The organism is Embleya sp. NPDC005971 (genome assembly GCF_040629175.1).
In the GTDB taxonomy this organism is placed as follows: Bacteria; Actinomycetota; Actinomycetes; order Streptomycetales; family Streptomycetaceae; genus Embleya.
In genome coordinates this window covers 1-57,319 of sequence record NZ_JBEXUX010000002.1, presented here as the reverse complement: position 1 = coordinate 57,319, position 57,319 = coordinate 1, and the positions used below count along the sequence as shown (strand labels likewise).

At 72.4% G+C, this 57,319-nt stretch carries 48 protein-coding genes and 1 pseudogene; 30 read left to right on the top strand and 19 right to left on the bottom strand.

Translation table 11 applies throughout. The features are described 5' to 3' along the window. Positions 1–81 precede the first annotated feature (81 nt). Both ABZ374_RS03325 and ABZ374_RS03320 read left to right on the top strand, forming a co-directional pair. Positions 82–1,215, top strand: coding sequence for a zinc-binding alcohol dehydrogenase family protein (locus ABZ374_RS03325; protein WP_360305591.1), 1,134 nt, complete (start codon positions 82–84; stop codon positions 1,213–1,215). Between the two features lie 52 nt (positions 1,216–1,267). Next, positions 1,268–2,785, top strand: coding sequence for an FAD-dependent monooxygenase (locus ABZ374_RS03320; RefSeq protein ID WP_360305589.1), 1,518 nt, complete (start codon positions 1,268–1,270; stop codon positions 2,783–2,785). 229 nt (positions 2,786–3,014) lie between these two features. Here ABZ374_RS03320 and ABZ374_RS03315 read toward each other — a convergent pair whose 3' ends face one another. Beyond that, positions 3,015–4,565, bottom strand: coding sequence for an FAD-dependent oxidoreductase (locus ABZ374_RS03315; RefSeq protein WP_360305935.1), 1,551 nt, complete (start codon positions 4,563–4,565; stop codon positions 3,015–3,017). Positions 4,566–4,673: 108 nt separating this feature from the next. Between ABZ374_RS03315 and ABZ374_RS03310 the strand changes: the two genes are divergently transcribed. Next, the gene (locus tag ABZ374_RS03310) at positions 4,674–5,324 is read left to right on the top strand and encodes a TetR/AcrR family transcriptional regulator (protein WP_360305587.1); all 651 of its coding nucleotides are present in this window, start codon (positions 4,674–4,676) and stop codon (positions 5,322–5,324) included. 123 nt (positions 5,325–5,447) lie between these two features. On the opposite strand, the gene ABZ374_RS03305 is transcribed toward ABZ374_RS03310, so the two are convergent. Continuing rightward, positions 5,448–6,848: a M1 family metallopeptidase gene (locus tag ABZ374_RS03305; protein ID WP_360305585.1), complete on the bottom strand. Its 1,401-nt coding sequence runs from the start codon at positions 6,846–6,848 to the stop codon at positions 5,448–5,450. Between the two features lie 478 nt (positions 6,849–7,326). On the opposite strand from ABZ374_RS03305, the gene ABZ374_RS03300 reads away from it, so the two are divergent. Both ABZ374_RS03300 and ABZ374_RS03295 read left to right on the top strand, forming a co-directional pair. Then, positions 7,327–8,424 (top strand): saccharopine dehydrogenase NADP-binding domain-containing protein, encoded by a 1,098-nt coding sequence (locus tag ABZ374_RS03300; protein WP_360305583.1) that lies wholly within the window; start codon positions 7,327–7,329, stop codon positions 8,422–8,424. A 277-nt stretch (positions 8,425–8,701) separates the two neighbouring features. Then, positions 8,702–9,817 (top strand): glycerophosphodiester phosphodiesterase, encoded by a 1,116-nt coding sequence (locus tag ABZ374_RS03295; protein WP_360305581.1) that lies wholly within the window; start codon positions 8,702–8,704, stop codon positions 9,815–9,817. A 73-nt stretch (positions 9,818–9,890) separates the two neighbouring features. Here ABZ374_RS03295 and ABZ374_RS03290 read toward each other — a convergent pair whose 3' ends face one another. Together ABZ374_RS03290 and ABZ374_RS03285 are read right to left on the bottom strand one after the other, a co-directional pair. Further along, positions 9,891–11,918 carry a S9 family peptidase gene (locus ABZ374_RS03290; protein ID WP_360305579.1) on the bottom strand — a complete coding sequence of 676 codons (2,028 nt, stop codon included), beginning with the start codon at positions 11,916–11,918 and terminating at the stop codon, positions 9,891–9,893. Positions 11,919–12,040: 122 nt separating this feature from the next. Beyond that, positions 12,041–13,339: an FAD-dependent oxidoreductase gene (locus ABZ374_RS03285; protein WP_360305577.1), complete on the bottom strand. Its 1,299-nt coding sequence runs from the start codon at positions 13,337–13,339 to the stop codon at positions 12,041–12,043. Positions 13,340–13,638: 299 nt separating this feature from the next. On the opposite strand from ABZ374_RS03285, the gene ABZ374_RS03280 reads away from it, so the two are divergent. Both ABZ374_RS03280 and ABZ374_RS03275 read left to right on the top strand, forming a co-directional pair. Then, positions 13,639–14,874 (top strand): helix-turn-helix domain-containing protein, encoded by a 1,236-nt coding sequence (locus ABZ374_RS03280; protein WP_360305575.1) that lies wholly within the window; start codon positions 13,639–13,641, stop codon positions 14,872–14,874. 115 nt (positions 14,875–14,989) lie between these two features. Further along, positions 14,990–17,209, top strand: a complete 2,220-nt coding sequence (locus ABZ374_RS03275) for an NADP-dependent isocitrate dehydrogenase (RefSeq protein ID WP_360305573.1) — start codon at positions 14,990–14,992, stop codon at positions 17,207–17,209. A 124-nt stretch (positions 17,210–17,333) separates the two neighbouring features. Here the strand turns inward: ABZ374_RS03275 and ABZ374_RS03270 are convergent, their stop codons facing one another. Together ABZ374_RS03270 and thpR are read right to left on the bottom strand one after the other, a co-directional pair. Next, on the bottom strand, positions 17,334–18,665 hold the full coding sequence (locus ABZ374_RS03270) for a sulfite oxidase (protein ID WP_360305571.1): 1,332 nt from the start codon (positions 18,663–18,665) through the stop codon (positions 17,334–17,336). Between the two features lie 252 nt (positions 18,666–18,917). Further along, positions 18,918–19,508, bottom strand: coding sequence for an RNA 2',3'-cyclic phosphodiesterase (gene thpR / locus ABZ374_RS03265; protein ID WP_360305569.1), 591 nt, complete (start codon positions 19,506–19,508; stop codon positions 18,918–18,920). A 437-nt stretch (positions 19,509–19,945) separates the two neighbouring features. Here thpR and ABZ374_RS03260 point away from each other — a divergent pair, with 437 nt between their 5' ends. Next, positions 19,946–20,923, top strand: a complete 978-nt coding sequence (locus ABZ374_RS03260) for an XRE family transcriptional regulator (RefSeq protein WP_360305567.1) — start codon at positions 19,946–19,948, stop codon at positions 20,921–20,923. 21 nt (positions 20,924–20,944) lie between these two features. Here ABZ374_RS03260 and ABZ374_RS03255 read toward each other — a convergent pair whose 3' ends face one another. From ABZ374_RS03255 to snpA, 3 genes are all read right to left on the bottom strand, one after another. Next, on the bottom strand, positions 20,945–21,400 hold the full coding sequence (locus ABZ374_RS03255; RefSeq protein ID WP_360305565.1) for a hypothetical protein: 456 nt from the start codon (positions 21,398–21,400) through the stop codon (positions 20,945–20,947). Positions 21,401–21,547: 147 nt separating this feature from the next. Continuing rightward, positions 21,548–21,973 (bottom strand): NTP pyrophosphohydrolase, encoded by a 426-nt coding sequence (locus ABZ374_RS03250; RefSeq protein ID WP_360305563.1) that lies wholly within the window; start codon positions 21,971–21,973, stop codon positions 21,548–21,550. 270 nt (positions 21,974–22,243) lie between these two features. Beyond that, positions 22,244–22,915, bottom strand: coding sequence for a snapalysin (gene snpA, locus ABZ374_RS03245; protein WP_360305561.1), 672 nt, complete (start codon positions 22,913–22,915; stop codon positions 22,244–22,246). Positions 22,916–23,144: 229 nt separating this feature from the next. Here snpA and ABZ374_RS03240 point away from each other — a divergent pair, with 229 nt between their 5' ends. Together ABZ374_RS03240 and mtnB are read left to right on the top strand one after the other, a co-directional pair. Continuing rightward, complete coding sequence (locus tag ABZ374_RS03240; RefSeq protein WP_360305559.1) at positions 23,145–24,128, top strand: LysR family transcriptional regulator; 984 nt, start codon at positions 23,145–23,147, stop codon at positions 24,126–24,128. Between the two features lie 141 nt (positions 24,129–24,269). After that, positions 24,270–24,917: a methylthioribulose 1-phosphate dehydratase gene (mtnB, locus tag ABZ374_RS03235; RefSeq protein ID WP_360305557.1), complete on the top strand. Its 648-nt coding sequence runs from the start codon at positions 24,270–24,272 to the stop codon at positions 24,915–24,917. A 102-nt stretch (positions 24,918–25,019) separates the two neighbouring features. Here the strand turns inward: mtnB and mtnA are convergent, their stop codons facing one another. After that, complete coding sequence (gene mtnA, locus ABZ374_RS03230) at positions 25,020–26,021, bottom strand: S-methyl-5-thioribose-1-phosphate isomerase (protein ID WP_360305555.1); 1,002 nt, start codon at positions 26,019–26,021, stop codon at positions 25,020–25,022. A gap of 651 nt (positions 26,022–26,672) precedes the next feature. Between mtnA and ABZ374_RS03225 the strand changes: the two genes are divergently transcribed. The 8 genes from ABZ374_RS03225 (at position 26,673) to ABZ374_RS03190 (ending at position 35,366) form a co-directional block, all read left to right on the top strand. After that, positions 26,673–27,746 (top strand): BMP family ABC transporter substrate-binding protein, encoded by a 1,074-nt coding sequence (locus tag ABZ374_RS03225; RefSeq protein WP_360305553.1) that lies wholly within the window; start codon positions 26,673–26,675, stop codon positions 27,744–27,746. A gap of 85 nt (positions 27,747–27,831) precedes the next feature. After that, positions 27,832–29,442, top strand: coding sequence for an ABC transporter ATP-binding protein (locus tag ABZ374_RS03220; protein ID WP_360305551.1), 1,611 nt, complete (start codon positions 27,832–27,834; stop codon positions 29,440–29,442). Positions 29,443–29,455: 13 nt separating this feature from the next. Further along, complete coding sequence (locus ABZ374_RS03215; protein WP_360305549.1) at positions 29,456–30,745, top strand: ABC transporter permease; 1,290 nt, start codon at positions 29,456–29,458, stop codon at positions 30,743–30,745. A gap of 2 nt (positions 30,746–30,747) precedes the next feature. Continuing rightward, positions 30,748–31,716, top strand: a complete 969-nt coding sequence (locus ABZ374_RS03210; RefSeq protein ID WP_360305547.1) for an ABC transporter permease — start codon at positions 30,748–30,750, stop codon at positions 31,714–31,716. Next, entirely contained in the window at positions 31,713–32,501 is a 789-nt protein-coding gene (locus ABZ374_RS03205) for a nucleoside phosphorylase (protein ID WP_360305545.1), read from the top strand. The genes ABZ374_RS03210 and ABZ374_RS03205 overlap by 4 nt, the downstream gene beginning before the upstream one ends. Next, positions 32,498–33,871: an amidohydrolase gene (locus tag ABZ374_RS03200; protein WP_360305543.1), complete on the top strand. Its 1,374-nt coding sequence runs from the start codon at positions 32,498–32,500 to the stop codon at positions 33,869–33,871. The genes ABZ374_RS03205 and ABZ374_RS03200 overlap by 4 nt, the downstream gene beginning before the upstream one ends. Before the next feature lie 66 nt (positions 33,872–33,937). Further along, entirely contained in the window at positions 33,938–34,552 is a 615-nt protein-coding gene (locus ABZ374_RS03195) for a sulfite oxidase-like oxidoreductase (RefSeq protein WP_360305541.1), read from the top strand. Between the two features lie 58 nt (positions 34,553–34,610). Further along, the gene (locus tag ABZ374_RS03190; protein WP_360305933.1) at positions 34,611–35,366 is read left to right on the top strand and encodes an FAD-binding oxidoreductase; all 756 of its coding nucleotides are present in this window, start codon (positions 34,611–34,613) and stop codon (positions 35,364–35,366) included. Between the two features lie 69 nt (positions 35,367–35,435). On the opposite strand, the gene mtnC is transcribed toward ABZ374_RS03190, so the two are convergent. After that, complete coding sequence (gene mtnC / locus ABZ374_RS03185) at positions 35,436–36,185, bottom strand: acireductone synthase (RefSeq protein WP_360305539.1); 750 nt, start codon at positions 36,183–36,185, stop codon at positions 35,436–35,438. Next, positions 36,182–36,763 (bottom strand): cupin, encoded by a 582-nt coding sequence (locus tag ABZ374_RS03180; RefSeq protein WP_360305537.1) that lies wholly within the window; start codon positions 36,761–36,763, stop codon positions 36,182–36,184. The genes mtnC and ABZ374_RS03180 overlap by 4 nt, the downstream gene beginning before the upstream one ends. A 516-nt stretch (positions 36,764–37,279) precedes the next feature. Between ABZ374_RS03180 and ehuB the strand changes: the two genes are divergently transcribed. The 4 genes from ehuB (at position 37,280) to ehuA (ending at position 40,508) form a co-directional block, all read left to right on the top strand. Next, positions 37,280–38,218: an ectoine/hydroxyectoine ABC transporter substrate-binding protein EhuB gene (ehuB, locus tag ABZ374_RS03175; RefSeq protein ID WP_360305535.1), complete on the top strand. Its 939-nt coding sequence runs from the start codon at positions 37,280–37,282 to the stop codon at positions 38,216–38,218. A gap of 61 nt (positions 38,219–38,279) precedes the next feature. Then, on the top strand, positions 38,280–38,978 hold the full coding sequence (ehuC, locus tag ABZ374_RS03170; RefSeq protein WP_360305533.1) for an ectoine/hydroxyectoine ABC transporter permease subunit EhuC: 699 nt from the start codon (positions 38,280–38,282) through the stop codon (positions 38,976–38,978). After that, positions 38,975–39,637: an ectoine/hydroxyectoine ABC transporter permease subunit EhuD gene (gene ehuD / locus ABZ374_RS03165; protein WP_360305531.1), complete on the top strand. Its 663-nt coding sequence runs from the start codon at positions 38,975–38,977 to the stop codon at positions 39,635–39,637. The genes ehuC and ehuD overlap by 4 nt, the downstream gene beginning before the upstream one ends. A 49-nt stretch (positions 39,638–39,686) precedes the next feature. Beyond that, positions 39,687–40,508: an ectoine/hydroxyectoine ABC transporter ATP-binding protein EhuA gene (gene ehuA / locus ABZ374_RS03160; protein WP_360305529.1), complete on the top strand. Its 822-nt coding sequence runs from the start codon at positions 39,687–39,689 to the stop codon at positions 40,506–40,508. A gap of 298 nt (positions 40,509–40,806) precedes the next feature. Here the strand turns inward: ehuA and ABZ374_RS03155 are convergent, their stop codons facing one another. Further along, on the bottom strand, positions 40,807–41,670 hold the full coding sequence (locus ABZ374_RS03155; RefSeq protein ID WP_360305527.1) for a LuxR C-terminal-related transcriptional regulator: 864 nt from the start codon (positions 41,668–41,670) through the stop codon (positions 40,807–40,809). 217 nt (positions 41,671–41,887) lie between these two features. Here ABZ374_RS03155 and ABZ374_RS03150 point away from each other — a divergent pair, with 217 nt between their 5' ends. Then, entirely contained in the window at positions 41,888–43,570 is a 1,683-nt protein-coding gene (locus tag ABZ374_RS03150; protein WP_360305525.1) for an AMP-binding protein, read from the top strand. Here ABZ374_RS03150 and ABZ374_RS03145 read toward each other — a convergent pair. Continuing rightward, positions 43,547–44,338 (bottom strand): DUF5984 family protein, encoded by a 792-nt coding sequence (locus ABZ374_RS03145; protein ID WP_360305523.1) that lies wholly within the window; start codon positions 44,336–44,338, stop codon positions 43,547–43,549. The genes ABZ374_RS03150 and ABZ374_RS03145 overlap by 24 nt on opposite strands. A 163-nt stretch (positions 44,339–44,501) precedes the next feature. On the opposite strand from ABZ374_RS03145, the gene ABZ374_RS03140 reads away from it, so the two are divergent. Then, the gene (locus ABZ374_RS03140; protein ID WP_360305521.1) at positions 44,502–45,434 is read left to right on the top strand and encodes a serine hydrolase; all 933 of its coding nucleotides are present in this window, start codon (positions 44,502–44,504) and stop codon (positions 45,432–45,434) included. Positions 45,435–45,964: 530 nt separating this feature from the next. Here the strand turns inward: ABZ374_RS03140 and ABZ374_RS03135 are convergent. Genes ABZ374_RS03135 through ABZ374_RS03125 form a run of 3 tightly spaced genes read right to left on the bottom strand, consistent with a single transcriptional unit; the run spans position 45,965 to position 49,166 of the window. Further along, positions 45,965–46,753 (bottom strand): ABC transporter permease, encoded by a 789-nt coding sequence (locus ABZ374_RS03135; RefSeq protein ID WP_360305519.1) that lies wholly within the window; start codon positions 46,751–46,753, stop codon positions 45,965–45,967. Continuing rightward, positions 46,750–48,240 (bottom strand): ABC transporter permease subunit, encoded by a 1,491-nt coding sequence (locus ABZ374_RS03130; protein WP_360305517.1) that lies wholly within the window; start codon positions 48,238–48,240, stop codon positions 46,750–46,752. Before ABZ374_RS03130 ends, ABZ374_RS03135 begins: the two co-directional genes overlap by 4 nt. Continuing rightward, positions 48,237–49,166, bottom strand: a complete 930-nt coding sequence (locus ABZ374_RS03125; RefSeq protein WP_360305515.1) for an ATP-binding cassette domain-containing protein — start codon at positions 49,164–49,166, stop codon at positions 48,237–48,239. Before ABZ374_RS03125 ends, ABZ374_RS03130 begins: the two co-directional genes overlap by 4 nt. Positions 49,167–49,331: 165 nt before the next feature. Between ABZ374_RS03125 and ABZ374_RS03120 the strand changes: the two genes are divergently transcribed. From ABZ374_RS03120 to ABZ374_RS03110, 3 genes are all read left to right on the top strand, one after another. Continuing rightward, positions 49,332–50,540: a sensor histidine kinase gene (locus ABZ374_RS03120; protein ID WP_360305513.1), complete on the top strand. Its 1,209-nt coding sequence runs from the start codon at positions 49,332–49,334 to the stop codon at positions 50,538–50,540. Continuing rightward, entirely contained in the window at positions 50,537–51,220 is a 684-nt protein-coding gene (locus tag ABZ374_RS03115; protein ID WP_360305511.1) for a response regulator transcription factor, read from the top strand. Before ABZ374_RS03120 ends, ABZ374_RS03115 begins: the two co-directional genes overlap by 4 nt. Positions 51,221–51,286: 66 nt before the next feature. Next, positions 51,287–51,883, top strand: coding sequence for an HhH-GPD-type base excision DNA repair protein (locus tag ABZ374_RS03110; protein WP_360305509.1), 597 nt, complete (start codon positions 51,287–51,289; stop codon positions 51,881–51,883). A 134-nt stretch (positions 51,884–52,017) separates the two neighbouring features. Here ABZ374_RS03110 and ABZ374_RS03105 read toward each other — a convergent pair whose 3' ends face one another. Then, positions 52,018–53,454 (bottom strand): MFS transporter, encoded by a 1,437-nt coding sequence (locus ABZ374_RS03105; protein WP_360305507.1) that lies wholly within the window; start codon positions 53,452–53,454, stop codon positions 52,018–52,020. A 128-nt stretch (positions 53,455–53,582) separates the two neighbouring features. Between ABZ374_RS03105 and ABZ374_RS03100 the strand changes: the two genes are divergently transcribed. Beyond that, complete coding sequence (locus ABZ374_RS03100) at positions 53,583–54,077, top strand: helix-turn-helix domain-containing protein (RefSeq protein WP_360305505.1); 495 nt, start codon at positions 53,583–53,585, stop codon at positions 54,075–54,077. A 168-nt stretch (positions 54,078–54,245) separates the two neighbouring features. Here the strand turns inward: ABZ374_RS03100 and ABZ374_RS03095 are convergent, their stop codons facing one another. After that, positions 54,246–54,503 carry an SCO5918 family protein gene (locus ABZ374_RS03095; RefSeq protein ID WP_360305503.1) on the bottom strand — a complete coding sequence of 86 codons (258 nt, stop codon included), beginning with the start codon at positions 54,501–54,503 and terminating at the stop codon, positions 54,246–54,248. 273 nt (positions 54,504–54,776) lie between these two features. Between ABZ374_RS03095 and ABZ374_RS03090 the strand changes: the two genes are divergently transcribed. Next, positions 54,777–56,204, top strand: a complete 1,428-nt coding sequence (locus ABZ374_RS03090) for a helix-turn-helix transcriptional regulator (protein WP_360305501.1) — start codon at positions 54,777–54,779, stop codon at positions 56,202–56,204. A gap of 308 nt (positions 56,205–56,512) precedes the next feature. After that, positions 56,513–57,319 (top strand): annotated as a pseudogene (locus ABZ374_RS03085) (peptidase M28); the annotation flags it as partial.

Below are 57,319 nucleotides of genomic sequence, written 5' to 3'. Positions count from 1 at the left end.
AACTCGGGAACTCGGGAACGCAGTCGATCACAGGAGGTTGTCATCTACTCGCCAGAAGCCTGGATCCTGCACTCCGGTGCGGTGGCCGGCCCGAACGACGGTGGTCCCGGCGGCGCGCTGCGACGCGATCGCTTCGCCTTCGGCGCGTTGGCGGAGGGTGAGGCGCTGGTGGAGCCGATCCTCGGCTCGTGGGAGGCCAACGTCGACCACGCGCTGGCCCGGTCGCCGATCGACGTGTGCAGCAGCCGGGGCGAGGACGCGGTGGTCCTGGGCAACCTGGGCGTGGTGCGCGTGCTCAAGGTGAACGCGGGCAGCCGGGAGGTCCGGGTCCGCGAGGGCGAGCTGTGCCTGCTCCTGCCGTTCGGCAGGCTGGACCGCTTCGGCTACGCCGAACTCGCCTATGCCTACGACGCCCCCGACACCATCGGCCTGCTGGCCGAGCGCTCGAAGATGGACGTCCGGCTGCTGCTGCCGATTCCGACCGACACCCGGTACTCGCTGCCGCAATGGGCCACCTACGGGCGGTACTTCACCGCCTGGGACAACTGGCGTAAGGCGTACGGGTGTTGGCGGACGCAGGTCCCCGACGACGATCCGGCGAACCACCTGGTGTTCGGTTGGGGCGGCGGCGTGGCCTTCGCCGAGCTGATGCTGGCCAAGCGGGCCGGGTTCCGGGTGGCGATGACGGCGGGCTCGGACGAACGGCTGGCCTTCCTGCGGGAGCACGGCATCACACCGGTGGACCGCCGCCGCTTCCCCGACCTCTCGCTGCCCACCCGGCAACAACGCGCGGACCGGGACCGGCACCGGCGGCGGCGGGAGTCGGTGGAGAACTTCCTGGGTGTCGTCGAGGAACTCGGCGACGGCCATGGGGTGGCGATCTTCGTGGACAACATCGGCGAGCCCCTGTACGACGTCACGCTGGGCGCCCTGGCCCGCGAGGGGGTCGTCACCACGTGCGGCTGGAAGGCGGGCATGCGCCTGTCGCACCTGCGCGGTGCCGAGTGCATCAGTCGGCACATCCACGTCAACACGCACGTGTGGCGGATCCAGGACTCCCCCGTCATCCGGGACTTCCAGGAGGCCGAGGGCTGGATGGCCCCCGAAGGATCCGACGTGATCTACGACTTCGACCGGGTGCCGGAGCTGGCCGACGACTACGCGAACGGCAGGATCGGGTCGTACTTCCCGATGTACCGCGTGAACCCGCTCTGACCGGCCCGGCAGCGGCGAACCTTGGCAGCGCAGTGGAATGAGGGGAAGCGACGTGGGGCACACCGGCTTGGACACGGACGTGGTGATCGCGGGCGCCGGGCCGACCGGCCTGATGCTCGCGTGCGAACTGCGGCTGGCGGGCGTCGACGTGGTGGTGGTCGAACGGCTCGCCCGGCGCACGGGCGAGTCGCGCGCCGGCGGGATGCACGCACGCACCCTGGAGGTGTTGGATCAGCGCGGAGTCCTGGACCGCTTCCTGGCGCTCGGCGAACTCCAGTCGGTGGGCCACTTCTCCGGGATCTGGCTGGACTTCGACGAGTCCGAGTCGCGGCACCCCCGCCCGCTGATGATCCTGCAGTCCACCGTCGAGCGGCTGTTGGAGGAATGGGCCGCGGAGTTGGGCGTCCGGGTGCGCCGGTCGTCCGAGCTGAGCGGGATCCACCAGGACCGGGACGGCGTGACGGTCGAGCTGGGAACGGCGAGGAGTGCCGCCGAGACGCTGCGCGCCCGCTACCTGGTGGGCTGCGACGGCGGGCGCAGCACGGTGCGCAAGCTGTCCGGCATCGACTTCCCCGGCACGCCGGCCACGATGACCGCGATGGTCGGCGACGTCGAACTCCCGGACCTGACCGAGGAGTACATCTGGGCGCGACGCCGTCCCACCGGCGAGTTCTCGGTGATCGCCTTCGAGCCGGGCTGGTACCGGGTGATCACCTCCGAGTACGACCACGTCGCCGACGGCGACGAGCCGGCGACGTTCGAGCAGCTCCGGGACTCGCTGGTCCGGCTCGCGGGCACCGACTACGGCATGCACAGCCCGCGTTGGGTCTCCCGCTTCGGTGATGCCGCCCGGCAGGCCGCCCGCTACCGGGACGGTCGGGTGCTGCTCGCGGGCGACGCGGCGCACATCCACTTCCCGGCCGGCGGGCAGGGGCTGAACGTCGGCGTGCAGGACGCGGTCAACCTCGGCTGGAAGCTCGCCTCGGTGGTGCGCGAGCAGGCCCCGGACAGCCTGCTCGACAGCTACCACGCCGAGCGCCACCCCGTCGCCGAGCGGGTGTTGCACAACACCCGGGCACAGGCGGCCCTGACCCGCCCCGGCCCGCAGACGGACGCGCTGCGCGACGTGTTCGGCTCGCTCATCGTCTTCGACGACGTCAACCGATACCTGTGCGGCATGCTCACCGGACTGGACATCCGGTACCCGATCGAGGGCGACCACCCGTTGACCGGACGCCGGGTCCCGGACGCCGATCTCAAGACGCCCGCCGGCCTGATCGGCGTCCACGAACTGCTGCACGCCGCCCGCCCCGTCCTGCTCGACCTGCGCGGCGGCGCCGAGCCGCCGGCAACCGTCGAGGGCTGGCGCGATCGTGTCGACCTGGTCCGGGCCCGCAGCGAGGACGACCACTGGCCGGTCCCCGGCGGCGGCGACATCCCCGCGCCCGCCGCCCTCCTCATCCGCCCCGACGGCCACGTCGCCTGGGTGGCGCCCACCGACGCCGCCGTCGCTTCCGCCTCCCTCCGCACGGCCCTCACCACCTGGTTCGGCCCACCCGAGCGGGGCTGAGCCATCGCCGCGCCGCACGCGTGCCTACGGCACCCGGGGAGCCTGGGGCCGTCTCCTCCGCCGCGGCGCCCTGCGTGGGTCCGCGCCGCCTCTCGGCCCTGTCCATCCGCTCCCCGTTCCGCCGCCCGCCCGAGACCTTTCGCCTCTAGTAGCCCGCGAGCGGGCCCAAAGGTTGCAGCTCCGGCCGGCTTCTTGGGCGCGGATGCCCGAACGCCCGTCCCGGGAGCGGTCAGGCCGCGGCCGGCGCGCCGAACCAGCGCAGCAGGGCCGCGTCGAGCGGCTCGACCGGGTCGGTGGGCCGGTCGGCGGCCCAGGCGACCACGCCGTCGGGCCGGATCAGCAGGGCCGCCGGCGCGGGAGTCGCCGAGGTCGCGGTGCGGACGGTGACGCGCTGCGGGTAGTCGGCGGCCCGCTTGCGGAAGTCGGGCGTGTCCGCGAGGTCCAGGAGCAGCGCTCGGCCGTCGTGCAGGAGCTCGGCGAGGCGTGTGCCGTCGGCCAGTTCGAGGTCGGGGGCGCGGCGGCCGATCAGCGGATGCTCGCCGGGCAGGTCGTAGCGGTGCAGCACGCCGGCGATGTGTTTGACGAAGTACGTGGTGCCGGTGGTGGTTTCCAGCAGGTCGGCGACCACGGCACGCAGCGCGCGGGCGTGCCGGTCGGGGCGCATCAGCGCGACCTGGGCCCGGCTCCAGTCCAGTACCCAGGCGCCGATCGGGTGCCGCTCGGCGGTGTACGTGTCGAGCAGGCCGTCGGGGGCTCGGCCGGCCACCGTCGCGGCCAACTTCCAGCCCAGGTTCATCGCGTCGCCCAGTCCCAGGTTCAGACCCTGGCCGCCGAACGGCGAGTGCACGTGTGCCGCGTCGCCCGCCAACAACACCCGGCCCATGCGGTACGTACTCGCCTGCCGGGCGTTGTCGGTGAAGCGGGTCGCGCTGTGCACCTTGGTGACGGTCACCCGCACACCGGACACGGCACGCATGCTCGCCTGCAATTCCGCCGCGGTGATCGGTGCTTCGCGATCGGTCGGCGGTCCGTCGAACTCCACGGTGAGGATCCGCCCCGGTATCGGGCCGTTCACGTAGATCCCGGTCCCGGTGGTGGTCCAGCCGGAGCCGAGGCCCTCGGTGTCGGTCATCTCCACGAGCGCCTGGTGGCCGGTGATTTCGCCGGGCGTGCCGGGGAAGTCGAAGCCGGCGAGCTTGCGCACCGTGCTGCGTCCGCCGTCACAGCCGACCAGCCAGCCGGCCCGGATCGAGGTGGCGCCGGCGTGCACCGTGACGCCGTGCTCCTCGGCGACGAAGCCGGTCAGTTCGACACCTCGGCGCAGTTCGACGCCCAGTTGCGCCGCCCGCTCGGCGAGCAGGCGTTCCAGCGCCTCCTGCGCCACCAGGCCCACCTCGCCGGCGGGACCCACGTCGGCGAAGGCCGGATCGGTGGCGTCCAGGCGGTCGGCACTCAGCGGCATCCCGGCGAAGTGCCCGGCGAACTTCGGCGGGACCTTCATCGGCGGCGCGTCCCCGTCCGGGAACAACTGCCGCCGCAGCGCCGCCATTTGATCGAATGCCTCGGCCTGCGCCCGGGCCAGTGCGGGCAACAGACCGCGCCGGTCGAGCGCGACGGCACTGGGTGCGTTGATCGCGCCCGCCTTGATCGTGGTGTCCACCTCGGTCAGCCGTTCCAGCACGACCACCGAAACCCCCGCCTGCCCCAACTCGCAGGCCAACAACAACCCCACGGGTCCACCGCCGACCACGACGACGTCACAGTCCCGGTCCCCGTCCATGCCCATGCCCATGCCCATGTTCGCGCTCCTCTCCGCGCCCACCCGTTCACTCACCGGACGGCTTTCACTATAGTGACTCTAATTTTTTAGTGGCTATAGTGTTTCATCGTGCAGAGTAAAGAGAGCGGCGGAGACCCCGAGCGCCCCGGTTTGCGGCTGCGGAAGAAGTTGGCGACCCGACAGCGGATTTCCGACGTCGCGACCCAACTGTTCGCCACGCGCGGGTTCGACCACGTGACGGTGGCCGAAGTGGCCGAGGCGGCGGGGGTGTCGCCGATGACGGTGTTCAACCACTTCCCGCGCAAGGAGGATCTTTTCCTCGACCGGATCCCCGAGGCCGTGGACCTGTTCGGCACCGCCGTCCGCGAGCGTGCCGGCGACGAGTCGCCACTCGCGGCGCTGCGCCGGATGTTGCTCGACCAGGTCGAGCAGCGCCACCCGTTGTCCGCGATCGGCGACCGGTTCCCCCGGTTCTGGCGGGTCGTGCTGGACTCCCCGGCGCTGCGGGCCCGGGCGCGCGAGGGTCTCGAGGAGTTGGAGGACGCGCTCGCCGCGGAAGTCGCCGCCGGCACCGGCGCGGCACCCGACGATCCGCGGGCACGCCTGTACGCGGCCCTGGTCGTCGCGGCCTACCGCTCCGTCTACGTCACCACGGCCGCGCGGTTGATCGCCGGCGAGTCGGCCGAGGGCATCGTCGGCGACCACCTGGCCCGACTGAACGCCGCCTTCGACGCCCTGGAGCGGGCCCTGGAAGGGTGATCCGCCGGGCCCGACCCGGCCGACCCGGGGACACCCGGTCCGCAACGCCGGGTCGGGGCAACGCAGTCGGCCGCGGCCCGCCGATCGCTCGGCGGGCCGCGGCCGCACGCGGGCCCGACGGTGTCACGGGGTGGCCGGCTTGCCCTGTCCGTACAGCCAGGTGGCGAAGAGGGCGTCCAGGTTCTTCCCGGAGATGCGCTTGCTCAGGGCGATGAACTGGGCGGAGTCGCCGTGGCCGTAGCGGTGGTCGGCGGCCCACGTCCTGAGGATGGCGAAGAAGGCCCGGTCCCCGACGGTCTGGCGCAACTTCTCCAGGACCATCGCACCGCGCTCGTAGGGCGGCTTGGCGAAGAGGTTCCCACCGTCCCCGGGGTCACCGGCCGGGAAGGACCACAAGGAGTCGGTGGCCGGCAGCGCGTAGTCGGCGGCGAACTGCTGAGCCGTGCTGAGCCCGCCGTGCTCGGCGGCCCAGAGCCACTCGGCATACGTGGCGAAGCCCTCGTTCAGCCAGATGTCCTGCCACTTGGTCGGCGTGACCGAGTCGCCGAACCACTGGTGCGCCGTCTCGTGGACGAGCGTTTCGATACTCGGGGCCCGGTCGTAGATCGGCCTGCTCTGCGTCTCCAACGCGTAGCCGATGTCGGGCGCGTCCTCGACGATGGCGCCGGCCGCCTCGAACGGATACCGGCCGAAGAGGCCGCTCTCCCACTCGATCACGGCGGGCAGTTGGTCCAGTACCGGCTTGGCCGCCGCGGCCTGGCTCGGTGCCACGGCGTTGTAGACCGGCAGGCCGCTCCGCGTGACGTACTGCTCGGTCTCGAACCGGCCGATGCTCGCGGTGGACAGATAGGCGGCCATCGGCTTGGACTCGGACCACGAGAAGGTGGTCTTGCCGGCCCGGCTGCGCCGGTCGCGAAGTCGGCCGTTGGACACCGCGGTCCAGCCGTCCGGAACGGTCACCCGCACGTCGTAGGTGGACTTGTCGCTCGGGTGGCTGTTGCTCGGGAACCAGGTCATCGCACCCTGCGGTTCATTGGCCACGAAGACCGAACCGTCCGGCTGGATGATCCACCCGTCCGGAGATCCGTCGGGGTCGGTCACGTGCTCCGGCACACCCGAGTAGGTGACCACGACATGGAACCTGCGGCCCTTGTCCAGCGCGTGCGCCGGCTTGACCGTGAGTTCGGCGCCGTCGCGGCTGAACGCCACCCGCCTGCCGTCGATGCGCACACTGTCCACGGTCAGTCCGGACAGGTCCAGGTTGAACGAGGAGAGCTTGCGCGTCGTCGTGACGGCGAGGTCGGCAGTGCCTTCGAGCCGTCTCGTCGCGGGCGTGTAGTCGAGATCGAGACCGTAGTGGGCGACGTGGTACCCGCCGTTGCCGGACAGCGGGAAGTACGGGTCCCCCGCGCCCGGGGCACCGGGCGTCGCGGCACCTCCGGAGGTGGCGGCGCCGGCCAGCAGGGCGGCGAGTACGGGGGTCGCGACGAGGGCGAGGACGGGGCGGGCGAACTTCGATGCCAAGGCGTGGGCCTCCTGTGTCGTGGCTGAATGCCGAGGTGTCGGCGGATCCGGCGGCGCACACGATCAACGCGTCGCCGGGTCCGCGCACCGAGCCCACACACCCCGGCCGGTGACAGGACCGCGACGCGACACGACAGGACACACGAATCCGACCCGGCGAGGGGTCGGACAGGGAAATACGGATACAGCAGTACAAAGCACGCGAACATCGGCCCGCGCCGGCAATCACTCTACGGTCGAACTCCCGGACGAAGAACCAGCTCCGGGCAATCATCCGGGTGACAGGGGTCGGCCGACGCGCCCTCGGCGAGCAGGCATTCGACCCGGGCCACGAGCCCATCCCCGGCCCTGTCCGAAACTGTTCGACCAATGTCGTTTCAGCCACTGGTGTGGGTCTCGGCGCCACCGGATCATGGACACGTACCCCGCACCGCCCGGCCGCCGCACCGCCCGGGCCTCGTTCCAGAGAGAGAAAACGATGACCGAGAACAGCGCCTCGAACCCGCTCACCGCCGAGACTTCGTCCACCTCCTCGGCTCGCCCGGTCGCCGTCTACGGGGCCTACGGGCACACGGCGCGCTTCGTGGTCGCGGAGTTGCACCGCAGAGGCCGGCCGGTGGTGCTCGTCGGCCGGGACGGGGCCAGGCTCGACGCGTTCGGCGCCGACTACCCGGACGCGCCGCGCCGGGTCGCCGCCGCCGACGATGCCGAGGCGCTGGATCGCGCGTTCGCCGGTGTCGCGGCGGTCGTCAACTGCGCCGGCCCCTTCTCCGAGACCACGCTCCCGGTGGCCGACGCGGCCATCCGCGCCGGAGCGCACTACCTGGACGTGGCCGCCGAACAGGGCGCCACCGCCGCCCTGTTCGACACCCGTTCCGAGCAGGCCGCGCAGCGCGGACTCGTACTCGCCCCGTCGATGGCCTTCTACGGCGGACTGGGCGACCTGCTGGCCACCGTCGCCATCGGCGATTGGCCGAGCGCGGACGAGATCACCATCGCCTTCGGGCTGGACAGTTGGCTGCCGACCGCGGGCACCCGACTCACCGGCGAGACCAACGCGGGACACCATCTCGTCTACACCAAGGGGCGGTTGAGCCCGTTCTCCTACTCGACCGAGATCTCCACGTGGGAGTTCCCGGCGCCGCTCGGGAAGCAGCAGACCAACGAGTTCGCCACGGCCGACCAGGTCACCATCCCGCGGCACCTGGACACTCCGGAGGTGCGCGCGGTGATGAACCTCGCGCCGCTGACCGACATCCGCGACCCCGCCACCCCGGCTCCCTCGCCCGCCGACGACCGCGGTCGGTCCGAGCAGACCTACCTGGTCGAGGCGGTCGTGCGGCGCGGCGACCGGGAACGCCGTGCGGTGGTCGCCGGGCGCGACATCTACGCGGTGACCGCGCCGATCGTGGTGGAGGCCGTCGAGCGCATCCTCGCCGGCACGCACACCGCGACCGGCACGGTCGCGGCCGGCCAGGCGTTCCCCGCCGAGAGCTTCCTGCGCGCGCTCGCCCCGGAACACCTGACCCGCTTCGAGACCTTCACCGAACTCCCGGTGGCGACCACCACCGGCTGACCGGCCGAAGCACCGACCCAAGCACCGACCCGGGCACGTCACGCGCCCGACGACATCGCACCGAGGCCGGATCGAGGACCGCGCGGGGGTCGGCCCCCGGTCCGGCCGCCGGTGTGCCTCCTGTCGACGGGAAGCGCCCCCGGGCGTTTTCCGGAGGTTCATCCATGGGCCACGGGTTCGTCCTGGCGAGCCTTCGGGCGATCCGGGTTGACTCGGCGTGCCCGCACGATTGGTGCTCCGCGCGGCCTCGCCGCGTCCGGACGAACAGGAGATGGCGTTGCGACGTATCCTTCCCGCGCTCGGTGTGGCCGGCGTGCTGCTGGCGACCCTGGTCGCGGTGCCCGCCGCCGCGGCCCAGGACGACACGTCCCGCGCCTCGTCGCGGCCCTCGGCCCACCCGATCGTGATCGGCCACCGCGGTGCCAGCGGATACCGGCCCGAACACACCCTGGAGAGCTACCGCCTGGCGATCCGACTGGGCGCCGACTACATCGAGCCCGACCTGGTCTCGACCAAGGACGGTGTCCTGGTCGCCCGGCACGAGAACGAGATCTCCGGCACCACGGACATCGCCGCGCACCCGGAGTTCGCCGCGCGCAAGACCACCAAGACCATCGACGGGACGCCGGTCACCGGTTGGTTCACCGAGGACCTCACCCTCGCCGAGCTCAAGACGTTGCGGGCCAAGGAGCGGCTGCCCCAGGTGCGGCCCACGAACACCACGTTCGACGGCCGATTCGAGGTGCCCACCTTCCAGGAGGTGCTGGACCTGGCCCGGACCGAGGGCCGCCGGGTCGACCGCCCGATCGGCGTGTATCCGGAGACCAAGCACCCGACCTACTTCCAGTCGATCGGGCTGCCCTTGGAGGAGCCGCTGGTGCAGGCGCTCAGGCACAACCGGCTCTCCGGCCGCAAGGACAAGGTGTTCATCCAGTCCTTCGAGACCGCCAACCTGCGCAAGCTGAACCGGATGATCGACGTCAAGCTCGTGCAGTTGCTCGACGCGTCCGGTCGGCCGTACGACTTCGTGGCGGCCAACGACCCGCGCACGTACCAGGATCTGGTCAAGCCGGAGAACCTGAAGTGGATCGGTGGCTACGCGGACGGCATCGGCACCAACAAGAACCTGATCGTCCCGCGTGACGCCGGCGGCAAACTGCTCGCCCCGACCTCGGTCGTGCGCGACGCGCACCGGGCCGGACTGATCGTGCACGCCTGGACGTTCCGCGCGGAGAACCAGTTCCTCCCGCTGGACTTCCGCCTCGGCGCCGACCCGAACGCGCGCGGCGACATCACGGCCGAGTACGAACTCTTCTACGGCCTCGGCCTGGACGGCGTCTTCGCCGACCAGCCCGACACCGCGGTCGCGGCCCGCGCCGGCCTCCCGGCCTGACGGCCCGCCCACTCGACGCACACCGAAGGGCCCCACCCCGCCGACGGCGGTGTGGGGCCCTTCCCCGTCGTGCTCAGCCGGCCGTCGGCGGTGCCATGTGCTTCTCGAACCAGCCCAGGATGCGGACGCAGTGGTCGATCAGCGCGGGGAACGCACGCACCCCGTGGCCCTCCTGCGGATACACCGCGAGCGCCGACTCCACGCCCGCCTCCACCAGCGCGCGGTGGAACTCCAGGGCCTGCCCGGGCGGGGTGCACCGATCCCGCACGCCGGCCGTCTGGAACGTGGGCGTACGCACCTGCGACACGAAGCGCAGCGGGCTGCGCTCGACGTAGCGACCGGTGTACGAGAGCGGCTCGTCGTTGAGGAAGATCCGGTCGAAGTAGGGGATGTTCGAGGTGTGGTGCTGGGAAATCCAGTCGGTGACCGGGGACATCGGCACCGACGCCGCGAACCGCTGATCCCGGGTGGTCAACCACGCCGACATGAACCCGCCGTACGAACCGCCCATCACGCCGATCCGGTCCGGGTCGGCGATGCCCCGGGCGACCAACGCGTCGATCCCGGACAGGATGTCGTAGGTGTCCGCACCGCCCATGTCGCCGAACACCGCCTCGGCGAAGCGCTGTCCGCGCCCGCTGCTGCCGCGCGGATTGGGATGCAGCACCGCGTACCCGCGATCGACCAGCAGCGGTGTGTACGGGTACATCATCGACCAGCAGTTCCGGTAGCTCCAGACCGGGCCGCCGTGCACGTGGACCACCAGCGGAAACGGTCCGGGGCCCGCCGGCCGACACACGATGCCCTGGATCTCCAGGCCGTCGGGGGCCGTCCAGGTCACCGCCTCGGCGGTACCCGCGATCTCGGTCAGGTGGTCCGCGCCGGGATGGGTCAGGTCGGCGACCGTGCGGATCACGTGGCCGTCCAGGATCGCCAGTTCGGGGTGGCGCCGGTAGCTGTGCCGCACTCCGGCGTGCCCGTGCGCGGAGAAGGAGAGTTCGGGATACCGGGCACCGAAGGTCTCGTCGCTGCGCCACAGTTCGGTGGCCCTGTCCGTATCCCGACGGTACTCCCCGACCACCGTGTGCAATCCGTGCAGTCCGGCCCAGCCGAGCCGGTCCTCGTCGATCCAGCCGATCGTGGTGACGTCGACGCCGTTCGTGTCCACCCGCACCGCGTCGTCGTCCGGGGTCTGCCGCGCCGACAGGAGCAGTACGTCCCCGGCCTCCAGCAGGCGATCGGAGCACAGCGCCTCCACCACCGCCACCGTGCGGCCCGAGGGCGACGCGGACACCGGGCCGAACTGCCGGTCGCTGGTGCGCAGTACGGTCTCCGCGCCGTCGGCCAGTGTGATCCGGCGCAGGTCCGCGACGTACCAGGACTCCTCGCCGGGCGCGGCCCCGGCCACGCAGATCAGCGCGTCCGGGCCCGCCCAGCACGAGTTCCATACGTTGGTCCCGGGCCTGCTCACCTGGCGTACCGCGAACTCGCCTGATTCGTCGGGTCGTTCGGCGACCCAGGCGGAACGCCACCCGTCCTCGGCCAGGTCGGTGAACACCTCGGGCGCCCACGCCGGCGCCTCGTCCGCCGTCCCGGTGACGGTGCCCGAACCCTGACCACCGGACAGATCGGCGCCGTACGCGGCGACGCCCAGGAGCAGGCGGGTGCCGTCCGGCGACCAACTCAGGTACTCCACCATGCCGGGCACCCGGGCCCGGCCGATCCGCGCGCCGGTGGCCGGGTCCAGCACCTCGACCTGGAAGTCGCCGGTGCGTTCGGCGTCGGACAGGTAGGCGAGCCGGGTCCCGTCCGGGGAGAATCGGGGCAGGCGCTGGTTGCCGGCGCCCTCGGTCAGGATCCGGACCCGACCCGCCTCGGCCAGACAGACGCGGGTGGTGCCGGTGCCGACGAGTTCGGTGAAGATGGTGCCGGTGCAGGCCACCGCCGCGCCGTCCGGGCGGATGTGCGGGTCGGCGGCGCTGCCGACCGCGCCGAACGCGGGTTCGTACACCTTCCGGAAGTGCTCTTCGACGGCGGCGAAACGGTCGGCGGCGGACGGCCGGCGAGCGTCGTCGGCGGTGGCGAAGTGGTCGGGTATCAAAGGGATCTCCCATTCTTCGAGGTCACGGAGCCCACGACCGGAACCCGGCGCCGAGCGGGGCGGCGGTGCGGGCGGGCGGGGAGCGGTGCGGGCGGCGGCGCGGCCGGGCCCGGGCCGGGTGTTCAGCCGAAGACCGTCCCGGAGTTGGCCGCGTTCACGCTGCGCCGCCGGGAGAAGGCGCCCAGGTCGATCGCCTCGCCGGTGTGCGGGCCGACGAAGCACACCGGATCCGCGTCGTGGTCGACCCCGCTCTCCACCCGGTCGATCAGCGTGGCCATCACCTGGCCCACCAGCGGGGCGTTCTTGAACTGGTTGCCGCTCGTGCCCATCGCCACGTAGAAGCCGTCGAGTTCGGTCCGATCGTAGATCGGCGTCCAGTCGTCGGCGACGTCGTACACCCCCACGATGCCGCGCGGCCGGTTCGGCACCGCGAGCCCGGTCAGCCGCCGGGCCGCCCGGGTCACCAGGGCCTCGAAGACCTCCGGCGTCGGGTTGGGGTTGGCGGCGTCGGGGTCGTCGAGCCATTCCAATGGGTCGCATTCCGGCTCGGTGCCGCTGACGAGCATGCCGTCACCGACCTCCCCGCGCAGATACACGCCCAGGTCCAGGTCCGCCAGGGTGACCCCGGCCGCCCCGGTCGGGTTGTAGCCGGCCGGCGCCCTCAGGTGCGCCACCTCCTGCCGCATCGGCCGCACCCCGATCGTGAAGTCGGCGCCCACTCCGGCGAGTTCGTTCACCCGGCCGGACCACGGACCGGCCGCGTTGACCACGGTCGGGCAGGCCACCTCGGTGCCGTCGTCCAGGGTCACCGAGCGCACCCGACCGCCCGTCGACCCGACCGCGACGACGGTGCGCCGGAACCGGAATTCGGCGCCGTGCCGCTGCGCCGCCGCGGCCAGGTTCTGCGCCGCCAGTTGCGGATCGCTGACATAGCCCGCGTCCGGCGTGAACACCGCGCCGAGCGTGCCGGTCGGTTCCGCCCAGAAGCGCTCGTCGTCCAGGCGTCGGGGCGGCCAGAACCGTCCGGTGTCCAGGCCCGGGATCCTGGCCGCGAGCGTCGCGGCGTCCCATTCCTGGTAGGGCACGCCCACCGCGTCGAACAATGGGAGGTAGGTCTCGCGCGGCACCGCGTCCACGTCCAGCAGGGCCAGGCCGTTGCGTTCGAAGCGGGCCAGGTCGCCGACGTCGCAGCCCAGGTGGTCGCCCCACGCCTGCCAGCAGAACCGGGCCTCCCACGAGGCCGCCACGCCGGCGTGGGTGGAGAAGTTGAAGCGCACCACCGCGCTGGAGGCGCTGGTCGAACCCAGGCCGACACCGCCGGCCTTGTCCACCACGAGCACCCGCCGGCCCGCGCGGGCCAGTTCGAGTGCGATCGCGGAGCCGATCACGCCGGCTCCGATCACCACGACATCCGTGTTCATTCGGGTTTCCTCCCTGGCGATGCCGCACGCGCCGAACGGGAGCCCCGGTGCCGGGACACCGCCTGCTCCACACGTCCAGTCTGACCGGCGGCCCACCGCCCGGGCAGCCGACCGCGGTCGCGGATCGCGGCACGCCGACGCGACGATCGTCGCGTCGTCCACCGCTCCTGGCCCGGCGCCCCGTCGCACGCGGCCGTACGCTGGCCGCACCCCGAGCCCGGTTCGGCGGGTCTCGGATCGGCGCGGGTGCCCGGAGCGGCGGGTGCCCGAAGCGGCGTGGCGCGTACGGAGGTCGACCGATGGGTGACGAGGATCTGCAATCCCTGGTCGACGAGCTCTCCGAGCGCCTGCAACGGTCGGTGGCGATCGACGACGTGGGCCTCCGGTTGTTGGCGGCCAGCCGGCACTTCGGCGACGAGGACGCGGTCCGGGTGGCCTCGGTGCTCAATCGCGGGGTGCGGCCGGAGATCGCCGATCGGGTGTTGGGCCAGGGGATCGCCGGGTGGACCCGGCCGGGTCGGGTGCGGATCGACGTCGCGGGCTGCCGTCCGCGCTGGTGTGTCCCGATCCGCTGCGACGGGCTGCTGCTGGGCTATCTGTGGCTGATCGACGACGCGTCGGCGGCGACCGAGGCGCAACTCGCGTCGGCCGAGGCGGCGGCCGGGCGAGCGGGCATCGTGTTGTATCGGCGGCTGCTGTTGCACGAGCGGGTCAAGGCCCGGCACGAGGCGATCCTGCGCGAGTTGGTCGGATCCGATCCGGCCGGTCGGCTCCAGGCCGCCGCGGACCTGCGGGCCGAGCAGGTGTTCGCCGCCGAGGCCGGTCCGTTCCGGGTGGTCGCGGCGCAGTGCGTCGACGAGCCCGGCGCGGCGGCCGGCGCGCACGAGGTCGCGCTGGAGGCGGCGGTCGAGGAGGGGCTGCGCGCGCTTCCGGAGCAGGGCCGGCTGATGGTCGCCCAGCGCTCGCGGGCCTGGATCCTGCTGGGGCCGCCGGCCACCGCGGCGGCGGAGCTGCCGGACGTCCTGGGTGGGCGGATCATCGCCCGGTTCACGGATCTGACGCGCGGCGCCGGGCGGGTGGTGGTCGGCGTCGGCGCGCCGGTGGATCGCCTCGACCGGGTGCCGGATTCGTACCGGCAGGCGCTGCTGGCCGTGCGTGCGGCGCTGCTGGTGCCCGGCCTGGGCGACCTCGCCCGCAGTGGTGAGCTGGGTCCCTACGAGTTGCTCCTGCGACTGCCGGCGGCGGAGTTGCGCGCGGCGGCGCGGGTGCCGGCCCTGGTCGCGCTGGAGCGTGCGGACGCTCACGGAGTGCTGCTGTCGACGCTGGCCGCGTTCCTCGACCACGCCGGCGACGTTCGGCGCACCGCCGCGTTGTTGTGCGTGCACCGGGCCACCCTGTACCACCGCCTGCGGCGGATCGAGGCGCTCACCGGCTGCCGGCTCGACCGCGGCGACGACCGGCTGACCCTGCACCTGGGCCTCAAACTCCGCGACCTGGCCGGCCCGGAGCGGCCGGACGCGACACCACCGGGGTGATCCGGGAACGGCGCGCCGTGCCGGGGCCCGCCGCGCCGGGGCCGCGACGCGCGGGGATCCGCCCGCAAGATATCTTGATGTCGAGCAATGTTGCGGACATGGAGCGGAGCATCCTGTGACTGACCCGACCATCATCTATACGCACACCGACGAGGCCCCGGCCCTGGCGACGTATTCGTTCCTGCCCGTGGTCCAGGCGTACGCGGCGACGGCCGGGGTCAAGGTGGAGACCCGTGACATCTCCCTGGCCGGGCGGATCATCGCGCACTTCCCGGAGCACCTGAAGGCGGACCAGCGCATCGAGGACGCGCTCGCCGAGCTCGGTGAACTGGCCAAGACGCCCGAGGCCAACATCATCAAGCTGCCGAACATCTCGGCCTCGATCCCGCAGCTCAAGGCGGCCATCGCCGAGCTCCAGGAGCAGGGCTTCGCGCTGCCGGACTACCCGGACGACCCGAAGACCGACGAGGACAAGGACGTCCGGGCGCGCTACGGCAAGACCCTGGGCAGCGCGGTCAACCCGGTGCTGCGCGAGGGCAACTCGGACCGCCGCGCCCCCGCGTCGGTGAAGAACTACGTCCGGGCGCACCCGCACCGCATGGGCACCTGGACCGCCGACTCGAAGACCAACGTCGCGCACATGAGCGCCGACGACTTCCGCTCCACCGAGAAGTCCGCGGTGATCGCCGAGCCCGGCTCGCTGCGCATCGAGCTGGTGGGCGACGACGGCAGCACCACCGTGCTGCGCGAATCGGTACCCGTGCTCGCGGGCGAGGTCGTGGACGCCTCGGTGATGCGCGCGGCGCCGCTGCGCGAGTTCCTGGCCGCGCAGGTGGCCCGGGCCAAGGACGAGAACGTCCTGCTGTCGGTGCACCTGAAGGCCACCATGATGAAGGTCTCCGACCCGATCATCTTCGGCCACGCGGTTCGGGCCTTCTTCCCGCAGACCTTCGCCGAGCACGGCAAGGCGCTCGCGGCGGCCGGCCTGAGCCCCAACGACGGTCTCGGCGCGATCCTCAAGGGCCTGGAGTCGCTGCCCGAGGGCGCCGCGATCAAGGCGTCCTTCGACGCCGAGCTGGCCGCCGGGCCGGCGCTGGCGATGGTCGACTCCGACCGGGGCATCACCAACCTGCACGTGCCCAGCGACGTGATCGTGGACGCCTCGATGCCGGCCATGATCCGTACCTCCGGTCACATGTGGGGTCCGGACGGCAAGGAGGCCGACACCCTGGCCGTGCTGCCGGACAGCAGCTACGCGGGCGTCTACCAGGTCGTCATCGACGACTGCCGGGCCAACGGCGCGTACGACCCGGCCACGATGGGCTCGGTGCCCAACGTCGGTCTGATGGCGCAGAAGGCCGAGGAGTACGGCAGCCACGACAAGACCTTCGAGATCGCGACCACCGGCACCGTGCGGGTCGTCGACGCCGCCGGCACCGCGGTGCTGGAGCAGGTCGTCGGCGCGGGTGACATCTTCCGGATGTGCCAGACCAAGGACCTGCCGATCAAGGACTGGGTCAAGCTGGCCGTCAGCCGCGCCCGCGCGACCGGCAGCCCGGCGGTGTTCTGGCTGGACGAGGGCCGCGCGCACGACGCGAACCTGATCGCGAAGGTCGCGGAGTACCTCCCCGAGCACGACACCGAGGGCCTGACCATCGAGATCATGTCGCCGGAGAAGGCCACCGCGTTCTCGCTGGAGCGCATCCGCCGCGGCGAGGACACCATCTCGGTGACCGGCAACGTGCTGCGCGACTACCTCACCGACCTGTTCCCGATCCTGGAGCTGGGCACGAGCGCGAAGATGCTCTCGGTCGTCCCGCTGATGGACGGCGGCGGCCTGTTCGAGACCGGCGCCGGCGGCTCGGCGCCCAAGCACGTGCAGCAGTTGGTCAAGGAGAACTACCTGCGCTGGGACAGCCTGGGCGAGTTCCTCGCGCTCGCGGTCAGCTTCGAGCACCTCGCGCAGTCCGTGGGCAACGCCCGCGCCCAGGTGCTGGCCGACACGCTCGACCGGGCCACCGGCACCTTCCTGGACAACGACAAGTCGCCCAGCCGTCGGCTCGGGGGCATCGACAACCGGGGCAGCCACTTCTACCTGGCGCTGTACTGGGCCCAGGAGCTGGCCGCGCAGACCAAGGACGCGGCGCTCGCCGAGGCGTTCGCGGGCCTGGCCCGGACGTTGTCCGAGCAGGAGGAGACGATCGTCGCCGAACTGATCGCGGTCCAGGGCTCGCCCGCCGACATCGGCGGCTACTACCGTCCCGACCCGGCCAAGGCGTCGGCCGTGATGCGCCCGTCGGCCACCTTCAACGAGGCCGTGGCCTCGCTGGCCTGATCGACCCCGCCGAACCGCCCCCGCCGGCAACACGCCCGGCGGGGGCGGTTCGTCGTCTTCCGGGTGCGGCGGCGGCCCGGTCCTTCGGCGGTGCGGTGCGGTGTCGGGGCGGCCGGCTCGGTGCTCAGCCCACCGTCACCGGATGGCGCACGACGGCGTCGAAGAAGTAGCCCTGGGTGTTGAAGGTGGACCGATCCGGCTGGGTACGGCCCGCGGTGTCGCTCGCCCGGGCGAGCAGGTGGGTCGAACCGGCCTCGGCGGGCCGCCAGTCCAGGCTCCAGCGCACCCAACCGTCGCGCCGCGGCTCGTCCCACAGCCGCGCCCGCCGCCAACTCGCGCCGCCGTCGGTGCTGACCTCCACCCGGCGCACGCCGCCCGCGCCGGACCAGGACCGGCCGTGCAGCCGGTGCGTGCGACCCGGCGCGAAGCGGGCGTCGACGGGCAGTTCGAACGCGCTCTTGAGGGTCTGTCGGGTCAGCGGCGCGCTGCCGCCCTCGGGATGGGCGGGCCCGAACAGGCGGTAGAAGTCGGTGTTCCACGGCGAGTACAGCGGCTGCGCGGCGACCTCGATGTCCCCGACCCACTTGATCGAGGAGATGCCCACCCACGAGGGCACCACCACCCGTACCGGCGCGCCGTGATCCGCGGCGAGCGGCTCGCCGTTCATCTCGTACGCGAGCAGCACGTCGTCGAGCGCCTTGGCCACCGGCAACGGTCGACGCACCCGGCCCAGGTTGACGCCGCCGGTCACGTACTCGTCGTCCAGCCCTCGTGGCAACACGTCCACCGCTTCCCGGCGCAGCCCCGCGCGGCGCAGCACGTCCGACAGGCGCGCACCGCGCCAGCGGGCCACGCCGATCGCGCCGAGCGTCCAGGCGGTGCCGGCCGCCGGTTCGCCCTGTTGGGAGGCGTAGAAGCTGCGGCCGTTGCCGGCGCACTCGATCGCGGCCGAGTGGGTGTGCGCGGGCAGCCGACGCAGGTCGGCCAGGTCGAGCTCGATCGCGCCGGCGTAGTCGGTGGATCCGCGCAGTCCGCTCCCCCACAGGCGCAACCGCCAGTCCTGGGTGGGTAGTTGCGGGGTGGCGGTGTGGTTGCGCACGAAGAATCGATCGACCGGGGTGTGGTAGCCGGTGTCGCGCAGTGCGGGGAAGTTGGTCTCGGCGTTGGTGCCGCGGATGGTGAACAGCTCGGGTGGCAGCGGCTTGCGGATGCCCGGGGCGGCGCCGGCGGTCGGGGTGTTGCCTGCCGGGGTGTTGCCGGTCGGGGCCGCGGCCGCGGGTGTGGTGTCGGTCCGGTCGGTCGCGTACGCGGTGCCCGCGGGTAGTGCGGTGAGTACGCCGGCCGTGCCGAGCAGCTTGAACAGGTCGCGTCTGAGCACTCCGTCCGCGCGGGCGGATCCGCCCAACCACTGCCGCAACCGGTGGCGGTCGTAGGCGACTTCACTGATCGGTGTCATCGGGACTTCCTCTGCTCAGGAAACGTCGGGGAGGCGCGCGCGGGCGAACCGGCGCGGCGATGCATCGACTGCGAGGAGAAGTACGGATCAACAACAGCGACGGCGCGGCACATCGAGGCGCGAGGGCGCGCTCGGGTCGGTGCGGCGGTGGCCGAGGATCACAGCGCGATCGTAGAGGACCCGACCGGCCGCCGTCGACGGGCGCGCCGACGGGTGCCTCGGGGGTGGGTGGGAGCGTCGGGACCTCGGGCCTCAGCGGCCGGTCAGCGGCCAGGCGTCCACGTCGCGGTAGTGGATCGGGCCGGGGCCGCGGCCGAAGTTGCTGCCGACCAGGTGCAGTCGCCGGGCCGACCAGCGGCTGCCGACGAAATCGGCCAGCTCGCGGGCGGCGGCCGAGATGCCGTCGGGGTTGTCCCGGCGGGCCCGGGCCAGGGTCAGGTGGGCACGCAGCGGTCGGTCCTCCAGGGCGACGCCGGCCGCCCGCACCACGCCGCGGACCGCGTCGGCCAGCGTGTGCAGTGCGGGCAATTCCCCGTGCACGCCACTCCACAACACCCGCTCGTCGAACTGCCCGGCGCCGCGCAGTTCGAGGTCGACCGGCGGGGTGGAGGCGGCGACCTCGGCCAGTGGTGCGCGCAGGGCCTCGACCACGTCGACCGGCACCTCGCCGAGGAAGGCCAGCGTGATGTGCCAGTCCTCGATCCGGTTCCAGCGCAGCCGGGGATGCGCGTGGTGGATCGGGCGCAGCACCCGGGCCAGTTCGTCCTTGGCGTCGTCCGGCGGGGCGAGCGCCACGAACAGGCGTACGGTCCGGGGCGCGGTCGGGGATTCGTCGTCGGTCACAGGTGATGTCGTACCGCATCGTCACCGGCCGGCGCGCGCGCCGGCCCACCGGGCGCCCGGGCCGGGCCGCCCCGACCGGTCGGCCCGCCACCCCCGATGAGCACCCTCGCGCGGCGGGCCGAACCGTCGGACGATCCCGACACTGGGGGATCGACGCGGCCGCTGCCAAGCCGATCGGGCCGTCCCGGACAACACGCGGCCGTCCCGGCTGGTCACGGCGTCGACCGGCCCGTGTCCCGGACCGTTCGGGACGGGTGTGCGCACCGATCACCGATCGGCGGGCTCGGTTCGGCCGGGAGCGGGCGTGCCGGGCGGGCGACGGGATTCCGGTCCTATTTATCGTTTTTCTGGGACTCCCCGACCCGCCGAACTGCCGGCACCATGGGTGCCGCATCCGCTACCGCGCGTACGTTTTCGCGTGACCGAACGGGAGTCTTGTGACCCGACGTGACGACTCTGCTCCGCGGCCGGACACCGCCACCACCGCCGCGGAGTACGTCGCCGCGTTACGGGAGTTACGCGAGTGGTCGGCGCTGACGTACCGTCAACTGGCGGCCAAGGCCGAGGCGTCCGGGCATGTGTTGCCGGCCAGCACCGTGGCCGCCGCGCTCGGCCGCAGCACGCTGCCCCGGGCCGATCTGGTCGAGGCGCTGGTGTTCGCCTGCGGCTTGGACACCGATGCCGCCGCCCGCTGGTTGACGATCCGCGAGGATCTCGCGGCGGGGCGGGTGAGCGAACGGCCCGCGCCCGAACCCGCCGAGGTGCCCGACACCGCGCCTGCCCCACCACCGGGGCGTCGGCGTCGGCCGGGGACGATGGCGATCGCCATCGGCATGGCCTGCCTGCTGATCGCGATCGGCGTGATCCTCGCCGTGCGATACGGCACGGACGACGGCGACGGCGACGACTCCGCCGCTTTCCCCAGCCGACCCCGTGACGGCTTCTACCTGATCAAGCCCACCCATATCGCCGACGGGTCGTTGTGTCTGGGTGAGGGCAGAGAACGCAACCTTCGCACCGACCGCCCGATCGCGGTCCAGCGCTCGTGCGAGGGCGTGGTCCCGGACACCTACCTGGTCGCCGTGGCGCCGGACGTCTACCTGATCAAGTGGCGCCATCCGGTGGAGGGCGTCGGCTGCCTGCGGGTGGACGAGGCGATCCTGGTGCCCGGTGCGCTGCTCAGTCCCGGCGACTGCACCGGCGCCGCCAACGAACGTTTCCTGATCGAACCGGTGGATCCGGGCGTCTTCCGGCTCCGCCCGGTACACAGCGGCCTGTGTATCGGCATCCTCGGCGGCCCCGCCGAGGTCACCCCGAAGGCGGAGGCGGCCCAGGCGATCTGCTCGGGGGCCGCCGACCAACGTTTTCGACTGCAGACGGTCAAGGGCAAGAAGCCGCTTCCCGCCGGGCAGTGAGCCGCGTCCTCGGTGCCGGGTTCAGGCCCGGAGGGTCGGGTGGTCGACGCCCTCGAAGGGCTTGATCCGCACGATCGGCTCCTGGCCGCCGCGCTGCGGCACGGTCTGCGTGGTGCCCCAGGGTCGGTCCGGGAGGGTCACCGTGAAGGAGTAGCTGTTCGCGCAGCCGGTGCAGTCGTACCGGTCCTGCCAGACCTCGACGTCGGTGTCGCTGCCGGGGATCCGGGCGGCGTGCCGGTAGGTCGCGCGGCAGCGGGTGCAGCGCTCGCCGGGGGCACAGGTGCCGCCGCACGGGCAGGGCAGGTCGAGGCTCTCGGCGGGCTCCCAGTAGCGGGTGGCCAGCGCCTCGGCGGTCCGGACGTCGGGGGCCTTGGACCCGCGCGGGACGGTCATCCGGCGTGCCGCGACGACGTACGACTCGCCGGCGGCGGCCATCCGGCCTCGGATCACGCCCTTGCGGACTCGGTTGGTGGTCATGCTTCCTCCGGCGATTGCCCACGGGGCGGGGTGTCGAGTACGGCCGGCGGCGCGGACGGGACCTCGGATCGTCGGCCCCGCGTGGGCGGGCCGCCGCCCCTCACGATATCCGCCCTCCGACGCGGAACCCGAATCCCGGCCGCCCGATCACCCGGGGCGCACCGCTCGGGGACCGGTCACCTCGGCGGCCAGGGCGCGCACGCGATCCCGCAGGCCGCGATCGGCGGTCACCACGAGGCAGTGCCGCGCGGGCGCGCTCGCGTGCTCGGCCGCGACCAGTTCGACCATGCGGTCGTCGCCGCTGCCCGCGGCCCGGACGACCCGGATGCCCGGCACCTCGGCGACGCCGCCGGCGGCGCCCTCGACCACCAGCACGATGTCCAGCGGCCCCCGCCGCGCCCACGCGGGCACGGCGCTCCCGCCCTCCGGCAGCCCCGCCGCGGCCATCGACGCCAACGCGTCCCGCAACCGCTCGGTGGCGCCCCGCCGATCCTTCCACCACCCGTCGGGCACCGAGCCCACCACGTTCGCCGCATCGACCACCACGAGAGGCACATCCGCGTCACCGACCATCCCCCCATCCTCCCCGCCGAAGCAGGAAGCACACACAGAGGAGTAGTGGCCGAGAGGCCCGAGCGGGCCGCCCCGATGCCGTTGAAACCGAAGCCCGAGGCAACGGGTGGGTACGCCTCCCAGCCGCAAGGCAACCGCAGCCATGACCGCGAGGCCGAATGCAATGGAACGGCACCCGGCCGCCGCGGGGGGCGGTGGCCGGGTGCCGGGTCAGGGGTCGGAGCGACGTACAGGGGAGCCCGGGTGTCCGGGTGCACGTCGCCCGGGAGGTCAGGAGGCCGCTTGGGCGGCGAGCGCCGCGAGGCCGTTGCGCCAGAGCTGGTTGACCCGAGCGCGTTCCGTGGCGTTCGGGTTCGGGTTGGTGCAGGAGGTGCCGGGGCCGCCGCCGGACATCAGTTCGCTGCACGGACCCGAGTAGTGGTCCGGCAGGCCCAGCACGTGGCCGGTCTCGTGGGCGGTCACCCGGGTCGAGTTGTACTGCTGGTTCTGTCGGTAGTCGAGGAAGATGTAGCCACTGCCGTGGCCGTTCGTGCTCGCGTACGAACCACGCGAGTCGTTGCCCTCGTAGTACCGGAAGTCGGGGTTGCTGCCTTCCTGAAGGCGGACGTTGGTGACCGAGCTGTTCCAGATCTGCGCGGATTGGGCGATCTGGCTGCGGAAGGAGGGTGCGCTGGCGGCGCTGTAGGTGACGGTGACCACCGCCGCCGAGTTGCCCGCCGCGGCGCGCTTGCCCGCCACGGACTTCAGCACGGCGTCGAAGAACGCCTGGTTCTGCGCCTGGTCTTCCTGACCGGCGTATTGCGCGGAGGCACGAAGGGGGGCCGCGACTCCGTCGTTGCCGGCCGATGCGGCCGGCGCGGCGATCAGTCCGGCCGCGAGGCCGAGGCCGAGTATTGCGGTGATCACGGTCTTACGGGGGTTCCGGGGACGCACTGGGGACATGGGGGGCTCCTTGGGGTGCCGAAGACCTGTTCGGTGCGCACTGAGTCTCACCGGAGCCCGGTCCGGCCCGGATGATGACAACCGGCGATAGCACCGTCGTATCACCCCCGTTCCCGGACCGTCACCGCCCCGGCACGCATCGTGTTACGGAAGATTCACGCCCCACCCCCGGATCCCACGCCCGTCGGTGTCTGGTACGACCGCGATAGTGCGTCCTATCCTCCGCATCATGGAGCTAGAGGTGAGGCACCTCCGCGCACTGTGTGCCATCGGCGACACCGGCAGCCTGCATGCTGCGGCCCGGCTGCTCGGCATGACCCAGCCGTCCTTGACCGCGCAGCTCAGAAGAATCGAAAACGCCCTGGGCGCACCCCTGTTCGTCCGCGACCGGACCGGCAGCCGACCCACTCCACTCGGCCTCACGATGCTGCACCGGGCCCGACCCATCATGGCCGAGATGAGCGCCCTGGTCATCGACACCCAGGCCGAGGCGATCCGAACCGCCGGGCCCCACCTGCGGATCGGCGGCACCGCGAACCGGGTGATCGCCGACTGGTTGCGCCGGCTCCGGCTGCGACTGCCCACCACCGACACCTATTTGCGGGTGGACGTGTCGGCGAACACGCTGCTCGGAATGGTCGCCGCGGGTCAGCTCGACGTCGCGTTCGTGCACGAGGTCGAGGGCTTCCCGCTGCGGGTCCCGGACGGGGTGCGCGGGCGCGTACTGGTCGAGCGGGAACCGCAGTTCATCGCGATGTCGCCGGACCATCCGGCCGCGGCCGAAACCGAGGTCAAGCTGGCCGAGTTGGCCGAGGATCAGTGGATGGTCGACCCGAGCGTGGACGGCGAATGGGAGGGGTTGCGCGAGGTGTTGTCCGACGCCGGCATCAACCCCCGGATCCTGCACGGTGATTACCTCACCGCGGCGTCCCTGGTCGCGATCGGCGAGGTGGTCACGCCGTGCCAACCCACGTCCCGCCCGCGACCGGACATGGCGGTCCGGCCGCTGGCCGGCGATCCGCTCACGGTCCGGTTGTTCCTGGCCTTTCGTACCGAGAACGGTCCGGCACCGGCCCTGATCGACACCGTCTACCACGAGTTGGAGGCCGCCTACCGCGAGGCCGCGTGGCTCGCGGTGGCCTACCGGCAGCGGCTGCTGCGCGAGGACAGCCCGATCCTGCGCTACGACGGCCAGAGCCGGGCCCGGCCGTGAGCGGCGTGGCGACCCGACCCGGCGTCCGGCCGGTACCGATCCCGGATCGCCGGGGCGTGGGTGAAATGATGGCCCGATCTGCCGGTTCGACCACACTGTGAGCCGGTTCGACCGGACCGTGAGTGAACAGTGAGGACCCCCATGACGACCCCCGAAGCCGGTAACCCCGCCTCGGTCCCGGCCTCCGCGCGTGCCGCCGCCGGGGCCACCCTCGCGCGCGAGGCCGCGCGCTTCGCCGGCCTCGGCTGGATGCGCGGCACCTCCGGGAACCTGTCCGTGGTGCTCTCGCGTGAACCACTGCGCCTCGCGGTCACCGCCTCGGGCCTGGACAAGGGCGAACTGGCGGCGGACGACCTGGTCGTGGTGGACGCGGCCGGCGTACCGGTCCCCGAGGAGGCGAGCACGCCGCCGCGCCGACCGTCCGCCGAGGCCGGGCTGCACGCCCGGGTGGTGGCGCTGACCGGCGCGGGCGCGGTGTTCCACGTGCACACCGTCTCGGCGGTGCGCGCGGGTCGACGCTGGCCGGCCGGGATCGAGTTGCGCGATCTGGAGATGCTCAAGGGCATCGGCCGCTCCGCGCACGACGAGACGGTCACCATCCCGGTGATCGCCAACAGCCAGGACATGACCGAACTGGGCGATCGCCTGGAGGCCGCGCTGGTCCCCGGGGTGCCGGCCGTCGTGGTCGCCTCGCACGGGATGTACGTGTGGGGTGAGGATGCGATCCGGGCCCGCCATCACGTCGAAGTCGTGGAGTGGCTGCTGGAGTACCGCATCGCGGAGGGCTGAGCCGGCGGCGGAGCCGCGTGAGGGTTCGGCCGGGACCGGCCGGTCCGAGCACGCCTCCCGAACCGGGTCCGGGACGCGGCCGGGCCGCGTCCCGGGATCGGTTCAGGGTCGGTACTCGCGTACGCCCGTCTCGTTGACGATCGCGCTGATCAGTCGGGCCGGCGTGACATCGAAGGCCGGGTTGAAGGCGCGCGAGTCGGCCGGGGCGACGCGGATGCCGGCCACCTCCAGCACCTCGGACTCGGGCCGCTCCTCGATGGTGATCTCGTCGCCGTGCGCGGTCGCGTCGTCGAACGTGGTCAGCGGGGCCGCGACCACGAACGGGATGCCCGCGTCGGCGCAGGCCAGTGCGACGCCGACCGAGCCGATCTTGTTCGCGGTGTCGCCGTTGGCGGCGATCCGGTCCGCGCCGATCACCGCGACGTCCACCAGGCCGCGCAGGATCGCGCTCGCGGCGGCGCCGTCCGGTTGCACCAGATGGGCGATGCCCTCCTGGTCCAACTCCCAGGCGGTCAGCCGCGATCCCTGGAGCAGCGGGCGCGTCTCGTCGACGTGGACGACGTCGAGCACGCCGCGCGCGTGCAGTTCGCGGACGATGCCCAGTGCGGTCCCCCAGCCGGCGGTGGCCAGCGAGCCGGTGTTGCAGTGGGTCAGCACCCGCAGCGGGCGTCGCTCGACCCGGGACAGGATCCAGTCCGCGCCGTGCCGGCCGATCGCGTGGTTGGCCTCGACGTCCTCGCGGACCACCGCCTGCGCCTCGGCGAGCACCGCGTCCACACCCTTGGCGGCGAACGGCAACACCCGGTCCACGCCGCCGGCCAGGTTGACCGCGGTCGGCCGGGCGTCCCGGATCCGGGCGATCTCGCCGGCCAGCCGGTCCGCGTCCCAGCCCTCGCGCGTGCCCTGCAGCATGGCCACCGCGACGCCGAAGGCGCCGGCCGCGCCCAGGGCCGGTGCGCCGCGCACCGCGAGGCGACGGATCGCGTCGATCAGCGCGTCCACGTCGGTGATGTCGAGGTACACGATCCGCTGCGGCAGCGCGGTCTGGTCGAGCAGGCGCAGGGCGGTGCCGTGCCAGGCGAGCGAGCGTATCTCGGGGGCCATCGGGGGTCCTTTCCGGGCGGATGGGCGAGCGCCGGGCGAGCACGACGGCCGCGAACGTGTGCGAGGTCACCGGCTCGGCGGCACACCGCGGCGGGAGCGAGCGCATGCGGTGGCACTACGGATGCTACGTCGCCCGGCAGCACGCTTCGAACGCACTCCCGAACGACGCCCGGCATCCGGGGCGGCTGGGTGTCGGCGCGGTAACCCAATGTTCACATGGCGGACAATCGGTCCACATTATGAACAAGCGCGAGAAGTGCCTGGTGAGGGTGCTAACCTCCCCCCGAAACCAGTCGGGTGTGATCATCACATCGAGACTTGGGCTGGTGCGACCGGAAAGGAGTCGGCTGTGGCCGAAACGTGGTGTTGCGACGTACGTATCGAGTGCTGCGGCCGCTCCATGGCGTGTGACCGTCCGCCGCTTCCGCTCGACAAGCGCGGTGCCCGCGGCGTCTGCGTCCGACGCACCGGCCGCTGTCGCCGGCGCCCGTACTGACCCGATCGCGCCGACCGCCGATCGAGCGCCGCGCCTCACCGCCGCGCGCGGAACCGAGGCGCCCTCGGGCGCCGAGACCGATGGGACCGCGAGGTTCCCGTCTCCGAACCACCGACTCCGCCCCGCCGGGATCGACACTCCTCCCAAGGACACTCATGTACCGCATCACCTCCCGCCACCGCCTGGCCGTGGCCGCCGTCGTCGTCGGCACCGCACTGGCCGCCACGGCGTGCAACGCCTCCGCCGACAAGGACAAGACGCCGGCCGCCGGCGGCACCGGCGGCGGGGACTCCGCCAAGAACGTCGTGCTGGTGACGCCCGAGCCGATCGGCGTCAACGACTTCCTCAAGCTGGCCGCCACCGGCGCGCAGAACGCGGCCAAGAAGGCCGGCGGCACCGCGAGCATCCTGGAGAGCAAGGACACCAGCGCGATCCAGCAGAACGTGGAGGCCGCGGTCCGCCAGAAGCCCTCCGTCGTGGTCGCCGTCGGCTTCGAGTTCGCCGACGTGCTGGCCCAGCAGGCCGAGGCCAACCCGAAGCAGCAGTTCCTCTTCGTCGACTCGTGCACGAGCAAGCCGTACCCGAACATCACCTGCGCGACCTTCCGCGAGCACGAGGGCACCTACCTCGCCGGCGCCGAGGCGGGCCTGCTGACCAAGAGCGGCAAGGTCGGCGCCGTGGTCGCGCTGGACAGCCCGCAGATCCGCCGCTTCTCCGACCCGTTCGCCGCGGGCGCCAAGCAGACCAACCCGGCGAGCGCCTTCACCCAGCTCTTCGTCGGCGGCCAGAAGCCGTTCAACGACCCGGCGCGGGCCAGCGAGCAGACCGCGTCGCTCAAGGCCAAGGACGTCGACCAGATCATGGGCGCCGCATCCGCCGCGGGCAACCTCGGCGTGTTCAGCGCGGCCAAGGCCGCGGGCGTGCAGGCGTACGGCGTCGACGTCAACCAGTGCTCGGCGGCGCCGGGCACGGTCGTGGACAACGTGATCAAGCGCACCGACATCGCGGTCGAGAAGGGCGTCGAGCAGATCGCCGCCGGCAAGCCCGGCGGCGTCACCTCGTACGGCCTCAAGGAGGGCGGCATCACGCTCACCGGCATGGAGCCCGGCCTGGAGACCTCGCAGTGCCTGATCGCCCAGCACCCGGACGTGCTCAAGACCGTGCTGAGCCTGCGCGACCAGATCGTCGCGGGCGGCATCACCGTGACCGACCCGGCCGCCGCCAAGTAGGACCGCCGCGCCGGTGTCGGGTCCGCGGACCCGACACCGGCGAACGCCCGTCCCGTTTCGCCCCTTTCGACCGGAGAGACGCCCGATGAACGATCAGCACGCCGCCGCCCCCGGTGACATCGCCGAGGTCGAGATGCGCGGCATCGTCCGGCGTTTCCCCGGCGTGCTGGCCAACGACCGGGTCGACCTGCGGGTCGCCGGCGGCGAGATCCACGCGGTGATGGGCGAGAACGGCGCGGGCAAGTCGACGCTGATGTCGATCCTGTACGGCCTGCAACGCCCGGACGCCGGCCGCATCCTGCTGCGCGGCACCGAGCACTCCTTCGGCTCGCCCGTGCAGGCGATCGCGGCCGGACTGGGCATGGTCCACCAGGGCTTCAAGCTCTTCCCCTCGCTGACCGTCACGGAGAACGTGGTCTACGGCAGCGAACCCACCCGGCGCGGCCTGGTGGATCGGGCCGCCGCCCGGGCCCGGGTCGCCGAACTGGTGGACACGCACGGGCTGCACGTACCGCCGGACGCCCGGGTCGCGGACCTGCCGGTCGGGGTGCAGCAGCGGGTGGAGATCCTCAAGCTGCTCTACCGCGACGCGCGCGTGTTGATCCTGGACGAGCCCACCGCCGTGTTGACCCCGGCCGAGGCGGACCGGCTGCTGGAGGTGATCCGCGGCCTGGCCCGTTCCGGCCGCACGATCCTGCTGGTCACCCACAAGTTGGGCGAGGTGATGGCGGTCAGCGACCGGGTCACGGTGCTGCGCGACGGCCGGGTCACCGCCCGGCTGGCCACCGCCGAGACCACGCCCGCCGAGATCGCGCTGGCGATGACCGGCCGCCGGATCGATCTGGACCGCATGCACCCGGCCGGCACCCCCGCCGCCGACGTGCTCGACGTGCGCGGCCTGACCGTGTCCGCCGGACGCGGTGCCAAGCCGCTGGTCGAGGACGTGTCGCTGCGCGTGCGCGCGGGCGAGATCGTCGGCGTGGCGGGCGTGGCCGGCAACGGGCAGAGCGAACTGGTCGAGGCGCTGGCCGGGTTGCGCCCGATCGACGCGGGCCGGGTGCTGGTGGCCGGGCAGGACGTCGGCGCCGCCTCGGTGGCGCAGCGCCGGCACGCGGGCCTGGCCTACGTGCCCGAGGACCGGGCCGGCGTCGGCGCCGCCCGCGACGCCTCGCTGGCCGACAACCTGGCGATGGGCTTCCACCGCACCCCGGCGCTGGCCGGTCGGGGCGGCTTCCTGCGCCGCGCGGCGATCCGCGCACACGCCGCGAAGGTGATCGAACGTTTCGGCGTCAAGGCCGCCTCGTCGGCCGTCACCATCGGCACGCTGTCCGGCGGCAACCAGCAAAAGGCCATCCTGGGCCGAGAGATCACCCACGACGCGCCGCTGCTCCTGGTCGAGCAGCCCACTCGCGGTGTGGACATCGGCTCGATCGAGAACATCCACGCGCGCCTGGTCGAGTATCGCGACGCCGGCCACGGCGTACTGCTGGTCTCCGCCGAGTTGAGCGAGATCCTCGCGCTGTCGGATCGGGTCCTGGTGATGTACGAGGGCCGGATCGTCGCCGAATTGCCGCGCGCCGAGGCGGACGTGCACACGATCGGCCTGGCCATGGCGGGCGGCGGCCCGGCCCGGCCCGAGGTCCGGCCCGACGACGACACCCGCCCCACCGCAACGACCACCGCCCACCAGGCCTGACGGGTTATCAGATATGACTGCCAGCAAGGCCGGTACGGCCATCGAGCATCCATCGGGTCCGGCCGCACGGTGGGCGCTGCACGTGCGCGGCGCCGTGTTCTCCCCGGTCACCGTCTCCATCGTGGCCGCGCTGATCCTGGGCGCGATCATCCTGGCCGGCACCGGCGCCGATCCGCTGACCGCGTACGGCTCGGTGCTCACCGGGGCGTTCGGCTCCGAGGGCATCGGCGACACGCTCGGCGAATGCATCCCCATCGTCGGCCTCGCGCTCGCGCTGGCCATCCCGCTGCGCGCGGGCCTGGTCAACCTCGGCGGCGACGGCCAACTCGTGCTGGGCGGCCTGGCCGCCGTCTCGGTCGGCCTGTACTCGCCCTTCCCCGGCGCGATCACCGTGATCCTGGCGCTGCTCGCGGGCATGCTCGCGGGTGGCCTGTGGGCCGCGCTCGCCGCCGTCCTGGAGACCCGCTGCGGGGTGCCGCTGCTGGTCAGCAGCCTGTTGCTGAGCTACCCCGCGATGTCGTTCGTGTCCTACATGGTGCGCTTTCCGCTGCTCCAGAAGGGCTCCGGCATCCCGCAGACCGACCGACTGCCCGAGGGCGTCAAGCTGCCCGAGTTCGCCGCCGGATCCGGTGCGGGCACCGGGGTCAGCGTGGGCATCGTGCTGATCGTGCTGGCCGCGGTGGTCTACTTCGTGGTCGACCATCGCACCGCCGCCGGCTACGAGGTGCGGATGACCGGCCTGGGCGCGCGCTTCGCCGGTTACGCCGGCGTGGACCGCGCCCGGCTCACCCTGCGGCTGATGTTCGCGTCCGGGTCGCTGGCCGGCCTGGTCGGCGCGATCACCGTGCTCGGCTTCCCGTACCGGATGGTCGACGGCGCGCTGACCACGCCCGGCTACACCTGGACCGGTCTGCTCGCCGCGCTGCTGGCCGCCGCGTCCCCGCTGGGCACGGTCGCCGCCGGGTTCTTCTTCAGCGCGCTGACCATCGGCGGCTTCGGCATGGAACAGGAGACCGCGGTGCCGCAGCAGCTCACCGCCGTGCTCCAGGCCGTGGTGATCCTCTTCCTCGCGGTGCGCGGCGGCATCTTCCGCAAGGGTGGTTGGTTGCACCGGCTCGGCCGAGGACCCGACGGCGCGGCCGCGCCACCACCGGACCTCGAAACCGGCGTGCTCGAATCCGGCGTGCTCGAACCCGCAGTACCGGAAGCCGCAGTACCGGAAGCCGCAGTACCGGAAGCCGCAGTACTCGACACCGGCGTCGCCGGGCCGCCCGCCCCCGCGCGCGGCGACGGAGGTAAGTGACCATGTCCTTCGACGCCGAACTGATCTTCTCCGCGCTGCGCGCGCTCACCCCGATCCTGTTCGCCGCCCTCGGCGGCGCGCTGTGCGAACGCGCCGGCGTGTTCAACGTGTCGCTGGAAGGCACCATGCTGATCGGCTGCTTCGCGGCCGTCACCGGCAGTTGGTTCGGCGGCAGCGTCTGGGTCGGGGTGATCTCGGCGGTGCTCGCCGCGATGGTCTTCTCGCTGCTGCTCGCCATCGGCGCGGTCACGCTGGGCGCGGACGCGGTGGTGCTGTGCATCGCGCTGAACCTGCTGGCCGTGGGCCTGACCGGCTTCCTGCTGCGCACCGTCTTCGGCAAGCAGGGCACCTTCGGCGACCCGGACCTCAAGGGCCTGCAACCGGTCGACATCCCCGGCCTGGAGTCGGTGCCCTTCCTGGGCCGCGCGTTGTCCGGCCACTCGCCGCTGGTGTACCTGTCCTGGGTCGCCGTCGCGGTGATCGCCGTGCTGCTGTCCCGACACCCGTGGGGCGTGCGGCTGCGCGGCGTCGGCGAGGCGCCGGAGGCCGCCCAGTCGCTCGGTGTCAGCGTCGCCCGCTACCGCTACGCCGCGATCCTGACCTCGGGCGCGCTGTGCGGGCTGGCCGGCGCGCAGCTCGCGCTGGGCAACGTGACCCTGTTCTCCGAGAACATGACCGCGGGTCGCGGCTGGATCGCCGTGGTCGCGGTGATGCTCGGACGCGCACTGCCGATCGGCGTGCTGCTCGCGGGCATCCTGTTCGGCCTGGTCGAGGCGGTCGGCTTCCGGCTCCAGGGCGAGGGCATGCCGCAGCAGGCCGCCGATGCCGCGCCGTACGTGATGACCCTGGTCGCGCTGTTCCTGGCCACCCGCTCGCGCGCCCGCCGCGGCGCCGCGCCCCCGGGCCGGCTCACCGGCCGCATCCCCCGTCCTCGCCGATTCGCCCGCACCACCTCGGAGCCCCAGTCATGAGCAGCGCCACCCGCCCGGCCGTCCTGCCGATCACGAAAATACCCAGCAGCGGACTGCCCGCCCACGCCCTGGTCGTCGGCGACCCGGCGCGCGCCGCACTGGTCGCCGAACGGCTGGAGGACGCGCGGCGGATCGGCGCCAACCGCGAGTACGTCAGCTACGCGGGCAGTTGGCGCGGCGTACCGGTCGTGGTGTCCTCGCACGGCGTGGGTGGCCCGGGCGCGGTGTGCCTGTTCGGCGAACTGGCCGAGGCGGGGGTGCGTACCTTCATCCGGCTCGGCACGGCGGGCGCGATGGCGCGCGGCGTGGGCGACGGCGACCTGGTGGTGGCCACCGCCGCGGTCCGCGACGACGGGGTGACGCAGCAGTTGGTCCCGGCCGAGTTCCCGGCCTTTGCCACGCCCGAGGTGGTCCTGGCGCTCGACGGCGCGGCCCGCGCGCACGCCGCGCCGCATCACCGGGGCGTGGTGTGGACCCGGGCGGCGTTCATGCCGGGTGTGCTGGAGTTGCCGATGAAGCCGTACCAGGCGGCCGGCGTGCTGGCGATCGAGATGGAGTTGTCCGCGCTGCTGGTGTTCGCCGCGCTGGGCGGGCACCGGGCGGGCGGCGTGCTGGTCGTGGACGGGATCGCGGCCGACGACCTGGTCGACGAGTCCGGCGGCTCGACCTACGACCCGCACCGGCAGGTGGTCGCCGAGGGTGTCGAGCGCGGTGTCGTGGTGGCGCTGGACGCGCTGTACCGACTGGCCCTGGACGAGGCCGGCGAGGCGGCGGACCGGGCGTGATCGACCTGCTCGTCACCGGCGGCGCGGTGCTCACCGCGGACGCCGCCGACACGTACCTGCCCGACGGCGCGGTCGCGATCGCGGCCGGCCGGATCGTCGAGGTCGGCTCGGCGGCCGAGTTGGGCGCGCGCCATCCGGCGGCGCCGACCCTGGACGCGCGCGGGTGCCTGGTGTTGCCCGGGCTGGTCAACGCGCACGCGCACTCGGCGATGACGCTGTTCCGGGGGCGGGCCGACGACGTCGACCTCCAGGTGTTCCTGGAGCGGCTGGTGGCCGCCGAGAGCGCGGTGCTGACCGCCGAGGTGGTGCGCGCCGCGGTGCGGTTGGCGCTGGCCGAGTCGATCCGGGCGGGGGTGACCACCGCGATGGACATGTACTGGTTCCCCGAGGCGGGGCTGGCCGCCGCCGCCGAGGCGGGTTTTCGGCTGGTCACCGGGCCCACCTTCATGGATGTGCCCGGGCCGCCGGACGGTCTCGACTTCGCCGCGCGCCTGCGCCGGGCACCCGGGTTGCTGACCCGTTCGGCGACTCGCTGCGTGACCCCGCACAGCACCTACACGCTGAACCCGGACCAGTTGCTCGCGGTCGCCGAACTGGCCCGCGAGCACGACGCGTTGTTGCACATCCACGCGGCCGAGAACGCGGTCGAGACGGAGACCGTACGCCGTCGGTACGGCCGCCGTCCGGTGGAACTCCTGCACGATCTGGGACTGTTGCGTCCGGGCACGCTGCTGGCACACGCGGTGCACCTGACCGACGAGGAGATCGCGCTGATCGCCGCCTCCGGCGCGGGCGTGGCCCACTGTCCGGTCTCCAACCTCAAGCTCGCCTCCGGCGTGGCCCGGTTGCCCGAGTTGCTGGCCGCCGGCGTGCCGGTGGGCCTGGGCACCGACGGCGCGGTCAGTGCCAACGCGCTGGACCTGTTCGGCCCGATCCGCGCCGCCGCCACGCTGCACCGGGTCTCCCCCGGCGCCGCGCCCGATCCGACCCTGATCGGCGCCCGCACCGCGGTCCGGATGGCCACCGCGGACGGCGCCCGGGCGATCGGGCTCGGCGCGCTGACCGGGTCGATCGAGGTCGGCAAGGCGGCCGACCTGGTCGTAGTGGACCTGAACCGGGCGCACCTGACGCCCCGGCACGACCCGTGGTCGATGCTCGCCTACGCGGCCGGCCCCGCCGATGTGCGGGACACGGTGATCGAGGGCCGGATCGTGCTGCGCGACCGGCGACTGCTTACGATCGACGAGGGCGCGGCGATCGAGGAGCTGAACACCCTCGCCGCCACGCTGCCGAACCCGTCCGGTCGAGCGAATCGGGATCCCGACGTGACCGACACCGGCTCGACGCCCTCGCCGGCGATCCCGGCATGAGCGCGGAGGTATCGAGATGAGTGCGACCGAGACGAATGCGGTCGAGACGAGTGCGAAGGCATCGACATGAGTTCCACGACCCGCGGCTTCGTCGGTCGGCACACCGCCGCCGAGCGCGACCCGCGACTGCCCCCGGGGCAGTACGACGCACACCGTGACTTCCCGGTGCTCTCCGCCGAGGTCACCCCCGAACTCGCGCCCGCCGACTGGTCGTTCCGGATCGACGGGCTGGTCGACCGGCCGCGCGCGTGGGACTGGGAGCAGGCACGCGAGTTGCCGCGCGAGACCTACGACGGACCGATCCACTGCGTCACGTCCTGGTCCAAGCTGAGCACCGACTTCACGGGCATCGCGCTGGACACGTTCCTGGCCGAGGTCGCGCCGAGGTCGAGCGCCACCCACGCGGTGGCGTACTCGCACACCGGCTACACCACCAACCTCACGCTCGCCGACCTGACCGGCGGCCGGGCCTGGATCGCGTTCGACTTCGAGGGCGCGCCGCTGACTCCGGCGCACGGCGGGCCCGCCCGGCTGCTGGTGCCGCATCTGTACTTCTGGAAGAGCGTCAAGTGGATCGCGGGCCTGCGCCTGCTCGACCACGACGAACCGGGGTTCTGGGAGGTCAACGGCTATCACCATCGTGGTGATCCGTGGGCGGAGGAGAGGTATTCCGGTGACTGAGGCGACCGTGGCGACGGCCGGGACGGCGAGCGGGGCGGCCGGGTCCGGCGCGCCGCCGATTCCCGCGTTCGCCGCGCCCGGCCGGGCCGCGCCGAGTCTGCGCGGGAAGGTGGACTGGCAGCCGGCGACCGTGGTCGAGGTGCGCCGCGAGACGCCCAACGCGGTCACCGTCCGGCTCGCGCTGCCGGTATGGCACGCGCACGTCGCGGGCCAGCACTACATGTTGCGCCTGACCGCCGCCGACGGCTACACCGCCCAGCGGCACTACTCGGTCGGCTCGGCGCCGGACGACGAGGGACACGTCGAGTTCACCGTCGACCGGGTGCCGGGCGGCGAGGTGTCCGGGTTCGTGCACGACGTGGCCCGGGTGGGCGACGTGCTGGAGGTGCGCGGCCCGCTCGGCGGGTTCTTCGCGTGGCCGGGCGACCGGCCGGCGCTGCTGGTGGCCGGCGGCTCCGGGCTGGTCCCGCTGATGGCCATGGTCCGGCACCGGCGCCGGCGTCGATCGACCGTGCCGCTGCGCCTGGTGGCCTGTGCCCGCACCCCGCAAGACCTGTTGTACGCGGGCGAGTTGGCTCCGCTGCCGGGCGAGGAGCACACCGTGCTGTACAGCCGGGCGGCGCCGGCCGGGTATCCGCATCCGGTGGGCCGGCTGGACGCGCGGGCGATCGCGCCGCACGCGGCGGCGGTGCTCGCGGACGAGCGCTACGAGGTGTTCGTCTGTGGCTCGACCGGTTTCGCGGAGCACGCGGGGCGGTTGCTCACCGCCGCGGGGGTGCCGACGTCGCGGATCCGGGTGGAGCGGTTCGGCTGAGCACGGTCGGTGGCACCAACCTCGGTGCCACCGACCGCGCTTCGGCCTTGTCCGCCCGCACGGGCGGGCTCAGGAGTCGCGCAGGATCGGGCGGTCGCCGCTCAGATCCAGGCGGGCGAAGGTCGCCGTCTCCGGGTGGTCGCCCACGCCCCGGTCGTAGTACGGCTCGTTCGCGTCGGGGCGACGCACGCCGATCGTCCACCAGCCGGCCTCGCGCGCCGCGTCCAACTCCTCGACCAGGTCGGACAGGAAGACCAGACGTTCCGGTCGCGGCTCGCCGATCATCGCCGCGATCGCGCGGTACGAGTCGGCCACCCGCTTGGGGCCGGCGTTCTCGGTGTCGAAGTGGCCGGAGAACAGCGGCAACAACGAACCCTCCGGCGAACTGCCGAACCACGCGCGCTGCGCGGCCACCGAGCCGGACGAGAAAATGTACAGCCGGTGCCCCGCCGCGTGCCACGCGCGCAGCGCCGGGATCGCGTCCGGGTAGAAGTGCGAGGTCAGTTCGCCGGACGCGAAGCCCTCGGCCCAGATCAGGCCCTGGAGCGCCTTGAGCGGGGTGACCTTCTCGTCCCGGTCGAGCCAGCCGTCGAGCGCCTCGACGATGCGCTTGGTGTCCGCGTCCGGCTCGCCGATCAGGGCGCGGACGCCCTCCGCCGCGCGCGCCACGTCCGGGTGGTCGCCGTGCTCGTCCAGCCAACGGGCGAAGTGCACGCGGGAGTACGGGTAGAGCTGCTCCGTGATGAAGCCGGTGGCGCTGGTGGTGCCCTCGATGTCGACGACGACCGTCAGCGGTGTGGTGGCGGTGCCCTCGCTCACGCCGCGTACCCGGCCCAGATCTGGTCGAAGTCGGGGAAGCGGGAGGAGATCGGGTCGCCGGTGAAGTCGCCGATCCAACCGTCCTCGTCGTGGAAGAAGCGGATCGCGGCGACCGAGGGCTCGACGCCCATGTCGAACCAGTGGGTGATGCCCTTGGGCACCGAGAGCAGGTCGCCCGCCTCGCACAGCACGGCGTGCACGCGGCCGGCGATGTGCAGGTAGAAGATGCCCGCGCCCTCGACGAAGAAGCGCACCTCGTCGTCGTCGTGGGTGTGCTCGGTGAGGAACTTGGCCCGCGCGCCGGCGGCCTTGGCCGGCCATTCCGGGTCGTCCGAGGGCTGGAGGCGGATCACGTCGACCTGGATGTAGCCCTCGGCGGCGGTGATCCGGTCCACCTCGGTTCGATACGCCGCGATCACCTCGTCCTGCGTCGCGCCGTCGGGCAGCTCGACGTCGGCCGTCCAGCGCTCGAAACGCACGCCGATCGGCTTCAGGGCACTCGCGATCTCGGCCGGGTCCGAGGTGCGCAGGATCGACTCGGCGGCGTCGGTCTCGGGCCAGACGGTCAGCAAGGACATGGCGTCCCTCCTTGGCTACTGAATCGGGGCGGGCTCCCCGGGCGCTGGGTCCTCGTTCGCCTTCGGGTGCGAAAGCGATCGTGAACGATCCCAAAACTACCGTCTCGACCCGTTCCGGCCGAGGGCGCGGTCACCCTCCGAGACGACTTTGCCCGCCCTGCCGGGCCCGCCGGCCGTCACGTCCGAATAACGAACGCGGCCGGTCACGGGCTCCGCCGAGGACGCCGGCCACCTCGGGTATCCGGCAAGTCGGACACCAGTCGTGATGCATTCGTGACAATCGGCCGCTCCGGCCACAGGGCGATCACGAAACGGCCGTTCGGGTTTGCCCGACTCTTTGTCGGCCGGTGTCGGATCGGCCTAGGGTCGCCACTTCGCACCACCGGGTCCGGCTCGCTTCCGGGCGCCGACTCCGACCGTTTCGGCCCCGCGTCGACGGCTCTCGGGGTCGAGGCTCTCGCAGCGACGGCCGCGGCGGGGCGTGCCCTGTCCCCTGCGGAAGGAGCTGACCGCGTTTTGCGTGCCGTCGATGCCAGACCCCGACCCGGTCCCGGACTCTCCCGCCGCGGTCTGCTGCGCGGCGTCGGAGCCGTCGGCTTGGCGGTGACCGCGGCCGGCACCGCCGCCGCGTGCAGCCGAGTGGACCTGAACGACGAACCGGACGGCGGTACGTTGCTGCACCGACTGCGCAAGCGGGGCTCGGTCCGCATCGGGTTCGCCAACGAGGCGCCCTACAGCTTCCTCGACAAGGACGCCGAACTCACCGGTGAGGCAGCCGAGTTGGCCAAGGCGATCTTCGATCGTCTGGGCGTGCGCCGGATCGAGCCGGTGCCCTCCGACTTCGGCGCGTTGATCCCGGGCCTGCGGGCGGGCCTGTTCGACATCGTCGGCGCCGGCATGTCCATCACTCCCGCACGGTGTGCGCAAGTGTTGTTCACCGACCCCGAGTTCGATGCGGCCGAAGCGTTCCTGGTACCCAAGGGCAACCCGCGCGGACTGGCCACCATGGCCGATGTGGCCGCGAATTCGAATGTCCGGCTGGGCGTCCTGCTCGGCGCGGTCGAGGCGGACGTGGCCGAACGAAGCGGCGTACCCGGCGCCCGGATCACCCGGTTCGCCGACCAGCCCAGTGCGTTCGACGGGATGATCGGCGGCCGGGTGGACGCGGTCGCGCTCACCTCGATCTCGCTGAACTGGGGCCTGCAGCAGCGCAAACACGCCGACCTGGAGGTCACCGCGCCGTATCGGCCGGTCGTCGACGGCCGGCCGATCACGGCCGCCGCGGGTGCGTTCGCGGTGACGCCGGATCAGACGGACTTCGTCGCGGCCTTCGATCGGGAATTGCACAAGCTTCGGGACAGTGGCGAACTGCTGCGCATCCAGCGGCCGTTCGGCTTCACCGAGGCCGATGTTCCGGCGCCGGAGCTGACCGCGCAACGGGTGTGTGCGGCATGAGCGAGGGCAACCGCGCCGGCTCGCGCAGACCACCCGCCCGTTCCCGATCGGAGGCCGCCGGATGACGTCCGGGCAACTCGACCTGTTGTTGCACGGTGCGCTGAACACCGTCTACCTCACGCTGGGCGGCGGGGCACTCGGCCTGCTCCTGGCGCTGGCCGCCGGGCTGGCCCGATGCAGCGAGCATCGGCTGCCCCGGCTGCTCGGCGCCTGCTACGTGGAGGTCTTCCGCGGCCTGCCCACCCTGGTGCTGGCCTTCTGGTTCGTCTTCGTGGTCCCGGTCCTGGGTTGGCAGTTGCACCCGATGTGGGCCGGCATGCTGGCGCTCGGCCTGAACATCGGCGCGTATGCCGCCGAGGTGGTGCGCGGCGCGATCCAGGCGGTGCCGGCCGCGCAGATCGAGGCCGCGATCGCCCTCAACTTCACCCGCGCCCAGCGCATCCGCCGGGTGTTGCTGCCCCAGGCGTATCGGGCCATGCTCCCGCCGCTGGGCAACAACCTGATCGAGTTGCTCAAGATGTCCGCCGTGGTGTCGATCGTGTCCATCCCGGATCTGACCTTCAACGCCCAACTCATCCGGATGTCCTCGGGTGAGACCACCCTGGTGTTCACCGGCCTGCTGTTCGGCTACGCGCTGATCGCGCTGGTACTGATCACGCTGATCCGCGCGCTGGAACGGCACGCCGTGCGCTCGCTCGGCCGCACACCCGAGCCGGGGCCGCTGCAACGGCTGCTGCGGCGTGCGGAGGTGGCCCGATGAGTTGGGATTGGGACTACGCGTGGGAGATCGTCCCGGATCTGTGGTCCGGCATGCTGGTCGCACTCCAGGCCACCGCGTACGGCTACGTGTTGGCCCTCGTACTGGGCCTGGTGTTCGCGCTGTTGCGGCGCAGCCCCACCCGCTGGGTGTCGGTACCGGTCGCGCTGATCTGCGAACTGATCCGCTGTACCCCGCTGTTGGTGCAGTTGTTCTTCATGTTCTACGTACTGCCCACGATCGGGATCGATTGGGCACCGCTGACCGTCGGCGCGTTGACCCTGGGCATCCACTACGCGACGTACGTGTCCGAGGTCTACCGCGCGGGCATCGAGGGGGTGCCGGTCGGCCAGTGGGAGGCGGCCGTGGCACTGCACCTGCCGCGCCGGCGGGTGTGGACGTCGGTGATCCTGCCGCAGGCGGTGCCGCGGGTGTTGCCGGCGCTGGGCAACTACCTGCTCTCGATGTTCAAGGACACACCGCAGTTGATCGCGATCACCGTGGTGGAGGTCTTCTCCACCGCCCGCGAACTCAACGCGGAGACCTTCCGCACGCTGGAGCCGTTCACCGTCGCCGGCGTCTTCTATCTCGTCGTCACGTTGGTGATGTCCGCGCTGTTGCGGCTGGTCGAGCGGCGGTTCGGGCGGGTGCGCGCGACCTGACGCCCCGCGAACGCACGGACCACCCGGCTCGACGTTGGAGGAACACACGATGACCCAGACCCAGGCGGCGCCGACGCCCCCGGCGGACCAGGCACCACCCACCGACCTGATCACCTTCGACCGGGTGGGCAAACGCTTCGGCGACAACGTGGTGCTCGACGACCTGTCGTTCGGCGTGCGCGCCGGCGAGCGGGTCACCCTGATCGGGCCCAGCGGTTCCGGCAAGACCACCATCCTGCGGATGCTCATGACGCTGGCCCGACCGGACACCGGGGTGATCGAGGTCGGCGGCGAACCACTCTTCCACGAGCGGCGCGAGGGGAAACTGGTACCCGCGTCGGAGCGGCACATCCGGGCCATCCGCAGTCGGATCACCATGGTCTTCCAACAGTTCAACCTGTTCCCGAACATGCGGGTGCTGCGCAACGTCACCGAGGCGCCGATCCGCGTACACGGCGTCTCGACGGAGGAGGCCGAGGCCCGCGCCGCCGACCTGCTCGAACTGGTCGGCCTGCGCGACAAGTTGTCCGCCTACCCGGCCCAGCTCTCCGGCGGTCAACAACAACGGGTGGCCATCGCCCGGGCGTTGGCCGTCGAGCCGGACATCCTGCTGCTCGACGAGGTCACCTCCGCACTCGACCCCGAACTCGCCGCCGAGGTCCTGGACGTGCTGCGCGAGGTGGCCCACACCACCGACGTCACCATGCTCTGCGTCACCCACGCCATGCGCTTCGCCCGCGACGTCTCCGACCGGGTCCTGATGTTCTCCGACGGCAAAATCATCGAATCGGGCCCCCCGGATTCCCTCCTCACCACCCCGACCCACGAACGCACCCAACGCTTCCTCAAATCCGTCCTCGCCGAATCCTGACCCCACCCCACCCGCCGAACGAGAGACCCACCAGCACACCGGAAGACTCCGGTTCCGAACCGGAGAACGCCGCCGAGAAGCCCACCAAGCTGCAAGCCCAATCCGAGCACGTACTCGACTCCACCCGCCGAGGCACAGGCAGCGCCGGAAGCCGCACGACGGCCGACGTCCACGACCCCACCGATCCCACCCGTCCCGCGTTCGAGGACAAGCCCGGCCGCGGGTCGGGGCGCGCTCGCCCACCGCACGGAGGTCCCGCCCGTCCGGGAGGGCTTCCCGTCCTCGGCCGACCCGCCGGTTACGGCAGATAGCCGCCCGCGCGCGCCGCGACGACCGCCTCGACCCGGTTGTGCACGTCCAGTTTCCGCATCGCCGAGCGCAGGTAGCTCTTCACCGTCTCCGCCCCCACCCCCAACGTCTGCCCCACCTCCGCGTTGCTCCGACCCACCGCGACCAGCGCCAGCACGTCCGTCTCCCGGGGTGTCAGCCGCACTCCGGCCGCCGCGCTCCCGGGCCCGCCGAGGCCACCCGTATCCCCGCCGGAGGCGCCCGCGGTGCGCGCCAACCGCCCACACACCTCCCGCAACCGCTCCCCCAGCCCGGGATCCGTCGCGGCCCCGGCCAGCGCCAACAGCTCGGCATACGCCAACCGGATCTCCGACGCCGCCCACCCCGGCAGCTCCGCCGCCTGCGCCATGCGTTGCTCGACCTCGCGCGCGACCGCGATCTCGTGCCCGGCGTCACGCGCCGCGTCGCAGGCCGTCGTCAGGATCCCGTCGCCGAAGTCGCACGGCCGACGCAGCGCCCCGTACAACACCGCCGCCACCTCGCGCCCCGCGAGCACCGGCACCGCGAACACCGCCCGCACCCCCTCGGTGGTGACCGCCCGGTCGTACTCGTGGCTGATCGCCGACGCCGCGACATAGTCGACCACCCGGATCGGCCGCCGCGTGGTGATCGCCTTGCCGCCCACCCCGGTCCCGGCGACCACCGTCAGCCCCGCCAACACGCGCGTCGAGGTCCCGCTCAGATACGAGATCACCAGCCGATCGCCCACGTCGGGACACGGACCCGCGAACGCGACGTCCACCCCGGTCCGCGCCCGAAACCGCTCGACGGCACGACCCACCGGATCGCCGACCGATCCCGCGCCCTGGCTCATGGCTCCTCCGTGTCCTCGGCCCGGGGTCGGCTCGCGTCCACCCGGCACGAACGGCACGCCCCGGCCGCAAGGGAAACGTACTGCCGAGTCCCGCCTCGCATCACCCCCATTCGGGGGTACAACGCTCGCCGTCCCCGCCCACCCCGCCTACCGTCGCGGCAACGCCGACCCGCACCGCTCGCTCCCACCACACCCCGACCAGGCCAGGTGACCCGCGATGACCGCTTCCGCGCCCCCGCCCCCGCAGCCCCAGGACGCCCCCGCGCCGGCCGGGCCCGCCACCCGCCAGGGTGAGCGCACGCCGCCGCTCCCGCACGAGACCATCGGCGCCAACCTGGCCCGGATCGCCGCCACCCACCCCGACAACGACGCCCTCGTCGAGTGCGCGAGTGGCCGACGCTGGACGTACGCCGAGTTCGACGCCGCCGTCGACGACCTCGCCCGCGCCCTGATCGCCACCGGCATCGAGGCGGGCGACCGGGTCGGCATCTGGTCGCCCAACTGCGCCGAGTGGACCCTCGTGCAGTACGCCTCCGCCCGGGTCGGCGCGATCCTGGTCAACCTCAACCCGGCCTACCGGGTGCACGAGATCGAGTACGCGCTGGCCCAGTCCGGCACCAGGCTGCTGATCGCCGCGTCGCGCGTGAAGACCAGCGACTACGCGGCGATGGTCACCGAGGTCCGCCCCGCCTGCCCCGACCTGGAACGCGTCGTGCACATCGACACCCCGGACTGGCCCGCGCTGGTCGCCGAGGGCGCCGCGGTCTCGGTCGAGCGGCTGCGCGCCCGCGAGGCCACGCTGCGGCCGGAAGACCCGATCAACATCCAGTACACCTCGGGCACCACCGGCTTCCCCAAGGGCGCCACGCTCTCGCACCGCAACATCCTGGGCAACGGCTTCCAGGTGGCCGAGATCCAGGGCTGGACGGCCGCCGACCGGGTGTGCCTGCCGGTGCCCTTCTACCACTGCTTCGGCATGGTGATGGGCAACCTCGGCGCGACCAGCCACGGCGCGTGCATGGTCGTCCCGGCCCCGCTGTTCGACCCGGCCGCCACCCTGCGCGCCGTGCACGAGGAACGCTGCACGGTCCTGTACGGCGTCCCGACCATGTTCATCGCCGAACTAGCGCTGCCCGACTTCGACTCCGGCACCTACGACCTCTCCTCGCTGCGCACCGGCGTGATGGCGGGCTCACCGTGCCCGGTCGAGGTGATGAAGCGGGTGATCGAGCGGATGGGCATGACCGAGGTGACCATCTGTTACGGCATGACCGAAACCTCCCCGGTGTCCACCCAGACCCGCCGCGACGACTCGTTGGAACGCCGCGTCGGTACGGTCGGCCGCGTACACCCGCACCTGGAGATCAAGGTGGTCGACCCGACCACCGGCGCGACCGTGCCCGAGGGCACCCCCGGCGAGTTCTGCACCCGGGGCTACTCGGTGATGCTCGGCTACTGGCGAGACCCCGAGCGCACCGCCGAGGTGATCGACCCGGACGGCTGGATGCACACCGGCGACCTGGCCACGATGGACGCGGACGGCTACGTCTCGATCGTCGGCCGGATCAAGGACATGGTGATCCGCGGCGGCGAGAACGTCTATCCGCGCGAGATCGAGGAATTCCTGTACGGCCACCCGGACATCGAGGACGTCCAGGTCGTCGGCGTGCCCGACGAACGCTACGGCGAGGAACTGATGGCCTGGGTCAAACTCCGCCCCGGCGCCCCCGAACTCACCGCGGCCGAACTCCGCGAGTTCTGCACGGGCCGCCTCGCCCACTACAAGATCCCGCGCTACGTCCACCTCGTCGACGCCTTCCCGATGACGGTGACCGGCAAGATCCGCAAGATCGAAATGCGCGAAGCCTCCATCGCCCTACTGGACCAACCCCCGAGCTGACCCCTCCCGATCCCGCGCCGACTCGCCCGCCGGCCCGAGCAGCGTGCCTGCGCCCGCTCGTACGGCGGGCCAATCGGTGTCGGCGTCGCGGGTCGTCGCCTCGGCCAACCAGCCCGCACGGTCGCGCTGTTCGTGGCGCAGCCCGCGCAGATCGAGGTCGACCCCGGCGGGTGGGCCGGCCGCTTCCAGACCGGCGACCCGTTCCTCCATCGCGGCGAACAACTCGCGATCGAACGCGGTGACCGCGGCCACGAAGGCATCGGTCGGGAGCACGACCCGGCCGGTCGGCGGCGCGGTGAACACGATCGGGTCGTCGTCGTCCGGATCGACGGGATGCGACCACGCGACGGTCATCGTGTCGGCGCCGCCCGAGACCGTGCGCCAAAACCGGATGTCCGGAGCAGCCCGCAGGTGGCCCATGGTCAACGAGTGGCCCGCGTGCCAGGCCCTCGCCGCCTCGATCTCCGGCGCGGCCGGCCACGTCGCCGCCGGCAGCTCGCCCGCGACGAAATCGAGCAGATCCGCCGGCACCGGTTCCAGGGCCTGCGGCATCAGGTCGAGCACGTCCTCCCACAACCGGACCACGTGGTAGTCGACCCACGGCGGCCCCGAGTCCGGCGCGACGTCCGCGTAGCGCAGCAGCTCATGGCCGCCCACCTCGATCCGATACCAACCGTCCGTCAGGATGAACCAGCCCAGTCGAGGCGGGTCCGCACCCCAGGGCCGCACCGCCGACACGGGCCGCAACACGAACCGAAAGCGCAACATCCGTCGAGTCTCCCAGTCCCGCACCGCCACAACGTCCACCCGCCACCACTCGCCGCGGCGCTCCCCTCGAAGCTCCCCGGCGCTCCCGGGCACTCCCCGACTCTCACCCACTCTTAAGACTCGTCTCACCCACCACACACACCCGCACAGCACCGTGTCGACCATGAGCCCCGCTCGGGAAGGCATCCACCGCGCTCCACGCAGCGGCCCATCGCTCCTCGCGCCGGCCGCGATCGTGCTCGTCTGTGCCACGCTGCTGTGGCTGGTCGTCTCCGGCAACCGCGCCGACCCGACCCCGTTCGGCGCCGCGGCGACCACGACGGCCGCCCCGCCCGAAAGCCCGGAGCCCACCTTGCCACCGTCGCACACCCCCGGCCCCACCCCGACCGAAACCGCCCTCGCCGCCGCCCTGCCCGAGATCACCGGCAACCTGTCGGTGGCCGTCCTCGACCCGACCGCCGACACCCTCGTCACCTACAACGCCGACCGCCCGTACGTCACCGCGAGCATCGTCAAGGTCGACATCCTGGCCACCCTCCTCCTCCAGGCCCAACAGGCGAACCGCACCCTGACCGACACCGAACGCTCCACCGCGGCGGCCATGATCGAAACCAGCGACAACGACGCCGCCGACACCCTGTGGTCCGCCATCGGCGGCGCCGCCGGCCTCCGCACCGCCAACACCACCCTGGGCCTGACCGACACCGAACCCACCGGCCTCTCCTGGGGTTTGACCCGTACCACCGCCGGCGACCAGGTCCGCCTGCTCGACGCGATCACCGCCGCCGACTCCCCCCTCGACGCCGCGTCCCGCGCCTACCTGGCCGACCTGATGACCTCGGTGCAAGCCGACCAGACCTGGGGCGTATCCACCGCCGCCGATCCGGGTACCACCCCGGCCCTCAAAAACGGCTGGCTCCCCCGCGACGCCACGGGCCTGTGGGTGATCAACAGCATCGCCCACATCACCCACACCGGCCACCCCCTCCTGATCGCCATCCTCTCCGACAACCAACCCTCCATGCCCGCCGGCATAACCCAACTCGAATCCGCCGCCCAAGCCGCCGTCTCGGCGGCGGCCGGCACCTCGCCCTGAGCCGGACCGGCTCGTGCCGCGCGGTCCGGTTCGGCCCGCCGGTCCCGCTGCCCTACGATCTGCTTCCGGCCGCGCCGCAATCCGGCTGCCACGCGCCGGACTCGGCGAGGAACGAGATGAGGATCCGGCACGCCGGCAGTCGTCGTACCGACCGCGCGTTCCGTCGACGGCCCCTGGTTGAGCGACCTACGGGCCGGATGGCAGCCGAACGGCCACGTCTGCCGCCGGCTCCCCATCGCCCTGCCGCGCGAACATCCCGACGGCGAGGCCGTCTTCGCGCGCCGTGGACGTCTTGCGGGGCAGCGCCCCGGCGGCCCCCGTCCCGCGCCTCCCTGCCCGACGTCTGCCTCCCCGCCGCGTGGACGACGTTGGATCGCGTCCTGCTCGCTCTGCTCGGCTTGGCGAACGCCCCGGCGCCGGTGACCTGATCACCCGCGAAACCGTGGTGGTGGTCCACCCGCAGCGCCTGTGATCCGCTGCCGATACGGGCCGGTACACCACCGCGGCGCTGGTCGGCGTGCCCGTCCCGCTCACGCGTCGCGGCGGGTGAAGGTCAGGGTGCCGAGGAGCAGGGCTGTTGCCGTGTAGCCGGCGAGTACGGCGAGGCCGGGCCAGGGGGCGATGGGGAGTCGGTCGAGGTTGCGGGTGGTTTGGATGGCCAGGCCGGCGGTCATGGGGGTCAGTTTTTCGAGGCGGCGGTGCCAGTCGGGGTCGGTAATCGCGGTGGCCAGGAGCGGGAGGATATAGAGGAGGGTCAGTACGACGGTGAGGGCGCCGGCCGTGTCGCGGATCAGCAGGGCGATGCCGAAGGAGAGCAGGGCGATCAGGGTCAGGTAGAGGATGGTGCCGGCGGCCGCGCGCAGGGTGGGGCCGTCGATGGGGGGCGGTGTGGGGTAGCCGTGTTCGGGGGTGAAGCCGTTGCCGGCCAGGATGGTGCGCCCCGCCCACAGCGACGCGAGTACGGCGAGCGTGCTTGCGGTGGCGACCAGCGTCGCCAGCGGCAGCGCCTTTCCGGCGAGCAGTGTGAGGCGGCGGGGGTGGGCGGTCAGCGAGGTGTGCATCATCCCGGTGCCGTATTCGTTGCCGATCACCGACACCGCGAGCAGGACGACGGCGATCTGGCCGACCCGCACGCCGATCAGGCTGTCCTTGGTGATGTCCTCGAAGCAGCCGGCCGGGGTCGGGCAGTGCGAGGTGTGCATGGCCGACGTGGCCAGTGCGCTCACCAGCACGGTGGCCGCGATCAGGCCGAGCAGCAGCCATCCGGTCGAGCGCACGGTGCGCAGCTTGGTCCATTCGGCGTGGGCGGCGTTTCTCATGTGTCCCGCCGGCGCAGCCGCCATCCGGCGACGACCAGGGCGGCCGCGGCGTAGAGGCACATCACGCCGAGCCCGGTCCACGGGCCGACCGTGCTGTCGTAGCGGTCGAAGGTGCGTTGGATGGCGAATCCGGCTGCGGGGGTGAGCCGTTCCAGCCAGGTCGCGGTGGACACCGACAGGCCGGAGCCGACGATGCGCGGGATCAACAGCAGCGCGAGCACGACGGCGATCGCGGGCGCGCCTCGGCGCAGGATCGCGCCGATCGCCAGCGCGAACACCGCGACCACCGCGAGCAGCGCGGCCGTACCGATCAGCGCGCGCAGCACGTTGGGGTCGGACAGGCCGGCCGGTATGCGGTCCTTGCCGCGTTCCACCGGGCCGGTGATGGCGAACGCGCCGAAGGTGCCGACCAGTCCGGCGACGAAGGTGGCCGCGCCGATCACGATCGCCTTGGCGGCGAGCACCCGGCCGCGCCGGGGTACGGCCGCGAACGTGGTGCGGATCGTGTCCCGGTGGAATTCGGCGGTGATCGACAAGACGCCGAGTGCCACCACCGCGATCAGGCCGATCAGTACGCCACCGAGGATCGTCTGGGTGCCGTCCTCGCCGAACGGGTCGGGGCCGATGTCGCCCGTGCCGATCACCGTGAAGGTGCCGTCGACCTCGGTGAAGCCCGGGGGCGGGCCGGCGCCGGGGCGCTCGACCGCCGGGCCGGAGGGGCCGGTCGAACCGTCCGGGCCGACCCGGTTGTGCCAGGTCCCGGTGGGCTGTTGCGGCTGTGCGGGGGTCAGCCGCACGTGGTCGAAGGTGGCCTTGCCGGTGGTGGTCTGCCCGGAGATGCCCTCGTTGCCGAACTGCCGCTCGACCTCGACCGCGTCCGGGGAGCCGACGAACAACCCGATCCGGGCGGTCTGCGGAAGTTGCCCCGGGTCGACCCGGCCGACCCGTCGCCAACCGGTGCCGTCGGCGGACTCGTACGCGGTGATCGTGTGTCCGGCCCGGACCAGTTTGAGCCAGCGCGGCACGGGCCCTCCGCCGCCCGCCCGGTCGCGGTCGTACCCGCTCTGCAACCGGACCCCGTGGTCGGGGGTGACCACCACCGCCGCGTAGGCCGCGCCGGGTGCGTCGCTCGCCCGGATCATCAGGCCCGCCTTGGCCCGACCGGCGCTGCGTTCCTGGGTGTTGACCCGGGCGACCAGTTCGCCGTCGCCGGCCAACTCGCGTTCGACGAACTGTCCCCCGTCGGTGTAATGGTCGGCCAGCCTGACCTTGCCGCCCGCGCCGCCGCCCGTCACCTCTCGGGTGCCGCCGGAGCCGCTTGCGATCAGCAGGCCGACCAGCATGGTCAGCACGGCCGCCGAGATCAGCGTAAGCATCCATCTGCGGACCGACCTGAGCTTGGTCCACTCGGCGAGCAGCAGCCGACCGAAGGTGTCCCGCCCGCCGGTCAGCGCGCTGCGGTAGGGCGTGGTCGTGGGGCCGCTCATGCTCGCTCCTCGACATCGGCGGCGCGGAAGTCGACCGCGTCCCGGGTGAGTTCCATGTATGCCTCTTCGAGCGAGGCCCGGTGCTCGGCGATCCCGGAGAACGGCACGCCGTGCTCGGTGAGCAGCCCGATGATGCGCTCGGCCGACAGGCCGGTGACGGTCAGCGCGTCGCGATCGGTGGCCGCGACGGTCGCGCCGACCCCGGTCAGCACGGTCATCGCCTCGCGGCGCTGCGCGGTGCGCAGCAGGATCCGCCCGCCGGAGGCACCCGCGAGCAGCTCGCCGATGCTCGTGTCGGCGATCAGCCGGCCGCGCCCGATCACCACCAGGTGGTCGGCGCTGTCCTCCAGTTCGCTCATCAGGTGGCTGGACACCAGCACCGCGCGGCCCTCCGCGGCGAGCGAGCGCAGCAAGCCCCGAATCCACATCACGCCCTCCGGATCGAGGCCGTTGACCGGTTCATCGAGCATCAACATGGGCGGGTCGCCGAGCAGCGCGCCCGCGATGCCCAACCGCTGCCGCATGCCGAGCGAGAAGCCGCCCGCGGGCCGGCGCGCCGCCGACGTCAGGCCCACGGTCTCCAGAACGTCGTCCACCCGGCGCGCGGGCAGGCCGTTGGAGTGCGCCATCCACAACAGGTGGTCGCGGGCCGGACGCGCCGGGTGCAGCGCGGCGGCGTCCAGCAGCGAGCCCAGTTCGCGCAGCGGCGTGCGCAGCGTGTGGTACTGCCGGCCGCCGACCAGTGCGGAGCCCTCGTCCGGGCGGTCCAGGCCGAGGATGATCCGCATCGTGGTGGACTTGCCGGCGCCGTTGGGTCCGACGAAGCCGGTGACCCGGCCGGGCTCGACGGTGAACGACAGCCCGTCGACGGCGGTATGCGGGCCGTAGCGTTTGCGCAGTCCGCGTACTTCGATGGTTGCTTCCATGTCCACGAGGCTATGAAGGCGACCGGTTCCGAGGCATCACGCAAGCGAGCCAAACCGGGTTCCCCGCATGGGGGGAAGCCCGCGGTCCGTCTCCCCGCTGCGGGGGAGGCGGATTCCCCGGCCCGGGGGAAGCGGGCCGGGTGGACCGGCCGAGACAATGGCGCCATGAAGCACAGCGATCCGATCCCGGGCCGCGCCCTCGACCCCGGTCGGCGGCGCGGCGAGTCGCTGTGGCGCGGACGACCGCGGCGAGCACAACCGTGGCGCGGACCCCGCCGGCCCGCCCACCCGTGGCCGACCCACCCATGGCGCACGGAACCGCCGTGGGGTTCCCTCGCCTTCGCCGCGGGAGTGGCGCTCGGCCTGTTCTCCCTGCCGGAGACGGTGTTGCGCACCGCGCTGCGCTCCGGCCAGGCGGCGGGCACGTTGTCGATCGCGCTGATCCTGGGCCTGTGCGCGACGGTGCCGTTGCTGTTCGCGCCGCGCCGGCCGGCGACGGTCGCGGTGGCGATGACCGCAGCCGCGGTGCCCACCGCCGTGCTCTACCAGGGTGTGCCGATCGCCGCTTCGGTCGCGCTGCTCGCCGCGTGGGCGACGCTGGTCCGGATCCGGGTGCGCGGCGCCCGCACCCGCACCGCCGAGCGGGACGCCTCCCGGCACGCGATCGAAAGCACCCTGCTGGAGTTCACCGCGCGCGGCGAACGGGACAGGATCGCCCGGGAGTTGCACGACGTGGTGGCCCACCACATCTCGATGATCTCGGTGCAGGCCGAGACCGCCCGACTGACCACCCCGGGGATGCCGAAGCAGGGCGCCGAACGGCTGCTCGCGATCGGCGACACGGCCCGCACCGCGCTGACCGAGATGCGCCGCCTGCTCGGGGTGCTGCGCGAGGACGCCGGCGCCGAGCCGACCCGCCGGCCGCAGCCCGGACTCCAGCAACTGCTCGATCTGATCGACGAGTCCCGCGACTTCGCCGGCGCGGGCATGCGGCTGATCGTGCACGGGCGGATCGCGGTGCTCGACCCGGGCGTCGAGTTGGCGGCCTATCGCATCGTCCAGGAGTCGTTGACCAATGCTCGCCGCCATGCCCCCGGAGCCGCCGTGGACGTAGTGCTCGACTACTCCGACGAAGACCTGTTGCGGGTGCGAGTGCGCGACAACGGACCGGGCCCGCGCGTCGGCGCCGGCCCGGGCGGGCACGGTCTGCCGGGCATGCGCGAGCGCGCTGCGAGCGTGGGCGGCGAGGTGCGTACCGGGGCGACGCCGATGGGCGGCTTCCTGGTCGAGGCCACCCTCCCGGCCCCGCGCCCGGCAGGCACCGGTGGGCCGGCCGGCACCGGCGGGTTCGCCGGCGCCGGGGGCACGGGATGAACGGGCAGGCGACGTTGCGGATCGTGGTGGCCGACGACCAGGAGGTGGTCCGGGCCGGTTTCGCCGCACTCCTGGACACCCAACCGGACTTCGTCGTGGTCGGCACCGCGGCGGACGGCGCGGAGGCGATCGCGCGTTGCCGCGAGCAGCGGCCGGACGTCGTGGTGATGGACGTACGGATGCCGGTCATGGACGGCATCGAGGCGACCCGGCGCATCCGTACCGACGTCGGCGACGGCGAGCCGCCCCGGATCCTGATGCTGACCACGTTCGACCTGGACGAGCACGTCTACGACGCACTGGTCGCGGGCGCCGGCGGCTTCCTGATCAAGGACGTGACCGCCGAACGCCTCTTCGACGCGGTCCGCGTGGTGGCCGCCGGCGAGGCGCTCCTGGCGCCGAGCGTCACCCGGCGGCTGATCGGCGAGTTCACCCGACTGCGGCCACGCCCGGCCCCACCCGGTCTGGCCGACCTGACCCCCCGGGAGGTCGACGTGTTGCGTCTGGTCGCCGAGGGCCTGTCGAACGCGGAGATCGCCACCCGCCTGGTGGTCGGCGAGGAGACGGTCAAGTCGCACGTGAGCCGGGTGTTGCGCCGACTGGGCCTGCGCGACCGGGTCCAGGCGGTGGTCGTCGCCTACGAATCGGGACTGGTCGTACCGCGCACCGGCAGCCACTGAACGCCCCCGCCCCCACCTCGGCGAGTCCGAGTGCGCGTGCGGTGTCCGCCGGGAGATCATCGAAGGATGAATACGACAGTGCACCTCGCCCAGCAGGCCGAGGCGGACGAATTGCTCGGGCGCAGTGCGTTGGCGGCGCTGGTCGGCATGCTCCTGGATCAGCAGATCCCGATGGAATGGGCCTTCGCCGGCCCGTACACGATCGCCCAACGCCTGGGCCGCACCGACCTGGACGCGCACGAGATCGCCGAGTACGACCCGGACGAATTCGCCGAGTTGCTCTCCACCAAGCCCGCCGTGCACCGCTATCCCGGGTCGATGGCCAACCGCGTGCAGCAGTTGTGTCGATACCTGGTCGAGCACTACGACGGCAAGGCGAGCGCCGTGTGGGCCGACGCGGCGACCGGCACGGAGTTGCTCAAGCGCCTCCAGGACCTGCCCGGCTTCGGGAAGCAGAAGGCGCAGATCTTCCTGGCCCTGCTCGGCAAGCAGTACGGCGTGGCCCCGAAGGGTTGGCGCGAGGCGGCCGGCGGCTACGGCGAGGCCGGCGCGCACCGCTCGGTGGCCGACATCACCGGCCCCGAGTCGCTGGCCAAGGTCCGGGCACACAAGCAGGAGGCCAAGCGCGCGGCCAAGGCCGCCAAGGCGGCGAAGGACGCCTGACCGGGCTCCCGACCGAGAGAGCCCCCGACCGCCCCGGTGTCGCGGCCGGCCCCCGGCACCGATTCCCGGCCACGACACCCACCGGCCCGGGCCCCGTTCGGCCCCGACGGCCCGCCCCGCACCCCGGCCGATCGCTAGCCGGCCGTCGCCCCTTCGGCCCGCACCGACCCGGCCTTCGACGCCACCGGTCCCCCCGTCGCCGGCTCCCGCCCCGGTCGCGGCAGGAACAGCGCCGCCGTCGCCGTGAGCAGGGTCGCCGCGCCGAGGATGTACCAGGCCCGGTCGTACCCGTCGAGCGTCGTCGGCGCGCCCACCGCCGCGACGAACACCGCGACGCCCAGCGCCGAGCCGACCTGACGCAGCATGGTGATCACCCCCGAGCCGGTGGCGAACCGGTCCGGACTCAGCGCCCCGGTCGCGGTGGCGATCAGCGTGGGCAGAATCAGGCCGACCCCGATACCGGTCAGGATCGAGCCGGGCAGCATGTCGCTCGCATAACGCGCGTGCGGTTCGAGCCGGACGATCCACCATCCCAACCCCGCGCTGAACGAGAGCCCCCCGAGCACCACCAGCGGCCCGGGTCCGAACCGGCTCACGTATCGGCCGGCCACAATGCTCACGAACGGCACGCACAGCGGTCCGGGCACCGTGCCCAGCCCGGTGCGCAGCGCGCTCCAGCCCCACACGGTCTGCATCCACATCGTGCCGGAGATCAACATCCCGGCGAACGCGATCCCGAACAGGGTGTTGGCGACGCCGGCCACCGCATAGGTGCGGTTGCGCACCAATGCCCCTTCGACCACCGGGCGCGGATGGCGCCCATTGCGCAGCAGGAAGCCCAGCACCAGGACCAGGGTGAGCGCCCAGACGGCCACCGTACGGCCGGACCACCAGCCCCAGTCCGGCGCCCGGACCACACCCAGCGACAACGCGCCGATCGCCGCCGTCAACAGCGCGGCCCCGAGCAGGTCGGGCAGCGGCCCGCGGTCGGTGGGCGCCGGATCGGGCAGCCGCCGTAGGCCGAGCACCAGCGTGCCCACCCCGATCGGCAGGTTGACCAGGAAGACCCAGCGCCAGCCGGGTTCGAGCAGCAGCCCGCCCAGGATCGGCCCGAGGGCGGCGGCGAGTCCGCCGATCGCGGCCCACGCCCTGATCACCGCGCCGCGCCGCTCGGGCGGATAGGAGGTGAGCAACAGGCCCAACGACGCGGGCATCAACAGCGCGGCGCCGACCGCCTGGCCGAGGCGGGCGATCACCAGCACCGCGAGCGTCGGCGACGCGGCGCACAGCGCGGACGCCGCGGTGAACACCGCGGTCCCGGCCAGAAACGCCCGCCGGTGGCCGATCCGGTCGGAGAGTCGGCCGGCGGGGACCAGGAGCGCGGCGAACACCACGGTGTAGGCGTTGAGCACCCAGGACAGGTCGGCGAGCGAGGAGTGTGACCAGGTCTCGGCCAATGACGGCATCGCCACGTTGACGATGAACAGGTCGAGGTTGACGAGCACCACGCCCGCGCAGACCAGAACTGCGGCGAGCGCACGTGGTGGGTGATCCGGATCGGTGTCGGCCATGACGGCGCATCCCCTCGGTCGAGTTCCATGACGGATGAGTTCTATGACGAAACTCAACGTAGAGCGGGTAAGTTCTATAATGCAACTCAATGAGTTCCATGAAAGGACTCACCGGTTAGGATGGCGCCATGCGTCGGAAGAGTTTCCAGGAGATGCCCTGCTCGGTCGCCCAGTTCCTGGAGGTGGCCGGCGAGTGGTGGACGATGCTGATCGTGCGGGACGCGTTCCTGGGCGTGACCCGCTTCGACGACTTCCACGAGCGGCTGGGCATTTCCCGCAATGTGCTCACCCAGCGGCTGGAGCACCTGATCGAGCACGACGTCCTGGTCCGCGAGGCGTACCAGGACAAACCGGCACGGTACGACTACCGGCTCACCGACAAGGGCCGCACCTTGTGGCCGGTACTCAACGCGATGCGTCAGTGGGGCGACCAGTGGGCCGCGCCGGACGGCCCGCCGCTGATCGTCACGCACACCAACTGCGGCCAACCCACCACGGCCGTACACGTGTGCTCACACTGCGGCGAACCGCTGACCTCGCACGACCTGCGCGCCTCGGCCGGTCCGGGCGCGCGAGGCGACCTCCTCGCCGGCCTGCCCAGCCGGGCGACGCCCAGCGCCTGACCGACGCCGGACCCGAAAAGGCCGAGAACGGCAGGCACCGACCGGGGCCGACGAAGGCCGGCCGGGCAAACACAGCCCGACCGGCCTCCATGCCGAACGATTCCGAACGTCCCCGCACGGCCCGCAAGACTTCGAACGACTACGAGCGGCCCCGAAAGACCCGAACGATCAGAGTTCGGTCTCGGCCGCCGGCGCCGGCGGCAAAACGGTGAAGCCGAGCTTGGTGAGCGCCCGCGAGACCTCCGCCGCGCTGAAATCACGCGGAAGTTGTCCCGTGACCACCGATCCCACCTGCTTGACCGGATAGGTACGGCGCCCGATACGGACCGATTCGCCGGTGATCGGGTCGGGCTTGACCCCGCTCATCGCACGCTCCACCTCGTTCATCTGCAGGTGGAAGGACTGGCCAGCGATCGTGCAGCGCATAGTGCCTCAGCAAAGGAAGGGGTGAGTGCTACCGGTGTGGCAAGTCTCGCGCAGTCCCGGCCGCAAGCACACCCCACGACCGCCGTCCGGGGGGCAGCCGGATGATGCAGGGTGATATGTCACGTCGTCTCGGTTCGGGCTCCAGCCCCGTACACCCATCCGGCAAAAGCGGAATGGCTCGTTCCACCGCAGACAACCGCTACCGCCGTCTGTCACCCTGCTCCGGGCAGTGACCAACCGTCGACCATCCGGAGTTACTCGGGGAGGACGAACGTGAACAGGCTCCCGAACGCGCCCGTCACCACAAAGGTCGCGTCCCCACCGCTAAAGGTCGCGTCGACACCGTTGTGGGCGGAGTTCGGCCGCACGCTGCGGACCCGGCGCCGCCTCGCGGGAATGACGCAACAGCAGCTCGGGCTACGCGTCGGCTACCACCACAGCCTGATCAGCAAGCTGGAGGCCGGCCTGCGCGAGCCGCCCGCCGGACTACCGCGCCGACTCGACGATCTGCTGGACACCGGCGGGGACCTGTCCGCGCTGTTGACCAGCCGATCGATCCCGCCGCCCGCCCTGCACCGCACCCATTTCTCGGTGATTCCGGGCGGCGAGGCACCCGCCGGTCTGGCACCGCTGGCCGACCGGTTCTGGCCCGATCGGCTGCCGTACCACGGGCTGCCCTGCCCGCTGCACGGCAAGGACGGGTGTCACGAGTGCGAGGTGCCCCCGTACGCCGACGCGCTCACCATCCTGGGCGACATCGACGGGAACAACCCCACCGGCGTCGACCCCGACGTCGTACACGTGCTCACCGCCCTGCTCGGCGGCTACACCCAGGCCGGTCTGCACGGCGGCGCCACCACCGGGCTGGTCGGTTCGGTGGAGTACGTGCTGCGCCGGATCGTCAGTTGGGCCGAATCGCTCAACGCGCACGGCCGTTCGCCGCACGCGCAGCTCCGACTCGCGGCCGACTACGCCCAGCTCGCCGGTCGGTTCCGGATGCAGCAGGGGCAGAGCGTGATCGGCATGGCCTGGTACGACCGAGGACTCAACTGGGCCGATGTCTGCGAGAGTCCGGGCGCCCGCGCGTCGTTGCTCGGCGACGTGTGCTCGCTGGCTCGCCTGGACGGCGACGCGGCGGCGGCGCTGGCCTATGCCCGCGCGCTGGAGGCGGTGGACCCCGGTCGGGCCTGGATCACCACACTGGCCCAGCTCTACCAGGCGCGCGGCCACGCGCTCGACGGCGACATCGCCGAGTGTCGTCGGCACATCACCACCGCACATCGACACGTGACGCGCTTCGACGAACGCGATCGGGACGAGGCGCCGTGGCTGACCGGGCTGGCCGGCCGGCTGCGGATGGAGGCCACCATCGGCGGCGCGCTGCGCGACCTGGCCGCGCGCACCGGCGACCTTCCCTCGGCGCGCGCGGCGGTGCAATCGGTACAGGCGGCGCTCGACCTGCTGCCGGTGCCGATGCGACCGGCGCGGGTGTTGCTCACGGTGCGCCTGGCGGACGCGCTCGCGTGCGCCGGCCAACCGGACGCGGCGGTGCTCGCCGCCGCGCCGGTGGTGCACGAGGCGGCGGGTCTGGGCACGGCCACCACCAATCGGGAACTGCTGAGCCTGCGCCGACGTCTGACTCGGCATTGGAGCGATCTGCCCGAGGTCCGCGACCTGTTGGAGCAGATGCCCGGTCACTGAGCGGCGGTCGGCGCGGCTCCGGCCGTCTCTGTCGATGGGCGATGAGACGGCCTCGGAGCAGGCACCGAAAATCAGCGACGGCCGCCCGATCGGTTGACCCGGCACTCCCGCGACTCCCGGGGTCTGCTTGGCGTTTGCCAGAATTTGCCGGCCGTTGCCGATCACTTCACCAAGTCCCCACACCCGTGTGAGTGTTTCGCTCGCTCGGGCACGAACCCGGCCTGCACGGTCGCCCGCGTCGCTCACGAGGCGTACGCGGCGCATGCCGGCGACGTGGTCGAGGTCTGCCTTCCACCCAAGGAGCCTCGATGAATCGCAGAACGACCACGGCCGGGACCGTCCTGGCCATGCTCGCCGGTTTGGCGATCGGCGCGGCCGGACCGTCGGCCGCCGCCGACCCGTCCCCTCCCCCCGCAAACCCCCAGGCACTCGCGGTATCCGCCGCCGACCGGGCGGCCGCCAGCGGCCTGGATGTCCTCGCCAAGGGGCCCGACGAGCAGTACGAACGCCAGGTCGTGACCCCGTGGGTCGACGACCTGTACTCGGTCGCGTACCAGCGCACCTACCGCGGCCTCCCGGTCGTCGGTGGGGACGCCGTGGTACTGGCCGACGGAAAGGGCCGGGTGCGGGCGACCCAGTCCTCCACCGAAGCACGCATATCGGTCACCACCCAGCCGACCATCACCGCCGCCGCCGCCGAGGCCACCTCCAAGGCCAGGCTCGCGGTCGTGGACAAGGTCGAGTCGCACCGCCTGGTCGTCCGGGTCAAGGACGACAAGAGCGCGCTGGCCTGGGAGACGGTGGTGGCGGGTCGTACCGCGACCGCGCCCAGCAGGCTGCACGTGTTCGTCGACGCGAGCACCGGCGCGGTGCTCGACACCACCGACGACGTCAAGGCCGGCACCGGCAACAGCCAGTGGAACGGCCCGAACCCGCTGACCATCCAGACCAGCGGCTCCTACACCCTGCGCGACACCACCCGTCCCGGCCTGTCCTGCGCCGACTACAGCACCGGCCAGGTCTTCACGAAGTCCACCGACTCGTGGGGCAACGGCCAGGCGACGAGCAAGGAGACCGGCTGCGTCGACGCCATGTGGGCGGCGCAGAAGGAATGG

Excerpts from the sequence above, each read along its gene's own strand:
- ABZ374_RS03100 (WP_360305505.1), top strand. The coding sequence starts at position 53,583 with ATGCGTCGGAAGAGTTTCCAGGAGATGCCCTGCTCGGTCGCCCAGTTC.
- ABZ374_RS03205 (WP_360305545.1), top strand. The coding sequence starts at position 31,713 with ATGAGCAGCGCCACCCGCCCGGCCGTCCTGCCGATCACGAAAATACCC.
- ABZ374_RS03195 (WP_360305541.1), top strand. The coding sequence starts at position 33,938 with ATGAGTTCCACGACCCGCGGCTTCGTCGGTCGGCACACCGCCGCCGAG.
- ABZ374_RS03215 (WP_360305549.1), top strand. The coding sequence starts at position 29,456 with ATGACTGCCAGCAAGGCCGGTACGGCCATCGAGCATCCATCGGGTCCG.
- ehuC (WP_360305533.1), top strand. The coding sequence starts at position 38,280 with ATGACGTCCGGGCAACTCGACCTGTTGTTGCACGGTGCGCTGAACACC.
- ABZ374_RS03255 (WP_360305565.1), bottom strand. The coding sequence starts at position 21,400 with ATGACCACCAACCGAGTCCGCAAGGGCGTGATCCGAGGCCGGATGGCC.
- ABZ374_RS03120 (WP_360305513.1), top strand. The coding sequence starts at position 49,332 with ATGAAGCACAGCGATCCGATCCCGGGCCGCGCCCTCGACCCCGGTCGG.
- ehuA (WP_360305529.1), top strand. The coding sequence starts at position 39,687 with ATGACCCAGACCCAGGCGGCGCCGACGCCCCCGGCGGACCAGGCACCA.
- ABZ374_RS03315 (WP_360305935.1), bottom strand. The coding sequence starts at position 4,565 with ATGGACGGGGACCGGGACTGTGACGTCGTCGTGGTCGGCGGTGGACCC.
- ABZ374_RS03270 (WP_360305571.1), bottom strand. The coding sequence starts at position 18,665 with ATGACACCGATCAGTGAAGTCGCCTACGACCGCCACCGGTTGCGGCAG.
- ABZ374_RS03250 (WP_360305563.1), bottom strand. The coding sequence starts at position 21,973 with ATGGTCGGTGACGCGGATGTGCCTCTCGTGGTGGTCGATGCGGCGAAC.
- ABZ374_RS03210 (WP_360305547.1), top strand. The coding sequence starts at position 30,748 with ATGTCCTTCGACGCCGAACTGATCTTCTCCGCGCTGCGCGCGCTCACC.
- mtnA (WP_360305555.1), bottom strand. The coding sequence starts at position 26,021 with ATGGCCCCCGAGATACGCTCGCTCGCCTGGCACGGCACCGCCCTGCGC.
- ABZ374_RS03150 (WP_360305525.1), top strand. The coding sequence starts at position 41,888 with ATGACCGCTTCCGCGCCCCCGCCCCCGCAGCCCCAGGACGCCCCCGCG.
- ABZ374_RS03220 (WP_360305551.1), top strand. The coding sequence starts at position 27,832 with ATGAACGATCAGCACGCCGCCGCCCCCGGTGACATCGCCGAGGTCGAG.
- ABZ374_RS03145 (WP_360305523.1), bottom strand. The coding sequence starts at position 44,338 with ATGTTGCGCTTTCGGTTCGTGTTGCGGCCCGTGTCGGCGGTGCGGCCC.
- ABZ374_RS03130 (WP_360305517.1), bottom strand. The coding sequence starts at position 48,240 with ATGAGCGGCCCCACGACCACGCCCTACCGCAGCGCGCTGACCGGCGGG.
- ABZ374_RS03105 (WP_360305507.1), bottom strand. The coding sequence starts at position 53,454 with ATGGCCGACACCGATCCGGATCACCCACCACGTGCGCTCGCCGCAGTT.
- ABZ374_RS03300 (WP_360305583.1), top strand. The coding sequence starts at position 7,327 with ATGACCGAGAACAGCGCCTCGAACCCGCTCACCGCCGAGACTTCGTCC.
- ABZ374_RS03110 (WP_360305509.1), top strand. The coding sequence starts at position 51,287 with ATGAATACGACAGTGCACCTCGCCCAGCAGGCCGAGGCGGACGAATTG.
- ABZ374_RS03240 (WP_360305559.1), top strand. The coding sequence starts at position 23,145 with ATGGAGCTAGAGGTGAGGCACCTCCGCGCACTGTGTGCCATCGGCGAC.
- ABZ374_RS03140 (WP_360305521.1), top strand. The coding sequence starts at position 44,502 with ATGAGCCCCGCTCGGGAAGGCATCCACCGCGCTCCACGCAGCGGCCCA.
- ABZ374_RS03180 (WP_360305537.1), bottom strand. The coding sequence starts at position 36,763 with ATGTCCTTGCTGACCGTCTGGCCCGAGACCGACGCCGCCGAGTCGATC.
- ABZ374_RS03115 (WP_360305511.1), top strand. The coding sequence starts at position 50,537 with ATGAACGGGCAGGCGACGTTGCGGATCGTGGTGGCCGACGACCAGGAG.
- mtnB (WP_360305557.1), top strand. The coding sequence starts at position 24,270 with ATGACGACCCCCGAAGCCGGTAACCCCGCCTCGGTCCCGGCCTCCGCG.
- ABZ374_RS03225 (WP_360305553.1), top strand. The coding sequence starts at position 26,673 with ATGTACCGCATCACCTCCCGCCACCGCCTGGCCGTGGCCGCCGTCGTC.
- ehuD (WP_360305531.1), top strand. The coding sequence starts at position 38,975 with ATGAGTTGGGATTGGGACTACGCGTGGGAGATCGTCCCGGATCTGTGG.
- ABZ374_RS03285 (WP_360305577.1), bottom strand. The coding sequence starts at position 13,339 with ATGAACACGGATGTCGTGGTGATCGGAGCCGGCGTGATCGGCTCCGCG.
- ABZ374_RS03280 (WP_360305575.1), top strand. The coding sequence starts at position 13,639 with ATGGGTGACGAGGATCTGCAATCCCTGGTCGACGAGCTCTCCGAGCGC.
- ABZ374_RS03125 (WP_360305515.1), bottom strand. The coding sequence starts at position 49,166 with ATGGAAGCAACCATCGAAGTACGCGGACTGCGCAAACGCTACGGCCCG.
- ABZ374_RS03135 (WP_360305519.1), bottom strand. The coding sequence starts at position 46,753 with ATGAGAAACGCCGCCCACGCCGAATGGACCAAGCTGCGCACCGTGCGC.
- snpA (WP_360305561.1), bottom strand. The coding sequence starts at position 22,915 with ATGTCCCCAGTGCGTCCCCGGAACCCCCGTAAGACCGTGATCACCGCA.
- ABZ374_RS03155 (WP_360305527.1), bottom strand. The coding sequence starts at position 41,670 with ATGAGCCAGGGCGCGGGATCGGTCGGCGATCCGGTGGGTCGTGCCGTC.
- ABZ374_RS03095 (WP_360305503.1), bottom strand. The coding sequence starts at position 54,503 with ATGCGCTGCACGATCGCTGGCCAGTCCTTCCACCTGCAGATGAACGAG.